At 47.3% G+C, this 57671-nt stretch carries 44 protein-coding genes (2 of these 44 cut by a window edge); 12 read left to right on the top strand and 32 right to left on the bottom strand.

Translation table 11 applies throughout. The features are described 5' to 3' along the window. Together MMB75_RS00725 and MMB75_RS00720 are read right to left on the bottom strand one after the other, a co-directional pair. On the bottom strand, positions 1-341 hold the 5' portion of the coding sequence (locus MMB75_RS00725; RefSeq protein ID WP_016821909.1) for a hypothetical protein. Its footprint begins 157 nt before the window's first position; only the first 341 of its 498 coding nucleotides appear in the window; it begins with the start codon at positions 339-341; the stop codon falls past the left edge of the window. Between the two features lie 157 nt (positions 342-498). Continuing rightward, entirely contained in the window at positions 499-7275 is a 6777-nt protein-coding gene (locus MMB75_RS00720; protein ID WP_045244268.1) for a WIAG-tail domain, read from the bottom strand. Positions 7276-7464: 189 nt separating this feature from the next. On the opposite strand from MMB75_RS00720, the gene fabV reads away from it, so the two are divergent. Next, a complete protein-coding gene (fabV, locus tag MMB75_RS00715) occupies positions 7465-8652 on the top strand; it encodes an enoyl-ACP reductase FabV (RefSeq protein WP_016818703.1) in 1188 nt (395 codons plus the stop codon). Positions 8653-8949: 297 nt separating this feature from the next. After that, positions 8950-9102, top strand: a complete 153-nt coding sequence (locus tag MMB75_RS00710) for a DUF1540 domain-containing protein (protein ID WP_017426780.1) — start codon at positions 8950-8952, stop codon at positions 9100-9102. A gap of 73 nt (positions 9103-9175) precedes the next feature. Here MMB75_RS00710 and MMB75_RS00705 read toward each other — a convergent pair whose 3' ends face one another. Beyond that, positions 9176-9478 carry a hypothetical protein gene (locus tag MMB75_RS00705; RefSeq protein ID WP_016818701.1) on the bottom strand — a complete coding sequence of 101 codons (303 nt, stop codon included), beginning with the start codon at positions 9476-9478 and terminating at the stop codon, positions 9176-9178. 93 nt (positions 9479-9571) lie between these two features. Beyond that, positions 9572-9943, bottom strand: coding sequence for a DUF4190 domain-containing protein (locus tag MMB75_RS00700; RefSeq protein WP_016818700.1), 372 nt, complete (start codon positions 9941-9943; stop codon positions 9572-9574). A 221-nt stretch (positions 9944-10164) separates the two neighbouring features. On the opposite strand from MMB75_RS00700, the gene MMB75_RS00695 reads away from it, so the two are divergent. Further along, on the top strand, positions 10165-10752 hold the full coding sequence (locus tag MMB75_RS00695; RefSeq protein WP_016818699.1) for a hypothetical protein: 588 nt from the start codon (positions 10165-10167) through the stop codon (positions 10750-10752). 8 nt (positions 10753-10760) lie between these two features. On the opposite strand, the gene lpdD is transcribed toward MMB75_RS00695, so the two are convergent. The 5 genes from lpdD to MMB75_RS00670 all read right to left on the bottom strand — a co-directional run bounded on the left by lpdD (position 10761) and on the right by MMB75_RS00670 (position 21622). Continuing rightward, positions 10761-11111, bottom strand: coding sequence for a prenylated flavin chaperone LpdD (gene lpdD / locus MMB75_RS00690; RefSeq protein ID WP_016818698.1), 351 nt, complete (start codon positions 11109-11111; stop codon positions 10761-10763). A gap of 185 nt (positions 11112-11296) precedes the next feature. Beyond that, the gene (locus MMB75_RS00685; protein ID WP_031462020.1) at positions 11297-16810 is read right to left on the bottom strand and encodes a S8 family serine peptidase; all 5514 of its coding nucleotides are present in this window, start codon (positions 16808-16810) and stop codon (positions 11297-11299) included. A gap of 533 nt (positions 16811-17343) precedes the next feature. Beyond that, the gene (locus MMB75_RS00680) at positions 17344-18969 is read right to left on the bottom strand and encodes a S8 family serine peptidase (protein ID WP_025365563.1); all 1626 of its coding nucleotides are present in this window, start codon (positions 18967-18969) and stop codon (positions 17344-17346) included. Positions 18970-19484: 515 nt separating this feature from the next. Continuing rightward, positions 19485-21263 (bottom strand): SulP family inorganic anion transporter, encoded by a 1779-nt coding sequence (locus MMB75_RS00675; protein WP_019688262.1) that lies wholly within the window; start codon positions 21261-21263, stop codon positions 19485-19487. A 29-nt stretch (positions 21264-21292) separates the two neighbouring features. Beyond that, positions 21293-21622 carry an ArsR/SmtB family transcription factor gene (locus MMB75_RS00670; RefSeq protein WP_016818694.1) on the bottom strand — a complete coding sequence of 110 codons (330 nt, stop codon included), beginning with the start codon at positions 21620-21622 and terminating at the stop codon, positions 21293-21295. A 554-nt stretch (positions 21623-22176) separates the two neighbouring features. On the opposite strand from MMB75_RS00670, the gene MMB75_RS00665 reads away from it, so the two are divergent. The 3 genes from MMB75_RS00665 (at position 22177) to MMB75_RS00655 (ending at position 26335) form a co-directional block, all read left to right on the top strand. Continuing rightward, positions 22177-23634 (top strand): RtcB family protein, encoded by a 1458-nt coding sequence (locus tag MMB75_RS00665; protein ID WP_016818693.1) that lies wholly within the window; start codon positions 22177-22179, stop codon positions 23632-23634. After that, the gene (locus MMB75_RS00660; protein WP_017426772.1) at positions 23634-24917 is read left to right on the top strand and encodes an AAA family ATPase; all 1284 of its coding nucleotides are present in this window, start codon (positions 23634-23636) and stop codon (positions 24915-24917) included. The genes MMB75_RS00665 and MMB75_RS00660 overlap by 1 nt, the downstream gene beginning before the upstream one ends. Before the next feature lie 257 nt (positions 24918-25174). Continuing rightward, entirely contained in the window at positions 25175-26335 is a 1161-nt protein-coding gene (locus tag MMB75_RS00655; protein WP_045244267.1) for an MFS transporter, read from the top strand. An 83-nt stretch (positions 26336-26418) separates the two neighbouring features. Here MMB75_RS00655 and MMB75_RS00650 read toward each other — a convergent pair whose 3' ends face one another. Genes MMB75_RS00650 through MMB75_RS00640 form a run of 3 tightly spaced genes read right to left on the bottom strand, consistent with a single transcriptional unit; the run spans position 26419 to position 28723 of the window. Beyond that, the gene (locus tag MMB75_RS00650) at positions 26419-27171 is read right to left on the bottom strand and encodes an amino acid ABC transporter ATP-binding protein (RefSeq protein ID WP_044787609.1); all 753 of its coding nucleotides are present in this window, start codon (positions 27169-27171) and stop codon (positions 26419-26421) included. A 14-nt stretch (positions 27172-27185) separates the two neighbouring features. After that, entirely contained in the window at positions 27186-27854 is a 669-nt protein-coding gene (locus MMB75_RS00645) for an amino acid ABC transporter permease (protein ID WP_044787610.1), read from the bottom strand. A 17-nt stretch (positions 27855-27871) separates the two neighbouring features. Next, positions 27872-28723, bottom strand: coding sequence for an amino acid ABC transporter substrate-binding protein (locus tag MMB75_RS00640; protein ID WP_017426769.1), 852 nt, complete (start codon positions 28721-28723; stop codon positions 27872-27874). Between the two features lie 280 nt (positions 28724-29003). On the opposite strand from MMB75_RS00640, the gene MMB75_RS00635 reads away from it, so the two are divergent. Continuing rightward, a complete protein-coding gene (locus MMB75_RS00635) occupies positions 29004-30296 on the top strand; it encodes an MFS transporter (RefSeq protein WP_017426768.1) in 1293 nt (430 codons plus the stop codon). A gap of 128 nt (positions 30297-30424) precedes the next feature. Here the strand turns inward: MMB75_RS00635 and MMB75_RS00630 are convergent, their stop codons facing one another. Next, complete coding sequence (locus MMB75_RS00630) at positions 30425-30682, bottom strand: GlsB/YeaQ/YmgE family stress response membrane protein (RefSeq protein WP_013372531.1); 258 nt, start codon at positions 30680-30682, stop codon at positions 30425-30427. 297 nt (positions 30683-30979) lie between these two features. On the opposite strand from MMB75_RS00630, the gene MMB75_RS00625 reads away from it, so the two are divergent. Then, a complete protein-coding gene (locus tag MMB75_RS00625; RefSeq protein ID WP_277507278.1) occupies positions 30980-31243 on the top strand; it encodes a YkgJ family cysteine cluster protein in 264 nt (87 codons plus the stop codon). Positions 31244-31278: 35 nt separating this feature from the next. Continuing rightward, positions 31279-32235, top strand: coding sequence for an acetylxylan esterase (locus tag MMB75_RS00620; RefSeq protein WP_031462028.1), 957 nt, complete (start codon positions 31279-31281; stop codon positions 32233-32235). 140 nt (positions 32236-32375) lie between these two features. On the opposite strand, the gene MMB75_RS00615 is transcribed toward MMB75_RS00620, so the two are convergent. Then, positions 32376-32699, bottom strand: coding sequence for a DUF3817 domain-containing protein (locus MMB75_RS00615; RefSeq protein WP_016818685.1), 324 nt, complete (start codon positions 32697-32699; stop codon positions 32376-32378). Between the two features lie 153 nt (positions 32700-32852). Between MMB75_RS00615 and MMB75_RS00610 the strand changes: the two genes are divergently transcribed. Continuing rightward, entirely contained in the window at positions 32853-33857 is a 1005-nt protein-coding gene (locus MMB75_RS00610; protein ID WP_016818684.1) for an LLM class flavin-dependent oxidoreductase, read from the top strand. 279 nt (positions 33858-34136) lie between these two features. Here MMB75_RS00610 and MMB75_RS00605 read toward each other — a convergent pair whose 3' ends face one another. From MMB75_RS00605 to MMB75_RS00590, 4 genes are all read right to left on the bottom strand, one after another. Then, on the bottom strand, positions 34137-35756 hold the full coding sequence (locus tag MMB75_RS00605; RefSeq protein ID WP_026065408.1) for a cellulase family glycosylhydrolase: 1620 nt from the start codon (positions 35754-35756) through the stop codon (positions 34137-34139). 441 nt (positions 35757-36197) lie between these two features. Beyond that, positions 36198-36449 carry a hypothetical protein gene (locus MMB75_RS00600; protein ID WP_013372537.1) on the bottom strand — a complete coding sequence of 84 codons (252 nt, stop codon included), beginning with the start codon at positions 36447-36449 and terminating at the stop codon, positions 36198-36200. Positions 36450-36613: 164 nt separating this feature from the next. Continuing rightward, on the bottom strand, positions 36614-38374 hold the full coding sequence (gene dhaK / locus MMB75_RS00595) for a dihydroxyacetone kinase subunit DhaK (protein WP_017426766.1): 1761 nt from the start codon (positions 38372-38374) through the stop codon (positions 36614-36616). A 1-nt stretch (position 38375) separates the two neighbouring features. Further along, the gene (locus MMB75_RS00590; RefSeq protein ID WP_016818681.1) at positions 38376-39509 is read right to left on the bottom strand and encodes a glycerol dehydrogenase; all 1134 of its coding nucleotides are present in this window, start codon (positions 39507-39509) and stop codon (positions 38376-38378) included. A 189-nt stretch (positions 39510-39698) separates the two neighbouring features. Between MMB75_RS00590 and MMB75_RS00585 the strand changes: the two genes are divergently transcribed. Further along, positions 39699-40730 (top strand): PocR ligand-binding domain-containing protein, encoded by a 1032-nt coding sequence (locus MMB75_RS00585; protein WP_029514300.1) that lies wholly within the window; start codon positions 39699-39701, stop codon positions 40728-40730. 145 nt (positions 40731-40875) lie between these two features. Here the strand turns inward: MMB75_RS00585 and MMB75_RS00580 are convergent, their stop codons facing one another. The 14 genes from MMB75_RS00580 to MMB75_RS00515 all read right to left on the bottom strand — a co-directional run bounded on the left by MMB75_RS00580 (position 40876) and on the right by MMB75_RS00515 (position 55934). After that, positions 40876-41808: a DUF2167 domain-containing protein gene (locus tag MMB75_RS00580; protein ID WP_019688275.1), complete on the bottom strand. Its 933-nt coding sequence runs from the start codon at positions 41806-41808 to the stop codon at positions 40876-40878. Between the two features lie 578 nt (positions 41809-42386). Then, on the bottom strand, positions 42387-43163 hold the full coding sequence (locus MMB75_RS00575) for a hypothetical protein (RefSeq protein WP_016818678.1): 777 nt from the start codon (positions 43161-43163) through the stop codon (positions 42387-42389). Positions 43164-43180: 17 nt separating this feature from the next. Then, a complete protein-coding gene (locus tag MMB75_RS00570) occupies positions 43181-43336 on the bottom strand; it encodes a hypothetical protein (RefSeq protein ID WP_162835280.1) in 156 nt (51 codons plus the stop codon). 55 nt (positions 43337-43391) lie between these two features. Further along, positions 43392-43904, bottom strand: coding sequence for an RDD family protein (locus MMB75_RS00565; RefSeq protein WP_016818677.1), 513 nt, complete (start codon positions 43902-43904; stop codon positions 43392-43394). A 62-nt stretch (positions 43905-43966) separates the two neighbouring features. Continuing rightward, a complete protein-coding gene (locus MMB75_RS00560) occupies positions 43967-46618 on the bottom strand; it encodes an Hsp70 family protein (protein WP_045244266.1) in 2652 nt (883 codons plus the stop codon). A gap of 31 nt (positions 46619-46649) precedes the next feature. Further along, a complete protein-coding gene (locus MMB75_RS00555) occupies positions 46650-47339 on the bottom strand; it encodes a hypothetical protein (RefSeq protein WP_016818675.1) in 690 nt (229 codons plus the stop codon). Further along, a complete protein-coding gene (locus MMB75_RS00550; protein WP_045244265.1) occupies positions 47336-48655 on the bottom strand; it encodes a hypothetical protein in 1320 nt (439 codons plus the stop codon). Before MMB75_RS00550 ends, MMB75_RS00555 begins: the two co-directional genes overlap by 4 nt. Before the next feature lie 46 nt (positions 48656-48701). Then, complete coding sequence (locus MMB75_RS00545; RefSeq protein WP_045244264.1) at positions 48702-50579, bottom strand: serine/threonine protein phosphatase; 1878 nt, start codon at positions 50577-50579, stop codon at positions 48702-48704. 22 nt (positions 50580-50601) lie between these two features. Further along, the gene (locus MMB75_RS00540; protein ID WP_017426756.1) at positions 50602-51432 is read right to left on the bottom strand and encodes a PP2C family protein-serine/threonine phosphatase; all 831 of its coding nucleotides are present in this window, start codon (positions 51430-51432) and stop codon (positions 50602-50604) included. Positions 51433-51467: 35 nt separating this feature from the next. Further along, positions 51468-51995 (bottom strand): FHA domain-containing protein, encoded by a 528-nt coding sequence (locus MMB75_RS00535; protein ID WP_025365579.1) that lies wholly within the window; start codon positions 51993-51995, stop codon positions 51468-51470. 64 nt (positions 51996-52059) lie between these two features. Next, positions 52060-52608, bottom strand: coding sequence for an FHA domain-containing protein (locus MMB75_RS00530; protein ID WP_045244263.1), 549 nt, complete (start codon positions 52606-52608; stop codon positions 52060-52062). 32 nt (positions 52609-52640) lie between these two features. Further along, positions 52641-53090, bottom strand: coding sequence for a J domain-containing protein (locus MMB75_RS00525; RefSeq protein WP_045244262.1), 450 nt, complete (start codon positions 53088-53090; stop codon positions 52641-52643). Between the two features lie 130 nt (positions 53091-53220). Further along, positions 53221-53646: a hypothetical protein gene (locus MMB75_RS00520; RefSeq protein ID WP_007431573.1), complete on the bottom strand. Its 426-nt coding sequence runs from the start codon at positions 53644-53646 to the stop codon at positions 53221-53223. Positions 53647-53765: 119 nt separating this feature from the next. Further along, the gene (locus MMB75_RS00515) at positions 53766-55934 is read right to left on the bottom strand and encodes a hypothetical protein (RefSeq protein ID WP_025365581.1); all 2169 of its coding nucleotides are present in this window, start codon (positions 55932-55934) and stop codon (positions 53766-53768) included. A 637-nt stretch (positions 55935-56571) separates the two neighbouring features. Between MMB75_RS00515 and MMB75_RS00510 the strand changes: the two genes are divergently transcribed. Further along, a protein-coding gene (locus MMB75_RS00510) for a vWA domain-containing protein (protein ID WP_235209037.1) crosses the window boundary here: on the top strand, positions 56572-57671 show its 5' portion. The gene runs 991 nt beyond the window's last position; the window shows 1100 of its 2091 coding nt (coding positions 1-1100); the start codon lies at positions 56572-56574; its stop codon lies off the right edge, out of view.

The following is a 57671-nucleotide window of genomic DNA, read 5'->3' as shown; positions in this document are numbered from 1 at the left end:
TTCACATGATGTTTAACTGTGCGGTGTTTTGCTTTCACTGCTTTTGCTTTGTGGCTTGCCACTTTTTTCGCAACGGCTTTTTTGGCAGGAGCTTTTTTTGCTTTGGTTGTTGCTTTATGAGCTGTTGCAGCTTTTTTAACAGGTGCTTTCACCACAGGTGTTTTCGTTGCAGGCGCTTTTGACGGTGCTTTGCTAGCAGAAGTCGTAACCGCAGGAGTTTTGATGGCTGGTGCAGTGGTGGCTGGAGTTGTGGTTGCTGTAGCGGCGAATGCGCTGCTTGCTCCTCCCAGTACGCTTACTACGGTCAATACGGCTGCTGCATTTTTAGTCCATTTTTTCATGATTGAATCACCTCTCCTTTAAAGTATCTTTAGCTTATCAGGAGAATTCGGGATAATTGTGGAGCAAATATGTGAAAAGTATATGAAAAAGCGTGCAGCTCTGTATCTGGAAAATACATGAGTCTGCACGCTATAAGTGTTGCAACCATCATCTCCACTAACCGATGGCAATCCAGGAAATAATACCGTAGTTATGCGCGGTTTCACTCCACTTGGTTACAACGATCACCGCTCCATTAGTCGTTTGGGATTTCAGTGTTGCATGAAAGAGAGGATGGTTCGTCATCGCTACCAACGTGTAGTCCGGGTTCACAAATGGCTCCCCAAATACAATGGTTACTTCCGTCTCTCCTTCGCTTCCTTTTAAAAGAAACGGCGCTCTGCCAAACTGCTGTAATGCAGGCTGGTTCGCACAAGTACGAACCGGGGTGATGCTCAAATGCTCCGGTGTCACTGCATTCAGTTCCAGCTCACGTGAGCCAACGGAACCTTCTGCCAGATGATGACCTTCGATGCTCTGCTCTGCCACATGATGACTTTGTACCGCAGCAGCCTGTAGATGCTCTGGACCTACAGCTTCTGGGCTTAGCACCTCACTGTTGACGACCTGATCCTGCAGATGGCCGCGGGATATACTGTTTGCCTGAAGTTTGTCGCCACTGATCCCTTCCTCCGGTAAAATCCCCGAGAGATGAATATCTGTGGATAATTGATCCAGTGTCACCGAGCCGGGCTTTATGTGGTGCGAATCAATGACTTCCTTTGCAATATGCTGACCTTCAATTGCCTCCTCAGCCACATGGCGGGACTCCACCGTTCCATCTGCGAGTTTGCCGGACGTCACTGCTCCATCCTGTATAGCTTGCTCTGACACCGCCTGCCAGCCGATATGCTGTGACTGAATAGCTCCTGCTTGCAAATGCTCAGATTGAACAGAATCCGGTGAAATGTGACGGGACTGCACAGCCCCCTCTGCCAGTGCTGACTCTTGAATCGCCCCATCGGACAAATGCTGGGAGTGCACGGCATGCTCTGTCAAATGTACGGAGCTTACGCTAGCTTCCGCCAGATTCGAAGCACGCACCGCGCGAAGCGCAAGCTTCTCAGCGTTCACGCTACCTGCCTGGAGCGCGTGAACAGATACACTCCCTGGCGCAATATGCTGGATCGTCACTGCCGAAGGCTGCAAGTGGGCTGAGGTGATAGATTCCGGCGCCAGATGGCTCGACTGGATAGTCTCTTCTGCCAAATGATGGGCTTGCACGGCTTCGTCCGTAATGTGCCATGGCTGTACGGAATGTGGAGATATTTTGGCAGCTGTCACAACCTCATCTGCCAGTTTGTCGGATGTAACGGACTCATCCTGTAATGCATCGGTCGATATCGACTGGGATGCCAGATGCTCGCCCTGAATGGTTCCAGTGTGCAGATGGTGCGACTGGATCGATTCCGGGGCAATATGCACGGACTTCACTGCACCTTTTGCCAGCGCTGTATCCTGTACTGCGCCAGTTGCCAAATGCAGGGTGTGTACCGAATGTGCGGACAAATGCGAAGGACCCACGCTGCCTTCCGCAAGATTCGCCCCTTGTACCGAGTGGACCGCCAACTTCTCCGAGGTGACGCTTTCCGCTTGTAGCGCACGACTAGACACACTATCCGAGGCCAGATGGCTCGCAAGCACAGTCGAAGACTGCAAGTGGGCTGAGGTGACGGACTCTGGCGCCAGATGGCTCGACTGAACGATCTCTTCTGCCAAATGATTGGCTTGCACGGCTTCATCCGTAATGTGCCATGGCTGGACGGAATGTGGAGATATTTTGGCAGCTGTCACGACCTCATCTGCCAATTTATCAGACGTAACGGACTCATCCTGTAAGGCATCGGTTGATATCGACTGAGATGCCAGATGCTCTCCCCGAATGGTTCCAGTAAGCAGATGGTGCGACTGGACCGATTCCGGGGCGATGTGTACCGACTTCACTGCCCCCTCGGCTAGCGCTGTATCCTGTACTGCACCGTCTGCCAGATGCTGGGTGTGTACCGAATGTGCAGACAGATGTGACGGGCCGACGCTGCCTTCCGCAAGATTCGTTCCTTGCACCGAGTGGGATGCCAGCTTCTCTGAGGTGACGCTTTCCGCTTGTAGCGCACGACTAGACACACTATCCGGAGCCAGATGGCTCGCAAGCACCGCCGAAGACTGCAAGTGGGCTGAGGTAACAGATTCCGGTGACAGATGGCTCGACTGGATGGTCTCTTGTGCCAAATGATTGGCTTGCACGGCTTCGTCCGCAATGTGCCACGGCTGTACCGAGTGAGCCGACAGCTTGGCGGCAGTCACACCCTCATCCGCCAATTTATCAGACGTAACGGACTCATCCTGTAAGGCATCGGTCGATATCGACTGGGATGCCAGATGCTCGCTCTGAATGGTTCCAGTTTGCAGATGATGCGGCTGGATCGATTCCGGGACAATGTGTACCGACTTCACTGCCCCCTCGGCTAGCGCTGTATCCTGGACTGCGCCGACTGCCAAATGCTGAGTGTGTACCGACTGTGCGGACAAATGCGAAGGACCGACGCTATCTTCCGCAAGATTCGTCCCTTGCACCGAGCGCGATGCCAGCTTTTCCGAAGTGACGCTTTCCGCTTGTAGCGCAAGACCGGATACACTTTCTGGTGCCAAATGGCTCGCAAGTATCACCGAAGGTTGTAAGTGAGCTGAGGTGACAGATTCCGGCGCCAGATGGCTCGACTGAACGGCCTCTTCTGCCAAATGATTAGCTTGCACCGCTTCATCTGTAATGTGCCACGGCTGTACGGAGTGAGCCGACAGCTTGGCGGCAGTCACACCCTCATCCGCCAATTTATCAGACGTAACGGACTCATCCTGTAAAACATCAGTCGATATCGACTGGGATGCCAGATGCTCGCCCTGAATGCTTCCAGTGTGCAAATGGTGCGACTGGATCGATTCTGGAGCGATATGCACAGATTTCACTGCTCCCTCTGCCAACGCTCTATCCTGTACCGCTCCGGCTACCAGATGCCGGCTGTGTACGGACTGTGCCGACAAATGTGACGGGCCGATGCTGCCTTCCGCAAGATTCGTCCCTTGTACCGAGCGCGCTGCCAGCTTTTCCGAGGTGACGCTTTCCGCCTGTAGTGCACGACCGGATACACTATCTGGCGCCAAATGGCTCGTAAGCACTGAGGAAGCCTGCAAATGGCGAGAGGTAACGGATTCCGAGGCCAGATGGCTTGACTGGATGGCTTCTGTCGCCAAATGATTTCCTTGCACCGCTTCATCTGTAATATGCCACGGCTGTACCGAGTTGACCGACAACTTGGCGGCAGTCACACCCTCATCCGCCAATTTATCAGACGTAACGGACTCATCCTGCAAAGCATCGGTCGATATGGCCTGGGATGCGATATGCTCGCCCTGAATGCTTCCAGTGTGCAGGTGATGCGGCTGGATGGACCCCGCGGTAATGTGTACCGACTTCACTGCTCCCTTTGCCAGCGTTGTATCCTGTACTGCACCTGTTGCCAGGTGCCGGGCGTGTACCGACTGTGCAGACAAATGTGACGGGCCGACGCTGTCTTCCGCAAGATTCGTTCCTTGCACTGAGTGGGCTGCCAACTTATCCGAGGTGACGCTTTCCGCTTGTAGCGCACGGCCGGACACACTATCCGGGGCCAGATGGCTCGTGAGCACTGACGAAGACTGCAAGTGGGCTGAGGTTACACTTTCCGGCGCTAGATGGTTCGACTGGATGGACTCTTCTGCCAAATGATTTCCTTGCACCGCTTCGTCTGTAATGTGCCACGACTGTACCGAGTGGGCCGACAGTTTGGCGGCAGTCACACCCTCATCCGCCAATTTATCAGACGTAACGGACGCATCCTGCAAAGCATCGGTCGATATGGCCTGGGATGCGATATGCTCGCCCTGAATGGCTTCAGTGTGCAGATGGTGCGGCTGGATCGATTCCGGGGCAATGTGCACGGACTTCACTGCTCCCTCTGCCAGCACTCTATCCTGTACCGCTCCAGCTGCCAAATGCCGCGTGTGTACGGACTGCACAGATAGATGTGAAGGGCCGATACTGCCTTCTGCAAGGTTCATTCCTTGTACCGAGCGGGCTGCAAGCTTTTCTGAGGTCACACTTTCCGCTTGAAGCGCACGACCGGACACACTATCCGGGGCCAAATGTCTCGTAAGCACCGAGGAGGCCTGTAGGTGCACCGAGGTGACCGCTCCAGATGCCAGGTGGGTCGAGTCCACAACTGCCACAGCCAAGTGGTTGCTTTGTACAGCTTCATCCATAATATGCCCGGACTGCACTGCATGGGCTGACAGCTTAGTGGAGGTTACACTTTCCTCTGACAGTTTAGCAGAGGTAACCGCTTCATCCTGTATGGCCGGAGTCGCTATAGCTTGCAATGCAATATGTTCTCCCTGAATGATCCCGCTTTGCAAGTGCTCGGATTGGATGGATTCTGCTGCAAGATGCTCAGACTTCACAGCATTCTGGGCTAATATCGTGTCCTCTACTGCTCCTGCGGCCAAATGTCTGGTGTGTACGGCCTGTGCAGCCAAATGTCCGGGTCCCACGCTGTTTTCCGCCAGGTTGGAAGCCTGCACAGCCCGAGCCGCTAACTTCTCGGAAGTGACGCTTTCCGACTGAAGGGCATGGCCGGACACACTATCCGGGGCGAGATGTTTGGTTTGGATCGAAGCAGACTGCAAATGGTTGGAGGTGACGGATTCCGGAGCAAGATGATTCGCCTCCACTGCCTCAACAGCCAGATGGTTGCTTAGCACCGCTTTATCTGTAATATGCCATGGCTGCACAGAACGAGCAGACAGCTTGGAGGAAGTGACACTGCCCTCAGCTAACTTAGGCGCAGTAATTGCCAAATCATTAATTTTATCCGTAGCCACACTTTCCGGCGATAGTTTCAACGAAGTAACGGCATGATCCTGCAAATGGTGGGAGTATACCGCACCGCTGGCCAAATGCGCGGTTTGAACAGCGCCTTCGCCTAGTATGTCTGCGGTAACGGACTGTTCTTGCAACGCCGCGGTTCCGACACTATCTTCCCCAAGATGCTTGCTCTGTACAGAGCTCTGGGCCAAATGAGTTGAATCCACCGCTTGAGCCTGTAACGCCTTTCCGCCCACACTATTGTCGGCAAGGTGGTTTTCACGGATGACTCCCGTTGCAATGTGTACGTGGGTAATGGCTTGAGACGCAATTTTATTTCCGGTTACCGCCCCTGTGCTAATTTTAGTTTCTATAACCGCCTCGTCAGCGATTTTGTCAGACTTAATAGCGCTCGAAGCAATGTGATTTTCCTTGATAGCCTGATTCGCCACATGGTGATCCAGAACTGCACCCTTCCCTATTTTCTCGCTTGTCACAGCCCCGGAATGCAAATGTTGCTCCGTAACCGCCTCTGATGCGATATGATCCTTCCGAATAATTTCGGATTGAAGATGCACGGAAGAGACTGCCTCTGGAGAAATCTGGGGTCCTTGTATGGCTGCTGTTGCAATATGTCTGGTAAGTACCGCCTCATCGGCAATTTTGTGCGGGAGAATACTCTGATCCGATATTTTGGATGAAGTGACGGATTGATCGACAATTTGCAATGAGCCTACAGACTGATCTGCCAGTTTATTGGACTGAATACTCCGATCCGCGATATGCCGTGCTGTCACTTGGCCCGTTCCAAGCTGCTCTTCCCCGATGGAGCCGGGACTGAGATGCTTTCTTTCAATCGCTCCTGCCTGAATGTGCGTACTGGTGACTGCCTCAGACTCCAGATGACGTCCGCTGACAACGCCTTCCTCCAATTGTTCTCGGCCTACAATACCGTTGGATAGCTGCTTGCGATTAATCGAACCCGGAGCTAGATGCCGGGCAAGAACGGCATGCTCGGTCAGGTGTGCGCTCTCAATGCTGCCTGCCTGGATTTTAGCTCCATCCACAGCCCCATCCCGCAGTTTGGAGGTGGTCACAGACTGATCACCCAGCTTGGAGCTATCAACAGCTTCATTCGCCAAATTGTTCGATTGAATCGTACCACTGCGAATTTTATCTGAGGTAACCGACTGATCTTGAAGCATATCTGAAGACACGATCCATTGCTTGAAGTGACGACTCTCAATCGAGCCATTGGCAATATGATCGCCGCTAATAATTTTATCCGCCAGCTTTTCTGGAGTGATGCTGCCATCCCGAAGTTTTTCACCACTAATAGAGCGATCCTGCAATTTACTGCCTGCCACTGATGCGTCCGACAGATGCTCGACCGTAATGGAGTCGGGAGCAATCTTCGAAGCAGTCACAGCACCGTCAGCTATTTTAATGGTATGAACAGCATAATCTGCTAAAGATTCCGTTTGAATACTCTCTTGTTTCAGCTTGCTGGAATCTATGGAAGCGGGAGCGATCTTCTCACCCGTCACAGCGAGATCACTCAAATCGTCTGTATAGATGAAAGCATTGTTTACATGTGGAGCCTTCTTATTGTTCAAAATTTCTTCCACATCAATTGGATCTGGTTCTGGCTCTGGTTCAGGTTCAGGTTCCGGCTCCGGTTCTGGATCTAGTTCTAGCTCTGGTTCTAGCTCTGGCAGTGGAGGTTCTTCCATCAAAGCTGGAGTCTCCTCTACATCTGCAACCTCAATCTCTTTCTCTTGCAGAGCCTCGACTTCAGGCTCGACAACTGTCTGTAGCTCCGACTCCTCTGTAGTTGGGGGAGGCGGAGAAGCAACTTGATGAAGTCTTGCTTCTGTCTCCCTCTCCGCAGGCAGTGGCTTTGAGCGTTGTATCATACTTAACTCATTCATATCCGGGTCAATTACACGATAGAGCGGCTTTTTGTTTCTGTTGGTTTTGCGGCTCTTGTTCTTCAAGCAGCTCTCTCCCTTCTCATGTTTATCGTTACAGCATCATATGCAGACTCTTAGGCACTTGCCACCCTGTACAGGGATTCACTTTTGGGTAAAAAGGATACTTACTGAAATCCACGTTTGAAAAAAAATTGTTAAAAGTTAAAATAGTAAGGGTGAAGATTGCTACAAGAAGAGAGGAATTACAATAACATGATTATCAAACCAAGAACACGTGGCTTTATCTGCACCACTGCTCATCCGGTGGGCTGTGCCCAACATGTTCAGGAGCAAATTGACTATGTACAAGCCCGTCCTGCTATCCACGGACCTCGTAATGTGCTTGTGATCGGGGCATCTGCCGGATATGGGTTGGCTTCTCGAATTACGGCCGCTTTCGGTGCGCGTGCCAATACAATTGGTGTATATCGTCCTAGCAATGCTACGGCTACACGCACAGCATCAGCAGGCTGGTACAATTCTGCTGCATTTGAAAAAGCCGCTCAGGAAGCTGGGCTTAAATCTTTAAGCGTGACAGGAGACGCCTTCTCGGATGAAGTCAAAGCCAAAACGGTGGAAGCCATTCGTGAAGAACTGGGACAAGTCGATCTGGTGGTTTACAGTGTTGCTTCAGGTCGCCGTACCCATCCCCGCACAGGCGAAACGTCTAATTCCGTGCTCAAACCTATTGGTGAGCCCTATACGAATAAGACCGTTAACTTTCACACCGGTGAAGTCAGCAGCGTGACGCTCGAACCGGCTACAGAAGAAGAAGTACAGGGCACTGTAGAGGTTATGGGTGGTGAGGATTGGAAATTGTGGATTGACGCTTTGCGTGCAGGCGGTGTACTCGCTGATAACGCCACTACCTTCTCTTTTTCGTATATCGGTTCAGATATTACCCAAGCCATCTACAGAGAAGGCAGTATCGGAAGCGCAAAAGATCATCTGGAGGCGACAGCACGCCAACTGAACGACCAGCTGAAAACCACAGGTGGACGCGCCTTCGTCGCAGTCACCAAAGGACTCGTTACCCAATCCAGCTCGGCCATCCCTGTCGTTCCTCTGTATATTTCCGCTTTGTATAAGGTGATGAAGGAGAAAGGGCTGCATGAGGGGTGCATAGAACAGAGCTACCGCCTATTTGCCGAGCGTCTGTACGCCCCAGAAACTACTGTAGATGAAGAGGGTCGCATTCGCATTGATGATTGGGAATTGCGCGAAGATGTGCAGGCAGAAGTTGCGAACATATGGGAGGAACTGACGACCCAAAATATCTATGAATTATCCGATCTTGAAGGATATCGTCGCGAATTTTTCCAGCTGTTCGGCTTTGAATTCGAAGGTGTAGACTATGATGCTGATATTGATCCCATCGTAAATATTCCTAACGTGCGCTAAGCCTTTTAGTGCCGCCATTCGTTTAGAAAAACATAAAAAAGCTGTCTCCGGCAGAAGAACATTTCGTTCTGCATAGGGACAGCTTTTGTTTTTTAATTAAAAGGAACACTTGGGTCTGTTTTGATCTACAACATGGCGCAAACATTGCAATTTTAAAATTGTTTTGATATTGTACAAGTAGGCATAGCAAAATCCCTCTTCTTACCAAGAGGGTACACACAGCTGGACAAGTCCTACCTTGACTGACTGTGATTGTATTTGCTCAGCCCATCACATTCCTATAAGGAGGTGAACAATATGGCAAAAGACGTTCTGTGCGAAGTCAACTCATGCACGTACTGGGCTCAGGATAATAAATGTAGCGCAAGCTCCATTTATATTGTAAGCAACAAGCCTGCAAACACTCACACGTCCGAAGAAACAGACTGCAAAACCTTTGAAGCAAAGTAGACCTTAGTTTTCAAGCCAAACCATAGCTTTATCATGAAGGAGCCCCTGCCAGGGTTCCTTCTTTCTTATGATTCTAACAAGAATGATAATTATTATCAAGTTCTTTTTGAGCTATATTATAGAAAATACTACCCGCTCCTATACATTCACTTCCTTGAAGTTTTTCGACTTCGCTTAAGACAAAAAAAGAAGCGTCACCCTGAACGAGTCGCTTCTTGTGCTTGACCTTTTGTAATTGTTCCTGCTTGGTCGGCTTCATTCGCGTGTGCTGTGAAATCTCGCCATAATGATCATTCGTTTTGCGGCTCTGTGCCGCGCAATAGATCCCGGCGCGTTTCGCCTTGCTTAACGCTTTTTGTGTTTGAGTACGTGCCATACAGCTTCACTCTCCTTGATTGGACTCCCTCTATCATAACATCCAATAGGCAAATCGTGAATGGTTGGTCTGACTCAAGCATTCTTTAATTCATTAAATGTCTGAAAAAATATCCGAGTCGCCACTGGAAGCCGCCACAACAAAAACAATAACCAAGAAAATGATAATCAGTGCATAAATTAGTGTGCCGATAATACTACATACCAGTCCAGCAATAGCCATGCCTCTGCCTTGCTCACCATGACGATTAATTTCCTTCAGGGAAAGACTGGACAAAATAATACCTACAATTCCGATGATCAACCCAAGATAGGGAATGACAACAGATAAAATCCCGAGCACCATCGACGCAACAGCTTTACTATTTGTAGGTGGGACCACTGGGGGCTGGTTAAATGGGGCGTTATAATCGTTCGGCTCCTGAAAGGGATCGGAAGATCGAGGCTCCTTGTACAAGTCACTCATCTGTTTAATTCAACTCCAATAATTATAATAACAATATATAAGTTCTAGGGTACCACAATCTTACAAATCAGGACAGTACTTATTTCAATTTTTCAAATTAGAACGTTAAAAAGTAGCAGCATAGCATCTTAGCACTTTTTGAGATAACCGGGCATACAGTATTGTACCTATTACAGATAAATTGCGCTCCATGAGAGCATCCTGCCAAGGAGGACGGAGCTATGTTATATCGTGGAACATCCCGCAGAAAGGGCTCGCCTCACCAACGTTTACATGCAGAGACACTTCGGAAAATATCCGCCGCCATGCTGCCATTTTACAAAGCTATTGCGACCCGACGTGCTTTTGCCGTCCAATGGTCACGAGCTGTCGTTCAGGGTAATTTGGATCGGATGAAATCCCTTCTCTGCTCAGTAGCGCCATTTGCCGCCAAGCAAGGCTTAGGCACGAATGGGATCGGCTACTTTGTTTCCTTTTTAGCTCAGCCACCAATGCTTTATTATACGAACGGTACGACGATTCCACCCGGGATGGTGCAGTTTACATTTGAACCGAAGGTTCATCGCGCCATTGCCAAAGCCGTTTTTCCGCTGTATCGCGAATTGGCACGCAATGAATGCTTTGCTTCTGCCTTAGCCAAAGCGATCAACAGGCAAGACCAGCGTGCAGTTCAGGTAATGATCCGTAGTTTAATTCCATCCTCTGCGCTAAAATCTGTAGACATTGAGGATAATGGATTTGCATTGCTCTTTAAGTATCCCTTTAGTAAATATCCCTATCGCAATCTACTCTTTCAGGAGTTCACTTAAAAAGGTCCCTACAAGCGTACTTGATTAAGTTCTTCAATGAGCTCTTTTCCCATTTGTATAGCCATGTCTGTCAACATTCGGATTTCGTCCTTGGTTGCATGATCCAAATGCGTCCCGCAGCAAATGGCGAAGTTACCCGCAAACTCTTTACGCAAGCGAACTGCAATTTCTTCAGTAATATAAAATTCCTTGTGATTTTGCAATTGCACGGTTTGAATCGGCTCAAGCCTAGCCCCTGCTGTAATCGTCCCCAAGTGAGGCTGATCACCGCCTGATATGAGCACAACGATATCTTCTCCCATAAAATAGGCATCGAGTACAAGACGGATACGTCCGCTTTCTTTTTCCAAATGAATCATATGATCCTCTCCTGCTAAAAAATATTATTGTGAAACGATTCACTTTATAGAGTACTATTCATTGTATCGCTTCCTGAACTGTTGGACAAATTCAAAAAGGCCCACAGCAGCCTCTATTAACAGTGGCTTGCTGTGGGCCTGCATTGCATTCTAAAAAATCTTCTATCCCCTGCTCTTACTTGCTGTTAACGGATCGTGATGGTGTGCACTGCCTTACCGTTTGCGCCGTCATTATCCGTCACTGTTAGCTCCACGGTATACGTTCCGGCTGTGGTGAATTTATGCTTCACTTTCGAACCAACCGCCGTATCGCCATCGCCAAAATTCCAACTGTAGCTGACGATCTCACCATCTGCATCACGGGAGGCTTTGGCGTTAAATTGTACATTTTTGTTCTTCTTGGCTGAGTCATTCGCCTGGATAATAGCTACCGGCTTTTCATTCGATGTAGGTGGATTCGGACCAGGGCCCTCTCCTCCACTATGGGTTACATACAATCTTCCCGGCGCCTCCGTTTCCACTTCATTCCCCGCTGCATCCCTTACCCGGATCACGATGACTCCGCCTTCCAGGTTCAGAGAAGATGAAGTGAGATAAATACCTTCATAGTGACCTGATGAAGTTTCATTTAATGGAATTTCATTACGGGCCAAAGTGGACAGGTTAAAGGGCAACTCCACATGGAAGGATGCCTCCAAACCAGATGCACTGTCAAAAGATACCCGTACCGGCTGCCCTGGAGTGATACGTACATCCTCAGCAGGACTAATATTTTCAAGTTTCGGCAGCGCTGTATCGACATACACCGAGCGTGTAACACTCGTTTCGTTTTCGGCAAGATCTTTGGCCGTTACCGTAATTTGGTTTTCACCTTCGTTGATAAGCAAACGTTTGTTAAAGCTGCCGTCGCTTCCGAATTCAGCAGGCTCGCCGTTAATCGTCAATTCACTGAGGAACTCGTCATACACCGTACCGGTTACACTGACCACACCTGCGTTCGTACGTGCTCCCTCACCAGGCGAAGTCAGGATCAGACCCGGTTTAGTCTGATCGAGCGTTACAACCACCGGCTCGGAACGATCCGTTACTTTGCCGTATACCGCTGCTTGAACACTTAGCGGATTAGCACCTGGCTGAAGATCGACCGCCAAACTGAACTGACGATCCTTCACTTTCGTTGTGCCAGCCAACTCTTTGCCGTTAAAGAGCTGAATATCAGCCCCTTCTGCCGGAGAAGTTCCTGTTACGGTAATCGTATCCTCCTGCGTATACGTTGCCTTCGTAGGAGTTGTAATCGTTGGAGCGTTGACCGGATATCTGACGATCGCCCGGATCATGTAGTTCCCTTCCTCTTCAGGGGATTGGCTCCATGTGCCGCTTACACCTTGCCAGCTACGAAGCGCATTGGGGCTGTTTTCATCTGTAGCAAGGCCCGGCGACTGTGTGCCTACCGCAGACTGTGTATATACAATATAGAAATCGCCTTGAACCGTCACCGGCTCTGGAAGCTGTACCGTCGTCCATTGTGTCTCATCCCGTACAGCTGTTCCGTCGAATGGACCAGCCAATAGACGTCCAGGTGCTCCTGCTGCACCGGAGGCGTCATAGACAGAATATTGGAATGCTGTTCCTCCCGGATTCGGGAAAGCAGAGTTCCAGAACAACAGTGATGCTCCTGTCACCTGTGCCACTTCCGACTCAGGTGTCATTCTCACTGCCCATGAATTGCCTGCCGCGTTAAAGGCTCTGGCATTTTCTCCTGTACCGTCATCATAGGCGATGCCTCCTTGAAAACCGATGAAAGGCTTCAACGTGACATTCGCTTCTACACTGCCGTTTGGAGGAGCCGTAACGGAAATACTGTCACTATAGTAATTTTCGGCTGCGATGGACAATGTGTATGTTCCTTCCAGCACGTCCAACGTAAATTCTCCAGCCTCATTCGTCTCTGCAGGAGCAATACGTGCATCCTCCAGCACCAATACTTTCGCTTTTTGGATCGGTTCACCAGATTGCTTGTCGGTGATGACCCCGTGAATCGTACCGTGTGGGACAGCCTGGAGACTAAAGTTTGCTCTGATGACTTTGTTATTTTCAATCGTAACTGCCTTCGTCTGAGGCACGTAACCGTAGGCTTCGGCCTTCAGCGTATAGTCACCCGCTACATGAGTGAAGCTGTATTTGCCCGTGGTTGGGTCTGTTTTCACCGAACGTCCGGTTTCCAGTACCGTAACCGTAGCACTAGCTGGAAGACTGTCGAGACCGACACGTCCACGATCCACTGATGCTTCTGCCGGCTTCACTTTTTCCTGAAATTCACTCTTTTCAGTGCTTGTAATTTTGTACAGTGGGAATTGTTCTTCTGCTTTTTCCAGCTTGATATTGGACTCAGGTACGATATCCTTGGTCACTGTCGAAGCTGGAACACCTAGCACACGGAAATCGTCAATATACCAGCCATTCTTGTTCACACTGTTATCCGATTTCAAGCGGAAGCGAACTTGAATCTCATTGCCGGTATAGCTGTCCAGATTGTAATAAACAGGTGCCCATTTTTTACCACTTGTATTATGCGAGAACTTACCCAGCTCACTCCACGTGTCGCCATTGTTTTTGGACACTTCTACATATCCGTAATCATAGCCGCCTTCAATTTCAAACCAGTGGTTGAAGGTCAGTGTTGCGTTGCGTATACCATTCAAATTAATTTTTGGAGAAACCAGTGAAAAATCAGCACCGTTCTCATAGTTGCTATCGAGATCGGTGGCCCACACATTCGGTTTGGACACTGCGCTTTCCGGTCCTACTTCCTTAGGAATGCCGCGTTCCCACTCATCCTTGGTCCCGGAATGAGTCCAACCATTGTCTGAACTGCCATCAAAATGATCGCTATACAGCGTATCCGGCACGTCCACTCTTAGTGAAGTCTCGTTCGACTTGACACCTTCGTTACCGCTATAATCCTCGGCCGCCACTGCATAATGATAGGTCGCACCACCGACAGTGATCGTATCCGTGTAGGTCAGCCCAGAGGTTGTACCGATGGAAGTATAATTTTTACCGGACTGGGTTGAACGATACACCTTGTACTGCTTCACATCTTCATCAGAGGAAGCACCCCAGGCGAGTGTAACGTTGCCCACAGTATCTGCTTCAGCAGTCAAATGACCAGGGGCAGCAGGTGCAACGCTGTCTGGTTCCTGAATGGAAAGATCGTCAATATACCAGCCATCTTTCACGATTGTATTGTCACTAGTAAAGTTGAACAGGAGGTATACCTTTTGACCCGCAAACGCTCGCAAATCAAGATATTGTGTTTTCCAGCCATTGCTGGTGCCAGTAAACGATAATACCTGCTCAAACGCATTCTGATTGTTTGTGGTCGCTACATACACTTTGCCGAAATCAGAATTGTTTTCAAGATCGTACCAATGCTTGAAGCTGACCAGTGCCCCTTTGGAACTCTCAGTCAGATCAATTGGAGGGGCCACAAAATAACTGTTGGAGTTGGTCTGGTATTGGCCTTCGAGATTGGTCGCGATGACCTTTGTACCCGAATGTGCGCCTTTAGGGCCGCTTGTCGGGGTTCCCCATTTCCAAACACTACCCTGACCCCCGATATTAATACCGGCAATGTCTTTTTCAAAGTCTTGTGTGTAGCCTGGTTTAACACCTTTGGAGACATTCACCTTATATACTTCCGTTTCAAAACCATTATTACCGAAATCATTTACACGGATATAGTATTCCAAACCTTTGCTATCCACCAAAAAGGTTGGAATGGACGCTTGATATGTACCATCTTTGCTGTCTCCAGAGGTCCGCTCCAACGGAATATACACATAGTTTGACGAACCCGCTGTTTTGGCAAAGGCCTCAACGGCTGTTACGCCGACATCGTCCGTTACATGTGCAGTCAAAGGGATATCAATACCCTCAAATGCAGCTGCAGGCGGTGTATGCTCAAGAACAGGCGCTTCCAGATCGTCGCCACCCGTTACGACTTTACCGGATACAGAGCCCAGACCCTGCATGACAGACCCGACTGCATCAAGCGCATTAATGACGCCATGTCCATATCCATTGTTTGGCGAAGTAGGATATGTACTATCTGTCCGAGGGGTAGCTGTGTTTTCCAGAATTTCCTCCAGCTGATCCACGGTAAGAGAATGATTCGCTTGCAGCAATAGAGCAGCAAGACCCGCAACATGAGGACCCGCCATGGAAGTACCGTTATATCCACCTTTATAACCGCCACCAGCTACGGATGATCGGATATTTACTCCCGGTGCGGAGACTTCGGGCTTGATCTCACCGTAAGGTGAGGGTCCCAGCAATGAAAAGCTTCCCAGTTTATCATTGATATCGGTTGCCCCCGTGGCAAAGGATTCTGGGTAGTTGGCCGGATTGGCTACCGATCCAGGTCCGCCCGGATTGGAGAGGGAGGTATTCCCTGCGGAGAATTCGGGGAAGATTTGAGCATCCCGCCAGGCCTGAACTACAGGCCGGAACCATTCATCAAGACCCGGTCCGCCTCCCCACGAGTTGTTCACTACGTCTGGAGCAAGCTCGGGATGAAGATTACCTTGGGCATCTTTTGGCGCAAGCAGCCATTGACCGCCGTCCAGTATAATCGCATCCGTCGTTTCCGGATTAAAAATCCGCACCGCAATCCACTTCGCACCAGGGGCAACGCCCACTCGGTTTGTTCCATTTTCCTCGGAGCCAACCATCGTGCCCATCGTATGCGTACCATGGGAATCGTCTTCCTGATCGACCGGAAGCGCCGCATGACTATGCGGATCATACCAGCTCAATTCTGGATTCACGACATTGCCTGCCGCATCCAGACCACGCCATTTGCGATGCAGGGCCGGATGCGTGTAGTCAACGCCTGTATCGAGGTTGGCGACCACGATTCCGGTTCCGTCGATTCCTTTTTCCCACACTTGTGGTGCGTTAATATGGGATATGTTCCATTCCACTGTGGACGGGTCCACAGCGTTCTTGCCTGTATTACCGGGCAATGCCGATGTTTTGCCATCGCCCTTTTCCGGTTCTACAGCTTTCTGGGCTGTGTCAGACTTTGCCGTTCCTGCTGTTGCTGCCGTTGCGGTTCCAGCCGCTTGGGTGCCTGTGTCCTCTGGCTGCTTATCAACCGTTACCTTTTGCAGATAACGTGTTTCATTCGGTACAATTTTATCGACCTCAGGCAGCTTCGAGATATGATCCAGCACCTCCTTGGTGCTCGTGACAGCCAAAGCATTGACTATAAAATAGCTTTTATATTCCTTTACTCCGCCGCTCTCCGATTCCTTATCCAAATAACTTTCAAGCCCGTATTGGGTTCTGGAAGCCGTTTCACGTAGAGAGCTGATCACATGGCTACGCACAGCCATTTTGGCAGCGGAAGGTGTTATTTTCTCAAGTGAAGCCTTTTGAAGAGCATTTTTGGAAACCTTGTTCGTATCTACCTGTTCTTTTAATTTGACCAAATAGGTAACATAGTTGTTCTCCTCAAACTGTTTGGTCAGCTTCGCGGATACCTTCGCGGTCGTGACCTTGTGCGAGGCTGATTTCAGCTCCAGCTTAGAGCCATCCGGGGTGTTTTTCGCCAAAGCGGGTTGAACAAATGAAAAGGCCATAAGCAAAGAGAGTCCAATAGATAACGGTTTCTTGAAACGTCTAGGTTTAATCAATTACTTCTCCACTCCTTTTACTAGGTTTAATGATTCTGGAATAACCTGTACAAGAGTCAGACCTCATGCCTTGCACATCAAACACGCGGGTTGCGCAATACGATGTGTTAGCCACCACCTCCTTCATAGATTATAGAGAGGCTCAAAAAGATATTTGGCTGTTCATAGATGGCAGTACTTCATAGGTGAGTTTACAATCCCAATAGAGAAGCGATGAAATTCAGTAGATACCTAGGAGAAAAAGCAGAAGCATTTCGAAGGAAAAAACATGTTATATCATTACATTTTATATTAAAAATTGATATATAATCATATATTATGGATAGTATAAAGTTATCAAAACAGATATACAAGTCATTTTTTTGCAATTTTCTTGAAATTCTATGACTTTTATATTCATTTAAGTAGGAAAACCCCTTTTTAGCAGCTACGCCATAGTGCAACACACGGTTAGCAGGTGCATGCATCCTTGTACGAGCCGCCCAAAGGGATTTTCGGGGATCTTTCTTAAACCTGTATGATTATGATTATTTTTAGTTAAGTACGGAGTTCACTGCAGCAAGCGCATCGATCAGACCATTTCCATAGCCGTTGTTGGGTGAAGTCGGATACTGACTGTCTGTCAGCGGTGTTGCGGTTTTCGAAATAACATCCTCCAATTGATCCACAGTTAATGATGGTTTAGCCTGAAGCAGCAATGCCGCTAATCCAGCCGTATGCGGACCTGCCATAGAGGTACCGTTCCAGCCTCCCTCATAAACTCCTCCCGGTACAGAGGAACGAATGTTTACACCAGGAGCCGAAATTTCTGGCTTCACTTCGCCATAAGGAGAAGGACCACGCAACGAGAAGCTTGCCAGCTTGTTATTGATATCCGTGGCTCCTGTGGCATAGGCTTCTGGCAAGTTAGCCGGATTGGCCACAGACCCAGGTCCGCCGGGATTCGATAGTGTTGTATTGCCTGCGGAGAACTCAGGGAAAATTTGTGCTGCTCTCCACGCCTTGGTCACTGGGCGATACCATTCGTCCAGGCCAGGTCCACCGCCCCAAGAATTATTCACCACATCCGGTGCAAGCTCAGGGTGCTTTTTGCCGTTTTTATCTACAGGTGCAAGAATCCACTGCCCACCATCCAGCAAGATGGAATCTGTGGTATCTGGATTGAATACTCGTACGGCAATCCACTTGGCCCCTGGAGCAACACCGATTTGATTCGTACCGTTGCTGTCTGAGCCAACGCTTGTCCCCATCGTATGTGTACCATGTCCATGGGAATCTGTTGGCAGCGATGCTCCATTAACCGCATCATACCAGCTCAGCTCTGGATTGACGACTTGACCGGAAGCATTCAGCCCGCGCCATTTTCTTTTCAATGCCGGGTGAGTATATTCAACACCTGTATCCAGATTGGCAACGACAATGCCTTTGCCATCAATACCTTTGGCCCACACCTGTGGTGCTTTAATCTTAGAAATATTCCACTCCACACGACTTGGCGTTACTGCATCTTTATACACGGATTCTTGCACCGATTTTTGTGCATTTTCTTCCGTCACAGCCGGGTCAACAGCAGTTTGATCTGCCACTGCTTGGCCTGCTGTTGATTGCTCCCCTATCGGCTGGGTATCCTTATCGATTTCTACCTTTTGCAACTCGCGCTTTTCATCTGGTAAAATTTTGTCGATCTCAGGTAGGGTGGCGAGATTTTCCATGACCTCTTTGGTACTGGTTACCGCAAATGCGTTTACGATAAAGTAACTCTTATATTTTTTGACGTTTCCGTTATTGACTTCCTTCTTTAAGTATTCTTCCACGGATTGTTGAGTTTTTTCTGCGGTATCCATGAGAGAGTTTACAACCGTTGTACGTACAGATAGCTTAGCAGCAGCGGGGGAAATCTGCTCGGCAGAAGCCTTCTGAAAAGCGTGCTTGGCAACAGACTCCGTGTCTACTTGATCTTTTAATTTAACCAGATAGGTGACATACTCGCTGGCGCTGAATTGCTGGTTCAGCTTGGCTGAAACCTTGGCGGAAATCGACGATGCTCCTGCTGAGGAGGTTGTGCTGGAATCTGCATACACCGGAGAAATCAGAGAAAAAGCAAGAATAGCGGTAAAACCGACCGACAGTGTCTTTTTGATATTTTTCGACTTAATCAATACTTTTAATCTCCCTTTACTTGGTTTTTTTGATTCTCAAAGACAACCTTCCGACAGCAGCGTCAAAAGCTCACAAATAGCCTCTGGTACTCACCTCCTTTAAAAATATAGATACTGGGGTGAAATCCATAGGTCGTATTCTAAGGTGAATAACCTTTGGTGCAGACCGCAAGGAACGACATTCAATTCAGAACTGTGGACAAGTCTGGAAGAAAGTAAGTGAAAAAAATGAAGAAAAGGGTAGGGTAAGATACTAGAAGTGATCGAGGAGGTTGATAAGCATATTATTAAAATACAATTTAAAACAAAAGAATGAATCATTTGGTATCTTTTGAATCTAGTATAGTGTCATAAAAACAGATATTCAAGCATTTTTTTGAATTTTATTCCTTTTTTTCTTGAAGAAGTGAAAAACCTCTTCTATAATCCGCAACCAAATGCACCGAGAAAACTCGCATTTGTTTCGAAAATAAAAGAGGTTTTAGGAGGCAATCAGCAGCAAATGTAGAAGAATGCTATCTGCCGCTATTTACAGGTATGGGAACCGAAACGGCTTCTGGAAAGGAAGATTTAGTTTCCTGGGTTCTGCGACACAGGCTCGTACATTCTCTAAAAGCCATTTGCCTGCATCCCCTGCATCGCTCCTGATTCACCATTGCAAGAGCTGCCGTAAGGGCCTCTCCTGTATGTTCGAAAAAATGATTTTGTCCGATCATGTCGTAGCATCCGGTTTTCCGCAGTAACTCCAGCGGTTGGGGCTGGAGTCCGGACACAAGCACTGTCCCACCAGACTTCCGGTACTTGTGAATTAATGCGGTAAAGTTAGCTTCTCCCGTCATATCCATAAAAGGGACCTTTCCCATTCGCAACAACAAAATCCCTTGCAGGTGGCCAGTCTGTCCCCCTACACCTGAGTTCTCCAACGTCGAAGCTGCACCGAAAAATAGGGGGCCTTCCACATTGTAAATAGCCACCTGTGGGCAATCATGCTGCTCTGTGACCATATGTGCGCCTACTTTTTCATGCTTCACAGAAGGGTCAGGAAGCACCTTATCGACTGAAAGTGTACTGCTCATACGTTTGACGAACAATACAACTGCCAGAATCAGACCTACCTCCACAGCCGTTGTCAACGTCGTAAAGACCGTCAGCAAAAAGGTGACGACCAGCACAATAGAATCCGCTGTCCGTGTTTTGAGAATGTGCGCAAAATGCTTGCGCTCACTCATATTCCAGGCGACTACCATCAATACCGGTGCCATACTAGCCAACGGAATATTAGATGCATAAGGTGCAAAAAGCACCAGAATGAGGAGCACCACGATCCCATGCACAATGCCTGACATAGGAGAAACCGCGTTGTTGCGGATATTGGTGGCCGTACGGGCAATGGCACCTGTCGCAGGAATGCCGCCAAACAGTGGTGTCAGCAAATTAGCAATCCCTTGTCCAACCAATTCGCGATTGCTGTTATGCCGGGTTCCCGTCATCCCGTCAGCTACTACCGCTGAAAGCAGCGATTCAATAGCCCCGAGCATGGCTATAACAAGTGCTGGCGGCAACAGCTTCACGATCAATTCCCACGTCATCACAGGAATATGCAGCTCAGGCAATGATGCCGGAATTGCGCCATAAGCAGAGCCAATCGTAGCCACCTGCCCTGGGAAAAGCAAAGCTGCCACCAACGTTGACAAGAGCAGGCCGACCAGTGATCCAGGTATCTTGGGCCATTTTTTAGGCACTAGAATAAGCGCAGCAAGACAGATACAAGCTGTCAGGATACTATACACATTGAGTGAAGGAAGTCGATGGACGAGCTCTGCCATCGAAGGCAGAAAAGTTTCATGTCGCTCTACCCCACGCAAACCGAGAAAGTTAGCAATCTGACCACTGAAGATCGTCACGGCAATCCCGGCTGTAAAGCCAATGGTTACGGGCTTGGGAATGAACTTGATCAATGCCCCCAGCCTTAAAACACCCATTAAAATGAGTATGATGCCTGCCATAAACCCTGCTATAAGCAAATTCTCATAGCCGTATTGCATGACAATAGCCAGCAAAATTGGAATAAACGCACCTGTAGGTCCTCCGATCTGAAATTTGGACCCACCCAGCAGTGAAATCAAAATCCCCGCTACAATGGTTGTGTACAGACCATATTCCGGCTTTACCCCCGATGCAATGGCGAACGCCATACCGAGCGGGATGGCCACAATCGCTACAATGCTTCCAGAAATTAGATCCTTTCGTAAAGCCCCTGCGTTATAGCCTTCGAACCTTCCTATCCACTTCATTCCTGTAACCCTTCTTTTCTGTAGTAGCATTACTTCTCGTTACGTATTCCTTCCAGCAACGAGATAGCTTCGACTAAATGATTGTCAAAAATCTGCCGCGCCACCGCTAGCAGCTCCGTTAAGAGCGGATCACGTAGTGAATACACGACCGTTGTGCCTTCCTTAAAGCTGTTCACCAAATTTTTAGCCCGTAAGACAGCCAATTGCTGCGATACGGCAGAACCTTCGGAACCGAGCGCAGTCTGCAACTCGTTCACATTCCGTTCCCCTTCACTCAGCACCTCCAAAATGCGGATGCGCAGAGGGTGAGCCAATGCTTTGAAAAAGTCAGCCTTAAACTTCTGGAGATCTCCTTCCATGCCTGCGCCGTCCTCCTCACAGATTGTTTTCATAACGATCAACAATATCTGAATATTTGAATATTCAGTACAATAACAGTTTTGGGTCAATTGAACTATGATGTTACTCACACTTCACCATGCGTATAGTCACATTTTTCCACACTTTTATCTTTCAGGGTTGACAGCTTCCACAGGTTTCCATTAACATAACAATTAACTTTAAGAAAAGGGGGCCGACAGACATGACCAAGCTTTACACGATAATGACAATCAGTCAGCATGATACAATCACATATTCGAAATTTCGTCTCATCGGCCCCGTTCGGGCGACATGATGGGTATGTCACGCTGTCTGACGGCGTGATGAACCAGGCTTTTTTATTTTTATATGCTATTGAAAGAACAGGTTATTTATGTTTTTATGATGTACTGTATGATGTACTGATCATAAAATGTAATGACACTTTCGGTGCACGAAGCCGTAGACGACAAGTCTGCGGCTTTTTTGTTTTTTTCGAATCTTTTTATAGGATGTTATAAATTTACATGAAGAAGGGAACTACCCATTTATTATGAATATACGACCTACGACCAACTCATCTTTTCATGAAGGACCATACAGCCACCTGATGAAGCTTCCGGCAGGGGATCTGACCGTGTACGCTTCGCAGCAACTCTTCTCCTCACTGGATTACAAAGTGTTCGAGATGGCTAATAACAATTTACAAATTCCAGGTATCCGCTATATGGGATATACACCAGATGTACATGTAGGCGTCGGAACCTGCATCGGTACAACTGCGGTATGGGGAATGGAAGACGGCTATGTATCTCCCTCTATCGTTGGCAGCGATATTGGCTGCGGCATGCGCGTACACCTGACCAATCTGCACAAGGATGCTTTGAAGGAAATCAAGCTGCGCCGCAAGCTGGTTAAGACAATCGACAAATACTTGCCGATGGAAGCCCACCAACGCGGACATTATTCGGATATACGACTGGAGCATATTGTACGTAAGGGTTTGCATGGCTTACCTAATAAATATATTCCAGATAGCTACACTCCTAAGAAATCTACCTCACTGACTCATGTAGAGCACAGTAAGTTCTCCTTTGACGAGGAAGTGCTGAATCTCGTCGAAGACCGTACTTGGCACCGGGCTCATCGACAGCTCGGCACGTTGGGTGGAGGCAATCATTTTGTCGAAATTCAGGCGATTGAAATTGCGGAAGAAAATAGAGAAGTCGCTGAAGCTTGGGGGATGTTCGACGGTCAGGTGGCTGTGATGATTCATTCCGGATCACGTGCTTGGGGTGGAGCAGTCAGTCAGTCCAGTTCATCTGCCATCGCCAAAGCGATGAGCCGTCTCGGTCTCGGCACCTCCGACCCGAGACTCGTATTCGCACCGCTGGATCATCCCGAGGCAGCACATTATGTGGATATGATGTATTCAGCGCTGAATTATGCTGTGGTGAACCGACATCTGATTGCATACTCCGTGCGAGAAGCCTTCCGCGATGTCTTTGGTACAAAGTGCGAGTTGCGTACGCTGTACGATCTGATGCACAATTATGCTTGGGAGGAGTCCCATCCGGATCATGGCAGCGTGTTTGTACATCGTAAAGGTGCAACGCGCGCGCTTCCAGCAGGACACCCTGACAATCCGCGGCCTTATGAGGCGACTGGGCATCCGGCCCTGATCCCCGGCTCAATGGGGACTGCCTCTTATATTATGGTAGGTTTACCGGACGGTCAGGATAACTTTCACTCCATTTGTCATGGAGCGGGCCGTATTCGCTCGCGTTCTGCGACCAAGCGGCTTGTAAGTGTAGACGATTTTGCAGGTGCCCTGGGTGTAGGGACAGACGACGAAATTGTGGTCAACCAGGCATCTCTGGAAAGTATTATCGACGAATCTCCACAAGCCTACAAAAATGTAGATGATATTATTGAAAGTGTCACCGGGGCAGGACTCGCAGCCGTTGTAGCCAAATGTAGACCGCTGGCCGCCCTGAAAGGAGCAAAATAATGTTGAGTATAGACATCCCAGCTATTTATGAATTTGACGAACGAACAGATGGACGCATTACCGGTTATGCCGCTTATGCCCGTCTGATCGACGGTATTAGTGAAGCACTCTATAACCGCTATGGCGTAAAATACGAGCTGTATGCCAGTGATGATCCCAATATTGAATATTGGGATCTGCTGGAGGAGGATATTCGTTCAGGCAGCCCTGATCTGGAGCATGTGGCACGGGTCTTCGATCGTTTGGAGGAACGCACCATTCAATATGACGATGACGGGCCAACGCCTGAATATGGTGTGCATCTGTCGATGCGTAACAATGTATTCGCCTATCCCAAGTGGGGGATCGCACTGGCACGAGTCCCCTTTTTCCGTGAAAATGGCGTATACAATGAAGATTACGTATTTGCCATAGGAGATCAGGAGCTGCAAAGCTTCCTCGCAGGCGTACGCGGTCGTGAACGCAAGCAAAATATGAAGCGTGTCACCGTCTTTACCGATACAAGCCGTGGACTCTCTCGGCAAGCAGAACCGATAACCCGCGCCATTACGCGGGATGACGTGATTTTGAAGGCAGAAATCAAGCGGGATATCTTCCGATCACTTGATCAGTTTTTTGAAGCGGATCGTACCTTCTATCAGACTTATAACATTCCTTACAAGCGTGGGATTCTGCTATACGGCCATCCAGGCAACGGTAAAACAACTCTAGTGAAATCAATTGCCAGCAGTGTACCGGGTCCGGCTGCTTACTGGCAAATTACAGAATATACAACCAGCGAATCGGTCAAAGAGGTGTTCGAGGCAGCTACTCGCCTGGCTCCGATGGTGTTGGTCATTGAGGACATTGATTCTATGCCTCAGGAGGTTCGATCCTTTTTCCTGAATACGCTCGACGGCGCTACATCCAAGGAAGGCATCTTCCTGATCGGAACGACCAATTATCCCGAGAAAATCGATCCGGGTCTGATGAACCGGGCGGGCCGCTTCGATCGAGCTTATGAAATCAGTTTGCCTGATGAAGCGCTGCGACTGGCGTATCTTAAACTGCGTAACTTCCTTGTTTTTGCAGGTGAGACAGGTACACAGAAGGCGGCAGCGATGACGGACGGCTTCTCCCTGGCTCAGCTCGGAGAACTATATGTCAGTACGGCTCTGGAATGGCATGAGCAAGGAAAAGCCGATATTGAGCTGATTATTAAAGGCATGCGAGGCGAGCTTGATAAAAGCCGCAAGCAGGACTGGCTAAAAAATGTCTCCGAAGGAAGAGTTGGGTTTTTCTAATCCATCCTTTTATTGCCTTATTATGAAATTTATGTTACGATGATAAACAATAAAGTACCGAAAGGGTGACCTTAAGCCAATGATCTACTAATCCTATTTCCAAAGAAAAAACGTAATCTTACGAATTTTCTGGATAGGATTAGTGTAGGCTTTTGGGTATTAACGATAAGAACATTGCTTCTTTGACGGGAGCAGTGTATCTTCTTGTTCGTATGTCTGCCTCCTATCCAGAACTAATGGATAAGGAGGTTTTTTGTATGAAAAGAATACTCGTAATTCTCATGATTAATATATTCATTGTGATGGTCGGCGTTGGTTTGATTACCCCTATTCTTCCGGAATTGATCATTGAATTTGGTGCCAGTGGGCGAGCCATCGGTTTATTGGTAGCAGCCTATGGAATAACGCAATTCTTGCTCTCTCCCATAACTGGACAGCTGTCTGATCGATATGGGAGAAAAGTTTTTATCGTCGTAGGTGTTATTATTTTTGCTGTAGCTAAATTTATGTTTGCTATTGGGGATGAGCTGTGGATGCTGTACACCTCAAGACTTCTGGAAGGAGTTGCAGCAGCCCTGATTATTCCACCCATGATGGCATATGTAGCTGATATTACAACAACCGAAGAACGTGCCAAAGGAAATAGCCTGCTAGCGGCAGCGATGTCATTTGGATTTGTCATTGGTCCAGGACTTGGCGGCCTTCTTGCAGGATATGGAACGAGAGTGCCGCTGTATACAGCAACAGGTACAGCTATGATTGCAGTTATTTTTTCAATCGTTTATTTACCTGAAAGCTTATCGAAAGAACAAATGAAGGCAGCACGGGCAACAACTCATCGAAGGGAATCTATTTTCAAACAATATGCAAGATCATTAAAGTCAAAATATGCGATGTTCTTTGTCATTGTCCTGGTGATGACTTTTGGACTCGCTAACTTTGAATCCGTTCTTGGTTTATATGTAACGAATCGCTTCCAATTCTCACCACAACATATTTCAGTCCTTCTAACTGTAGGTGCTGTGATCGGCGTCGGTATGCAGGCTTTGGTTGTGGCTAAAATGATCAAGCAGTTTGGTGAAAAAAGGTTGATCAAAGGCTCGCTTCTATTCACCTCTGCCGCTTATATTTTACTTCTCTTTGCCAAAGATTTTTGGAGTATTTTTCTTGTGACTTCCCTTATTTTCTTTGCCACAGCTATGCTTCGTCCAGCTCTTAATACACAATTGTCGAAGATGGCAGGAAATGAGCAAGGATATGTAGCTGGTATGAACAATGCCTATATGAGTGTGGGGAATATTTTGGGTCCTACTCTCGCGGGATTTTTATTTGATGCGAATATGTTCGCTCCATTCCTAACAGGCTGTTGTATTCTTTTGATTACCTTTCTGATTACATTAAAAATTAAAGTGAAATAAAAGAGGACTACTGATGGATAAAAGGCAGCTACTGGCCTGGGCGTTATTTTTAACCCCCGGCTGTAGCTGCCTTTCTGTTCAGTTTATTCCGTTTCCCCACTCAGTCGATTCAAAAACTGGATGGCCCGTGGACTGGTCGGCTGCTCCAGCACCTGATGTGGCGTACCCTGTTCAATGATTACGCCCTGATCCATCAGGATTACATGATCCGCAACCTCTGCCGCAAATTTCATTTCATGGGTGACAATAACCATCGTCATTCCTTCGGCAGCCAATTGCTTTATAACCTTGAGCACCTCACCTACCAACTCGGGATCAAGAGCAGAGGTCGGCTCGTCGAACAAAAGCACCTCAGGTTCGACCGCCATTGCCCGGGCAATACCGACCCGTTGTTGCTGTCCTCCCGACAATTGATGCGGATAGGATTCTGCTTTATCAGCCAGTCCCACCTTCTTCAGCAGCTCCAATGCACGTTTGCGCGCTTCGTCCTTGCTTTTTTTCTGAACCGTGACTTGCCCCTCCATCACATTTTGTATCGCAGTCATATGCGGGAAGAGGTTGTAGGATTGAAATACCATCCCTGTCCGCTTACGCAGCGCCAAAATGTTTTCTTGTCGAGGCTTCGTTCCTTTCGCAAAATTCAGGGCAATATCACCTACCTGAATTTCTCCCTGATCGGGAACCTCTAGCAAATTCAAGCAGCGTAAAAGCGTTGTTTTACCAGAACCGGAAGGACCGATAATCACAAGCACTTTTCCCTTATCGAGCGTCACGCCAATCCCCTTAAGCACTTCCAGCGAGCCGAACGACTTGTGTATATTCCGAATTTGGATCACCGGTACAATCTCCTTTATCTAATGGAATAACGGCTGAGACGCTTTTCCAAATCATTTTGCAGCACAGTCAATATCGTGCTAAATAGCAGGTAAATAACTCCAGCCTCGGTATAAACTAATAGCGGTTCGTAGGTGGTAGCTACAATCTGATTAGCCGTTCTGAACATTTCCACATAGGTGATGGTGGCAGCCAGTGAGGTATCCTTTACCAAGCTGATGAATGAGTTGGCAAGCGGGGGTACGGATACACGGGAAGCTTGAGGAAGCACGATCCGCCGCAGCACTTGCCAGCGTGTCATCCCCAAGGAATATCCCGCCTCCCATTGACCCTCTTGAATGGAAATAATAGCGGCACGCATAATTTCAGAACTGTAGGCCCCCACGCTAAGCGTAAAGCCGATCACTGAAGCAATAAACGGGTCCAGTGTAATACCAACAGAAGGTAAACCGTAGAAAATAATATACAATTGCACCAGCAAAGGAGTTCCTCGAATCACCCATACATAGAAGCCGAAGATCAGCTTGAGTATTCTCCATTTGGACAACCGGGCGAGTGCAGTGATTAGCGCCAGCACAAGTCCCAGAGCAAATGAGATCAGTGTGAGCGGAATCGTAAAAGAAACCCCTGCTTTTAGCAGAGGCAATAATGAATCCATAATAATTTGTATTTGGCGATCATCCATTGTACAGACATCCTTTATTATTTGGACACATCGGCTCCAAAATATTTTTCAGAAATTTTCAGATACGTACCGTCAGCCTTCATATCAGCCAACGCTTTGTTGACTTCCTTGATCAAATCTTCGCTACCTTTATTAAATACTGCTGCGCTGTGTGAAGCATCCGAAGATTCGTCCACCTTTTTGATTGGAGCATCAGGCTTTTGCTTTTTCAGATCCAGATAGGATAATCCGTCGTTGACGGTCGCATCTACCCGTTTGGAAGTGAGGAGGTCAATAGCTTGGTTGAATCCTTCGGTTGCTACAATTTCCGCCCCGTTGCTTTTTGCGATTTGAGTCAGGTTGCTAGTCAGAGATTGCCCTGCCTTTTTACCTTTTAAATCAGCAAATTTTTGGATGTCCGTATTATCATCACTCACGATCAGAACCGCCTTGGAGACAATATATGGATCGGAGAAATCATATTTTTGCTTACGCTCATCTGTAATGGACACTTCATTGAATACTGCGTCAAACCGCTTGGAGTTCAAGCCTGCAAATATTCCGTCCCATTGTGTCTCGATAAATTCTGGTTGCACACCCAGCCGCTTACTTACTTCGGTTGCAATATCGACGTCAAAGCCTGTCAATTTGCCAGCAGCATCATGGTACGTAAACGGAGCATAGGTACCTTCCGTACCAATTCTCAGCTTGCCACTCGCTTTTACAGATTCAAGGGTAGCTGCAGCCGTTGTATCTGCTTTTCCATTATTAGAACCGTTCCCTCCGGTAGATGCATCATTCGTGCTAGCGCCTTTATCATTGTTGCCGCAAGCCGAAACCAGCAATGCCATCACGATGAGTACAATCGGTAAAAAACTAAATTTTTTCATGTTATCCACACTCTTTCCCTTTTTCTTGATAACCTAGCACAGGCTGGTCATTGAATAGTACATCATTCATTTTCGCACGTCAATGCTTTTATCCAATAATCCCTATCCAAAAGGTAAGTTATATTTTTTTATCATCTAATGCTATTCTAGGTTGACTCCATCATAGGCTGGCTATTCATCTTCACTGCCCTCGCAGCAACTTTTTTGTGTACCATTACATAAGAGATTTCGTATAATAGATTTTAATATACAGATTAGAAATATTTACCGGAGTGTGATCATGGATACCCAAAATACAACTTTATCCCCTGAAGGAAGGCACTCGGCCTGGGCTACCTTTACTTCACCTTTAAAACAATCCAAAGCGTTCACCCTCTTATGGCTTGGACATTGGATCGCGATGTTAGGAAGCTCCGTCACGACAGTCATTTTGCCACTGGTTATCTATTCTCTGACAGGCTCCACCACCATCATGGGATTGGCGATGACGGTTTATATGCTGCCAAATGTACTTATTCTTCCTTTCGCAGGAATGATCGTGGACAGAATCGACCGAATTCGCCTCCTTCTGTTCACGAATGTCGCCCGCTTTGGTCTGATGTTCGTTGCTTCGGTGCTGATGTTTACGGACGGGATGAAGTTGCCGTTCCTATTCGTTGGGCTTGCGTTGTACGGATTGATGGATGGTATCTTTAATCCGGCTTATTCAGCCTTACGTGCACAAGTGTTTACACCGGACATCCGCAATGCTGCCAATGCGCTAAGTCAAATCAGCATACAAGCTGTTCGTCTACTCGGTCCTCCGCTAGGAGGCTTTATTGTATCCTTTTCCTCTCCCGGTGTCGGCTTTGGACTGGATTCTATCGCTTACCTGGTATCATTTGCCTGTTTTTGGATGCTAAGTGCTCATTTGGCCTCCATCATCGGCAAACGTCAGACCAGTTCAGAACAGGTAGATCAGGGTGGACAACATTTTCTCAAGGATTTTATAGCAGGTTTTGCTATTCTTAAAAGCCATCCTTGGCTATGGATTACGATACTCGCCTTTTCTTTCATTAATATCTGTTATTCAGGTATTATCGCTGTGCTCATCCCATGGCTGTTCAAGGTGCATCATGGCTATAATCCAGTCGTATACGGCATCGCAATGGCAAGTAGTGGCATTGGTGCCATGTTGGGAGCCTTTGTGTATGGATCACGCAAGCATTGGAAACACCGCGGTCTGCTCGCTTACTTAGGAGCTTTTGTCAGCGGTCTTGCCTTACTGCTGTTGTCCATAGTCACCTGGATGCCAGGATTGATTATGAGCATGATGCTCGAAGGATTTGGTATTATGATTTTTGCGATCATCTGGGAGACAAGCCTGCAGGAATTAGTTCCCGCTGAATCCTTTGGACGTGTAGCCAGTCTGGATTTGATGTTTTCCTTCGCACTGCTTCCTGTCGGCTATCTGGCCGTAGGTGCCGTGGCGGACAAGCTTGGCGGTATCCTCACCATTGGTATGTTTGCAACCATCGGCATGTGTATCGTGCTGGGCGTGCTAATTGTTCCTCATATCAGACGATTTCAATAGAAACTATGTAACTTTATCTCAAAAAAAAAGCTGCTCCCACAGGTTCATTTGTGAACCTTGCGGAAGCAGCTTTTTTCCATTTTTAACTCGCGCCCCATCGGGACGGGTCTATTCAATAATTCGTAAAGTTAGCCTCTGCTCCGTCCAACGGAACGGAAGATCAAGCTCACAATCACGACTAGCACAATCGCACCAATTAATGCAGGAACGATGTAGAACGATCCGATTTCAGGACCCCAGTCTCCCAGAATCAAGCTACCCAACCATCCACCGATAAAACCAGCGATGATGTTACCAATCACACCACCCGGAACATCACGACCTGCGATAATTCCTGCCAACCAACCAATAATACCACCAACAATCAATGCCCATAACCAACTCATTTTGCGTCACCTCGTTTTAGTTTTTATCGTTGTGTTCTATTATTAACCACTCGAACTCCTTTTGAACACACAGAGACCAAATGGTTAATATTACCACTCAATGGTACGCTGATTTGGGGGCTTGATACCATCCTACGTGCCTCCCAGATTATTTATGCTCTTTGTGTGAAAAGTGTGTCTCCTATCCGTTTATCCTTGTATTCCTGCTTTTTTTGTGCCATCCTCACATTATGGCTTCACTGAAGTCACTTCATGCATAGGTTACAAAAATAACAGATTATTAAGGAGTGACCCCCTCTGAAGTGTCGAGTAGGATGTGCTGCATGTTGCATTGCCATTACGATTTCTTCCCCTATTCCCGGCATGCCAGACGGAAAACCCGCTGGTGTTCCTTGCCCTCAACTCACGCCTGATTACCGCTGCCAATTATTTGGAAAATCTGAGCGTCCTGCTGTATGCAGTGGCTTTCATGCGGATAAGGATACATGCGGAGACACTAATGAAAGAGCATTTGAACTGCTGAGCGAGCTGGAGAAATCCACTTTACCGAGTAATGCCTAAGAGAACTCATTCTATATGAAGGAGAATTTTTGATTATGAATGTTATTGAAAAAAGAATTGCCGAATTGAAGCAGTACGTTCCCGATCTTACCACCCCTAAAGATATGAATTTATTTTGGGACAAAACACTGAAAGAAGTTCACGCCAAACCTGTACGTGCATTCAAAACGCCCGTAGAAACACCGTATCCTCATATGATGGCCTATCGGGTCACTTTTGAGGGGATCGATGATACGCCTCTGCATGCCTGGTATGTACGTCCCCGATTTTCAGGAGATCAGAAGCTGCCATGCATCGTTCTGTTTCATGGCTACACAGGCGGAAAGGGCTATCCTGAAGATTATTCATCTTGGCTAATGCTTGGTTTTGCTGTATTGGCGGTAGATGTTCGTGGTCAGGGAGGAGAAACGGGGGACCGTCGGAATGACCCTCACGGAACCGTTAAAGGCTGGGTCACGAAAGGAATATTGGACAAGGATACCTGCTACTACAAAACGATTACAACCGATGCCCTTAGAGCCGTAGACTGGGCGGCGGAGCAAGCCGACGTCGATTCGGCTAAAATCGCAATCAGTGGCGCCAGCCAGGGCGGTGGACTTGCATTAATGGTGGCTGCGCTCAGCGATAAAGTTGCTACGACGGTAGCGGATATTCCCAATATGTGTCATATGGATTTTGGCATGATGAATTCTACCAGTTCACTGACAGAAGCTGCCGAATTCGCAAACCGCTTCCCCGAGCATTTGGAGCAGGTACTACATACATTGAGTTATTTTGACGTGATGAATCTAGCTCATCGCATTGGTATCCCTGTCATGGTATCTGTAGGGTTGAAGGATACAGTGTGTATGCCAGAGACGATTTTCGCTGCTTACAACCGCATTGAATCACCAAAGACGATTGAAATTTATCCATTCACGGGACATTGGGTTGAAGGTTTCCACAGACGCAAGACGGCTGAATTTTTAGTTCAAACCTTAGCATTACATTGAGTTAACGGTTTCCTCCGGTGCATAAAAAAAGAACACCACGCATCCATCTGCGCAATGTTCTTTCTACTGCATCGGAGCCAATCTCGCTTCCATAGACAAGCTCCTCGACAGTTCACAGCGAAGCACCTCTCCTGTAAAGTTTACGATGCAGTTCTCTGTTCTGCTGTCGAATCCCCTGTCCATTTTCGCACCCAAACAAAATCCATAATCATTAGACCAAACGGAATGAAGGATGCAAACATAATGAAAAGAGGCCGCCGTAAAGGCCAATGCAGTGCGGTTTTTCCATAGATTAAAGCGACGAGGAGCAACAGAAAGCTCACCCGGTATATGTTACCAATCACCATAACCGCCTGGGTCATGCCCGCAGCTTGCAGCGGCTGGTGGGTGAATAGTATCGCCAAATACGCTATAGCTTGAATCCAGAGCATGAGCCGGACACGCCCTAAAGGTGTTCTTAACACAAATGTAATCCCCTCTCCATGAGCAGAGATGTTCTCTCATCCCTTATGCATCCTTTATTATAACGAAAAGATGCCCAAACTCCAACCTATCCAGTTTTGAATTTTGACCAAATGGGTTGTGTTTGATACAGTTGTGTAAGAGGTGATTGTAAAATGCTTAAACTGGGTATACTGGACCAGTCTCATATTCCTGAAGGCGGTTCTGCTCAAGATGCATTGTCTAATACAACAGATTTAGCGCGTGAAGCTGATCAACTGGGGTACAGCCGTTATTGGGTATCCGAGCATCATGCGTCCAAAACACTAGCACACTCCAGTCCCGAGGTATTGATTGCCCATTTGGCTGCTCACACATCGCGGATTCGTGTGGGTTCAGGCGGCATTATGCTGCCGCACTATAGCGCCTATAAAGTAGCTGAAAACTTCCGGTTACTGGAGGCGCTCCACCCTGGACGCATTGACTTGGGAATAGGACGTGCTCCAGGCGGCTTGCCGCTGGCTACTCGCGCATTGCAGGAAGGGAAATACCAAGCTGTCGAACAATATCCACAGCAGATTCTAGATTTAATCGACTATTTCCATGATTCGGTGCCTGACAATCATCGGTTTGCTGGCCTTCATGCCTCCCCGATGATATCAACCGTTCCTGAATTATGGTTGCTTGGCTCCAGCGGGGAGAGCGCCAGATTGGCCGCGATGATGGGTGCCTCCTACGCCTTTGCCCAATTTTTCGGTACTCCGGGCGGCGTAGAAGCTACCGCGCGTTACCACGAGCAATTCATGCCTTCGATTTTAGGAGATAAGCCTCACTCCATGGCGGCAGTTACGGTAGCCTGCGCTGAAACTGAAGAGGAAGCTGAGCAGCTGGCATCCAGTGCTAGTTTGTATTTCCTTTTACTCATGCAGGGTAAAGAAATGAATTCTCTTCCATCGGTGAAAACAGCCATGTCCTATCCCTATACAGAATTTGATCGTGAACGGCTGCGCCAGTCTGCAGCATGGCGTGTTGTTGGTACTCCTGAGCAGTGCAAGGAACAGCTGCTAAGACTGGCTGAGCAGTATCGTACCGATGAATTACTGGTCGTTTCTTCCATTCATGACTTCAATAAACGTGTTCAGTCCTACCGTCTGCTGGCCAAAGCTTTTAATTTGGTATAAACACAGATGAACAGATGCTCATTTTCATTAACATTAAAACCCCCGCCTGCCTATAAAGGCAACAGCGGGGGTTTGTTGTAATATAGATACCACAAAAGTCGAATGTCATATGGTACTTTAGTAGTATATCCATCGGAACTGAAGTATAAGTTGTTTACTTCTAAAGTTCCATCATCCATATACCAAAGGCGCATAAGCTATACTTCATTTCTTCAAAAGAGTGCAACCAAAAGTCCCATCTCTTTACTCACTCCAGCCAAGTTTGTCATGGCTGAATTTCTAGGGTTCTATACCCCATACCAGCTTACCTTGCTGATATACGGTGCCATGGTCCCAGTCCGCGAATGCTGTTTGGGTAGCACCATAGGAGTAATCGTTGGTCTCATCAAAGTTGCTCCAATTTGCAGCATGAATACGGGATTGAATTTCCCCGGTTTCGCCGCCGGGCTGAATCGTTCCTGCTCCATCTGTGAAAGAAATTTCTACATATTTATCTGCCTTGACCTTCGGCTTTGGCAATGTTACAAAAGTCGCTTTTACCTTTTCGTTGCCAATCTTGGCCCAGTCTACAAAAAACTGCTGAGCTTGTTTGCTCTCATCTGTATAATAGTAGCGAATTTTCAGATCACTCAGCTTCACAGCTGTTTTACCCGTATTTTTGATATTAAATTGAGGTCGGATCGCATTATCCTTGGCATTCGTATCATCGGTGCGATATTGAAGCACGATCCCTTCATTATTACCGCCTGGTGTACTTCCACTGTGATCGTTACCATTGTTTCCACCGCTATTTCCACCATCGTTACTACCGCCATTGTTGCCGTTTCCGCCGGTATTTCCGCCGTTGCTTCCTCCTCCACCATAACTGCTGGAGCCTTCCAGAATTGCCTGTTTTACGAATTTGCCGGAAGCTGTTAATTGTGAATCAGGCCATCCACCCTTGCGATCGGCGCCAGGCAACAGCGCAGCCGAGGTCTCATTTTTGTCAGCAAGCGACCAATTGGCCCAACTGATTTTACGGCTAGCCAGAAAGTCAGTCCATACTTTGGATTCATTCAGGAAAGGGCCACCGTTACCCGAAGCGTCGCTTGTCCCCCACTCGGTAGCAAAAATGCCTACACCCTTGTTCAGTGCATAATCAACCCGATCGCGCAAATATTGTCCATGTGTTCCCGCATAGAAATGCACGGTATACATTGTATTTTTGTCTGGAAGTGGATGGTCTGCTGCATCATGTACATCCTGACTCCAGGTACCTGTTCCTACAATAATAATATTATCCGGGTCCTTAGCTCGAATAACCTGAGATACCTCGGATGCATAAGGTCGAATTTGATTGTTCCAGTTCACATTCCCATTCGGCTCATTAGCAAGTTCATAGATTACGTTAGGCAAATGACCATACTTAGTGGAAAATTCATTAAAGAAAGCTTTGGCTTCATTTTTATGAATGTTCGGATCGCCATCTGAGAGAATGTGCCAGTCAATAATGACGTACAGGCCCAATTTCTGTGCTGCCTCAATGGCTTCCTTCACTTTATTTTTCAATGAAGGATTGGCAATATAACCGTTTTCTTCAGTGTACAACGCAACTCGAAACACGGAAATGCCCCAATCGTCCCGCAACCATTTCATAGTGTCCTGATTCACCAGATCTCCAAACCATTGGACGCCATGAGAACTAATGCCCTTGAGCTGTACAGGCTGTCCATTTTTATCCACCAGTTTACCGCTCTTTACTGAAAGTTGTCCGTAACGTTCCACAGGGGTCGTCCCGGCCGCCTCTGCTGTTGACGCATTCCAGTTAAACCCATTCGTTAACGTTAATAGCAACACTGCTGTTAGCAGTACTGCTACTTTTTTTGCGATCCTTGGCAGGATCCATTGCCTGTTCATTATTTACACATTCCTTCCTTTTAATAAAGTAGATGAGACTTATCAGTACGTTGTTCTCCGCTTTTTCGCCCCTTCCTTCATACAATAAAAGGATCAGGTCCAACCTTCGATGTCACTTACCTGTATATGGATGTTACTACTATTATAGTTAGTTACATGTTACATTTCGACTTTATGCTAGAAAATGAATAAGAAGTCACGGTTTTGGGATATGTACCCCTTAGTTGGCTACTGTAGAGTACTGAAGGGACAAAAGTCTCATTTAGCTATTGGAAAATTTGGCCAATTTTGGCTGGTTAACAGGTTAAAAAGAGTCTCAATTGCAACTCTTTAACTTAAAAAAAGACTGCTTCCCGATGCCTAGGCTCGGTACAGCAGTCTTATCATGATCTTGTATATGATCGGATAATGTTAACAATATCGTCTTAACGTATGATGTCCTTATTACCCCTTAGCGGCAGCTTGAGGTTCTTGGGTTGCCTGATCTTCGTTCATATCGCCGCCATCCGTCGCTTGATCTGTCAGTACAGTCTCAGATGAGTTACCCATCACCTTGTCTATAAGTTGTAGCCAAGGTTCTTCACTGCCTCCACAGCTCTCAATATCACCGAGCAGGGACTCTAGCGTGGTTCCTTCTTCTGGCAAATCAATAACTAAACTGTCTTCGTCAACTTGGATGGTGCAGCAGGTTTTCATTGTAAATCCCTCGCTTAATTCTTATTTGAGCATGCAAGTATGCTTGCTCAGATGGGATGAACTCCCACGGATCCAGGGATAAGCCTTTTGAATCCGTCTGAAATTATAAACCTAATGCATCCCAATTGCAATGAACAAACCTTGAATTTTTAAGAATTAGCGAATTAGTTCAAACATTCAGCAAGCTCCGTAAAAATCACTCCAAGCGCATAAGCCCCCGCGTCTGGATAACCAAGGCTTCTCTCTCCGACCGCTCCGGCACGTCCCATACGCGCCACGATGTTTTCTGTCTTTTTGGCCCCTAGGACAGCGGCTTGAGCTCCTCGCACAAAGGCTTCCTTCACGTCAACATTTGATTTCGCGCTCTCTACCCAGCTATCCGCACATGGCACTAATGCATCAATAAGCGTTTTATCACCCACGACGGCTCCTCTGCCGAAAGAACGTTCACCTGTCGACTGTATGCCTTGCACCGCAGCCTGCATCATATCCGCGAATTCGGCAATGGTCAGTTCGCTTCGTTCACCCGCAGATCGTGCTGCCGCGCGAAATGCTGAGCCCCAGATCGGACCCGAAGCCCCACCGCAGTATTCCATGATGACGAGCGAGCATGAATGGAGAAAGCTTCCCATCGTCAAGGAATCTTGGTGTAGGATGTCGCTCCATTCCCGTTTCAGCTGACGGAACCCCTTGGCAACACTCATGCCAAAGTCGCCATCGCCTGCATGAGAATCAAGATCGCAGAAAGGCACCTCATTCTTGATGATAACCTCGCTCATTTTGTCAACCAGGTATATCAGGTTGTTCAACGTAATCTTGTTATCCTCAATAACTGCAAAAGCAGGGGCGGTTTCCACCTCGAAAGATACTTGCCGATTTTCGTCTGCTACAGTTGATAGATCTGTGAACACGACTTGATCAGCAGGTCCAGACACCTTGAACGCAGGCGTGTTGCTTTCATGGGAAAGTAAGGTTTGCAGTTCGTCGTCCAGCTTCATGATTGAAACTGAGATGCCCGCCATATCGATACTTGTCATATAATTGTTGACGAAAGATCGATTGATCTTGATTCCCTTCGCTGCTAGTTCGCGAGTGACCGCATAATTGAAAAGATACAGTTCTTGCAGAGGCGTACCGCCAAAACCATTGATTAGCAGTGCAATTTCTCCGCTGAATCCGTTTTCGATCTGCATGTCTCGAAGGAGGTCGGTTACCATTCTGCGTGCCAGCGTATCCGCATCTGTCAGCTTCTCGCGTCTGATTCCAGGCTCGCCGTGAATGCCAACGCCGTATTCGATTTCATCAGGCCCGAGCTCAAACGTTGGCGAGCCCTTCGCCGGCACGGTGCACGACGTCAATGCAAATCCGATACTGCGTACATTCGCAGCGGCTTTCTCCGCCACTGCTTTGACTTCTGCCAAACTACGCCCCTCTTCTGCCGCTGCACCCGCGATCTTATGCACAAGTACCGTGCCCGCTACACCGCGCCGTCCGACCGTATATAGACTGTCTTCTACAGCGATGTCGTCTTCGATCTTTACATAGTCCACTTCCAAACCATCTTCAGCAGCCAGATGAGCGCCGTTTCTAAAGTTCATGATATCGCCGCTGTAGTTTTTGATAATCAGCAGTGTGCCTTTTTTCCCAGCTGTTGCTCGGATGGCCTGATACACTTGAATTTGCGAAGGAGAGGCAAAAACATCACCGCAGACCGCCGCATCGAGCATCCCCTTGCCGACAAAGCCGGCGTGAGCGGGCTCGTGTCCGCTGCCACCACCGCTGATGAGCGTTACTTTCTCCGTGTTCAGTTCCTTTTTCTTGAGCACTTTATATTTTGGTAGAAATTCCAACTCGGGATGCGCGAGCGCGATACCACTGCACATCTCAAGAACCAAATTTTCCGTACGGTTGATGACCTTTTTCATGCTATTTTACCTCCGCTTTGTACTGGCTGCCGATCCGGTCGGCCGCAGCAATTGCCGCTGCAACCTGCTCTACCGTGATCGGAAACGGCATGGCATGAATCGATTCCTCCTCAATGCAGGCTTTAGCAGCTACTTCCATGAGTTCTTCCTGGCTGATATGATCGACACCGATATCGGCCAAGCAGACCGGCAAACCGATGGTTAAACAGAAATCCAGTACCTGATGTAATTCTTCCGTCGGTGCGTTTTCGAGCACCAGCTGTGCGATCGTACCGAACGCGACTTTTTCTCCATGGTAATAGTGATGCGTGCCTTCCAGAATGGTGAGTCCATCATGAATCGCATGGGCCGCAGCAAGTCCGCCGCTTTCGAAGCCAAGACCTGAGAGTAAAATATTAGTTTCAATGATATTTTCGAGTGCTTGTGTAACATGATTTTCATCGCATGCCGCTTTTGCTTTGGCACCGTCTTTTAAGAGCATTTCATAGCATAACGTTGCAAGTGCCAACGCCGCATTCGTACCTACGGCTGGCGCACACTGTCCCTCGCGTACTCCATTAGGCAGTCCAGCGTTGACCCTGGAGTAAGAGCGAGAGGTCGCACGGGCTTCAAAGTATGTCGATAGTGCATCACCCATACCTGATACGAGGAATCGGGTTGGTGCATTGGCAATTACAGTGGTGTCAACTAATACGACACTCGGGCTTTGTTTAAAATAGGCGTAATCGTCGAATGCGCCTTCTGGAGTATAAAGAACGGCCGAGTGACTTGTCGGCGCATCCGTCGCAGCAATCGTCGGACAGATGATAAGCGCTTCCCCTTGTGCCACACATTTCGCCGCGTCAATCGCTTTGCCGCCGCCGAGACCAACGATGCAATCACATCCATTCGCAGTGGCGATTTCTTGGAGTCTAGACACTTCTTGTCTGGAGCACTCACCCATAAAACCGCTTTCAATAAAGGTTACGTTATACTTTTCCGTAGTGGAATCAAGCTTATCTTTCACCCGCTCCACATCGGCTGGATGCGCGATCAGTAAAGCAGATTTGCCAAAGGTACTCACATAGTAACCCAAATTCAACAATTCGTTTTCACCTTGTACATATTTGCTTGGGCTGATAAAAGCTTTTCTCATCTATAATTCCTCCCTTTAATGGTGTTGGTTTCGTTCTGATTAAAACTATAAACGAACCATGTGAACTTTACATTGGAGGAATCAAGGAATATATTATAATTTGCAATCGTATTTTTTTGCACTGAAGCATGTGAATTGTACTTTTTTGTTGTTGCTTACAGGATAATTTACTATTAAGGGATGGGAATCTTGATACGTGAACATTTGAGCATCCAGAAAATCTTTGATTTGAAAAAGTGGGAGCAGTTGCAGGATTCATTAGCATCCGTTACCAAATTAGCCATTCTCACCGTCGATTATAGAGGGAATCCCGTAACTAGTCACAGCCAATGTCAATCGTTCTGCAAGAAGGTTCGCCAAGATGAGAATCTCCTTCCCTACTGCCAGAAATGTGACTCTCGTGGTGGACTTGAAGCGGTGCGTTCCAACAAACCTTATATTTATCTCTGTCATTATGACATCGTTGACATCGCGGTACCAATCATTATCGACGATAAGTACATTGGCGCCGTCATGGCAGGTCAGGTTCGCCTAGCCGATCCTTCGAACGCTTTACAGCTGGAACAAATCCTCACATCAAAAAATGAAAAACTGTACAGCTCCAAATGGGAGGAACTTAAGGACTACTATGCCGATCTGCCGACGATGACCTATCAGGAAATTCAGATGATCTCCAACATGTTATCCTTATTGTGTAATTATATTGTTGAAGAAGCAATGAACAAAAATCTTCTCGCGGAAATGTTCGAAAAGGCTTCGGCCATACAGTCCAGTCCGCAATTGTCTGATATCCTTCCTGGCTACTCGCTGAAGCATATCGAAAGCCTTAAGAAAGAAATGAATAATTTCTTAGCAGATGCCTATCTGAACTCCTCAGGGGATGAGGATATTCCGTGCGGAAATCCTGTACTCAAACCCGCCTTTGAATATATTTATGAGCACAAAGGTGAAACTTTCTCTCTAAAAGCCATGGCTGACTTGTGTCACATTAGTCCGAGTTATTTTAGTCGGCTGTTTGCGAAGGAAACGGGTGAGAACTTTTCCAGCTATCTTGCCCGCTTAAAGATGAAATGGGCGAAGCAGCTGCTCGAAGCTACAGATATCCCTGTATCCCAGATCAGTAGTGAGCTCGGCTTTAATGAGCCAGGGTATTTTATTAAAATATTCAAAAAATATGAAGGCACAACACCCGCGGTATACCGAAAGTATTACAAGGGATAAATATAAAAAACAGATGATTCATGGGTCTATCATTACCATGATCATCTGTTCATAATGTTCTTGCCCATGCTACCTCTTCAGTGTGTACTGATCAGGCTGCCTGACCTTTTTGTTAGTAATTATATTATGGCGTGTTTCTTTAGAGCTACTGTAATGTTTCTGACTGATCCTGAGCATTCGTTTCATTGTGCATAGATTCTGACTTTTTCTTGCGAAATAATTTGGCAAAAAACTTGCCTATCACACCAAACACACCTACACAAGCAGCACCAATGAGGACAAGCACCTTAACTCCCGCGCCCTTAATAAAAGCAAGGATTAATGCCAACAAACCTACCTTTTTAGCTACTGCCAAGCCGGCCCCTCCCAAAATCAGTCCGGTCAGGCCATATTCAGAAATTTTGTCCGTTGAAGCATTAAAATCTTCGTATCGCTCACCTGATTTGACTGTCAGCTTGGGTAATATTTTCTCATTCAAGAACTTCTTATCCGCGTCCAAATGTGCAGGATCGGACACTAATATGGCAGAGATATAACCCTGACGAGTGAGCACACGAACATTATAATTAATCAGCTTTTCCTTGTTCCCATCCTCCGCCAGCATAGACCAGGTTAAATTATGGGTCGTTTCATTATAAAAAGGCTCCACATCCCAGCCTGTAACATACAGGCGATCACTTTCCGCTTTTTCCTTGTTACTCTCTTCCGTACCCTCTTTATAACTATCTAGAATGGCATCTGCATCGATGTCTTCTTTTTCATCATCCTTGATATGTCCAAGTTCATAGTATTCAAAAACAACTTCCCAATTTTGATTTTCATCCTTCGGAAATATACTCCCAATTTCCTTGCCAGATGGCTTTTCGTGATTCATCTCGCTTACCTTCGCAGTGTTAGCCGCATCCAAAAAAAGAAGAGATGAGTCTAAATCAACCGCAGCTACATTTCCCAGGTCTACCTTTCGGCCACCCTCAATCCATTTTAACTGTTCACTGGATGAAGCCCATGCATTTCCTCCACTGAGTAGCACCAGACTAAGCGCCAACAGCGCTCCCAAAATCGTTTGGCCCCATCTCATTTTGTGGTTACATCTGTTATCTAGTCTCTTATTCAAAACTCATTACCCCTTTATAAATTCCAATATCTCCCGTGTCCCCAACCATATTAGCCACTGCTTTATATTTTGTCAATTCACCGTAGCAAAGGGCGTTTCCACGACTTAATACTCATTTTTATACATATGTATGCAAATTTTCTACTCTAATCGGACTGGTTTTACAAGGTATGGAGGAGCGATATAAAAAGACTCATCATGGACAAGCACAATTGCGCAATCGCTGCAACTTATCCGTTCAAGTCTCTCTCACTTATAATTTCTTAAAAGACGTATTCCTTGATATGACAACTTTGTTGACCTCAAGCTTAGTCTCAAGCACATCCATCTAGCCTATAAAATGTCGAATTTCAGCAGGTTAAGGAATGCATACTTCACCAAACAAGCGACTATAGTCTTAGTGACTTTATGCCTGTTTTTATACATATGTCATCTTTTTTATTTAAAAAAATGTATAGGCTTACACCGGATTGATTTAACAAATACTGGGGCATAGAAGTAAAGATAGAGGGGATGCATACTCCACTCCTCTATCTGATGTTCTAATCCACAATCATCCGTCCAGCTCCACCGCCCTGCCAGCGGCCTGTTGTGCGCTTCCCCCGTCCGGCTCCTTCCAAAATCAGCACCAGCTGCCTATGGAGCTGAGCATGTGAATATTCCTTATATTCCACACCACTTCGGTTTGCAATATAATGCTGGATAGATTCTCTGTCTACAGCCTCCAGGTTCAGGCACATCATAGCAAACATACAATCCATCGGATCGGTTGTACCGCTTTTGAGCAGCTCGGATGCAAAATAGCGCAGCGTTTCTGGGCGCAATGTACTTTGATACAACCCCGCAAACGGGACATGAATATCACTCCATGTATTGAACTCAGTAGCCATATCGGCAAAATCCTGATAATTGGAGCGAAGCACGGCTCCATCTTTGAGTTTGAATCGGCCCAACTCCAGTTCATCCAATCCGATCTCAGCCTCGGCCTCTAGCACAATATCTGCATGATGCACGGTGAAATCCGGGCGATCGGTTTGTTCCAAAAAGAGCAGCTTCAACACCGATAGCCGCCCCGTAGCCACATATGAAACTTCCTGCTCTTGCTCCAGCAGGTATAATCTATTTTTATGCTTTACAATGCCTCTGCCTACGGTCAGCGCATGTTCCCCGACGGTCACATTCATTCCGGTAATAATACCATCCGAATAATCCTGATACCGGATATCCAGAAAGCTACGGGGGTAATCCCGCAGATTTTCCAGCATCTCGGTTTTGAGAATGCGACCTTTTTCAAACTTTGGAACGATATGCGTTAACATGGGGTTTCCTCCTTTCTCTATTCTTCTTTATTTAAGGGAACAGATAGCCGATTCACACCAGGCGCAGGAGGCGGAACAATAACTCCATCATCGGTGGTGGGTGGAGCTTTACTTACTCCAAGTAATCCAATAAATAGGCGAAAATTCTTTTCTATACATCTGCGTATATCCATCGTGCTCCCCCCGATTGAAGACTGAGGTTTAATCTCAGAGTTTATTGATCTACCTTTACATCCCGGCTCCGCGCCCAGCCTGCTCGCGCAGTATATAATTCAGCTCGCGCTTGTCCACAACATAGGTACGTGCAATCAGATCGTGAAGAGCCTGTTTTCTAGCTGTAAAGCCTGCCATGATAAAACCGATCCACAAAATGATACTCGATACAATTTTACTCCAGTAGCGGGCACTCGCACGTCCAAAGCTCAGCTTTTGGTTAAATTCATCTACTACAACGATACCAAGAGCCAGCTTGCCCACCGTAGCTCTGCATTTGGACGATTCCATGATCGCAAAATACAACCATGAAGCCCCCAAATTCATCAAAGTTTGTCCTAATAATTGCATAGTAAAAATAGCAGTCGGCCCGTCCGTCAGCATAGAGGTTTCTGCCGGAGATGGCACCCAATCTCCAATGGCCTGAATGATGATCCAGACCAGTCCGATGATCATAAATACAAATCCTAAAATAAGGCTGTCAATGATATAGGCCAAAGTTCGTTTCCAAAAACCTGCATACAGCATGTTATTCCCTCCATGTGTTGTGTGCTTTTCTGATTTCTGCATTTTGCAAAATCCTTAATTTATTATTTCGTGCCGTCAAAGAAATCCAGCTCGGAGAGATCATTTTCGAAGGCATAAAAGCGCTTCGGACCCAGATACAGCAATTCATCACGGCGAGTAATCGGTACGACGTAAAAGCCCCAACGACTATCCCCGACAAAAACAAAATATTTCGTCTCCTCATTGCGAATGGAGTCCGTATCATCCTGTGGAATATCCTGCCCGTACAGCACAGCAATTTCCTCATACGGCATGGGTTCAAAGGCATCTGGCCGACTGCGGTACACATGACGCTGACGCAGCTTGCCCCCGTTGGCCGTCAGGAAGAATTCCACTTCAACCGCTTGAGACGGCCGGGAAATAGAACCGCGTACCCGATTGCTTTCCAAACTCGCAATCAGCTCCTTCTCACGCCCCGTATGCGTCCATGCGCTGACCGTATACGGAATCGCTGGAATATGATTGGTAATGACAGGCTCAATGGTTCCCATTTTTTTAGCGTTCAGGTAACGAATAGCCCCGCGCAGACAGGCCATTTTCAACTCAGGTACTCGGCTCAGGTCTTCTGCCTTTTGTCGAAACTCAATACTGCGCCCTGGTACAAATTCCTTGAGTGCTTCGCGGAACACGTCAATCCGGCAGGACTGCCCGGTCAATTTGATAATCGAATAATCCTGCAAGCGCCCCTCCAAATAAAAATCATCCAGAAACTTACGCACGATATTGTAGATATCTGCCTTAAGCAGCTGCTGTACTTCACGAATATTAAACACCACATCAGGCAAACCATATTCATCACGGAACCGTCCGTTCTCAATGACCGAAACCAGCCAACGATCCATTACAGCAATGTTCAGGTCGCTTTCAGCAGATAATACCTGCTCGGATTCAAAGCGGCTGCGCAAGATTCCTGTACGTAGAAAAAATTCCTTTTTCATATTTTCTGCTGCACTCCACAACAGATGAAAATTACTCAGTACCCGTTGATATTCATCCCGTGTAGCATGCTCATACCGTTTGAACGCGGTAGGCAAGATCGCCTCTGCCTCACGATAGCGTTCCTCCAGCCCTGCATATACAGCATCTACACCAAACTCATCCACATGACGGTACAAATCTCCCGAAGGAATGCCGATCAGAGCATCAATATCAGTGTCAGGCAAACGCGTCTCAGCAGCATAATAACCTGCAAATACAATTTTCATAAACTGCATAATCCGATACGTCAGATTATTTCCACCAAAATTGGTATCCCCATTTTCATACGTTGTGTGAATATCCAGCTTGTAAGCAATACGTCCATCTTCAATCCGGAAGCGGCAGGAAGACAAATCTGTCGTGCCCCCACCACAATCAATGACAAGTGCCTGATACTCCTCACCGTCTGCAAAAGTTCCTCGTTCCATCTGGTCTGCCAACGTGTTGTACAGCACTGCCAGCCCTTCGTCCAGCGCATCCTCCGCTTCAATCCGATAATCAGGCAAAATATCGCTAAACATCTCAATAAACTGGGGCTGCAGCTTGACAGGAGCAGAAAAGTGTAAATTGCGAAACCGACACTTAAATTGCTGCTCGGCTGTAGCAATCACATAACGGATAAACGCCGCTAAAATATCGCTGCGGGAAGCGGTTGCTGTATTCCCCTCAGAATCCATTAATTCTTCGATTCGCTTATAGTCATTGACCCAACGTTTAATCCCCCGCAATACCGTGGCACGGCTGCCTGCCACATCGCTTCCACGTAGTGCCTCCTCCCCAAATGCATAAACGATATGCTCGGGATTGGAGCAGTCCGCGACGCGAATGGCGGTCGGCAGCACTTCGATCCAGTCGCCTTCCGTACCTTCTGGACCAGGGAATGACACATAATTGATAGCGTCCAGCCTTACTGTGCTGCTCATCCCTGTATCAGGGGCCGTAACGTAGGAACTATCCAAATAAGCACCTGCCGTGGTGTTCGAGGTGCCAAAATCAATCGCCAGTACCGCATCGGTTGTTTCCGTGCCCCGAATGATCAGCTCTGCCACCGGGATTCGATGACCCTGAAGTTTCAGCGGTAGCATCGGCTTATCTCCATAGTAGAGGTTATAAAAATATTCTGACTCCTGTCTTCGCAGAAACAGCAAGCTATAGCTATGATTAGATGTCTCTCGCAGTTCAGCATCGCGGTGACGAGAAAGATAATATACGCCTGTTCGTCCCTCATCCTTCACCAAATTTAAAACACCACATAATTCCCCTGTCGCATTCACCAGCAGCACATTAGATGAGCTCAGCCAAGGCAAATCGGATTCGATCCGATAGTTGTCCATGCGACCTGTGCGCACCCCCTGATACAGCGTGATTTTGGCGGGAACCCGAATACCGCCACTCTCCTGCGGACGGTCATTCCAGTTGCGCTGTAGTGCCGATTGCATACGTTCAAAACCGTCAGGATTGGGTCTGGTAATGAGTAGATGCTCCTCCGCGCTTCGAAATCGCAAGATTACGCGAATCAATTCTTCACGTGCCAGACGATTCGCAAAGCCCTCGACCAGTCGCTCTTTATCACATATCCCGCGCAACTGAAAGGTCGTCATTTGCTCCAATTCCGCCTGAGTGTATTTAGTCGTGAAACGAGCGCTTTTTCGATCGGTGAGCGGGTCTAGCAACCTGTATGTATAGGGTCCGTTCATCGTTCACATGTCCTTTCTTAGCCATTTAGCCTTAATAGAGGGCGATAGCATCTATTTTCATCGTAGGGTCTTCCTCCAAAATGCCGAAATGACTGGTCCAATACAATTCCGTCGTAAACCGTGCTGGAAGAAACAAATCGAGAATCAGATCGACTTTGATTCGTGACAGCATCGTCTCCTCCTGGCCAATATATATGAGTAGTTCGTCTTTTTCCTCACAGTTGGTGTAAATGATCGAGCGATGGAAGACGCGACGCATCGTTTGTTTTAACAGATGTACGGCTTCCCCCGTCTCATACAGGCGCAGCAGGCCTTCAGCAATCGCGTCCTGTTCCTCACGGTTTAATTGTCCAAAGGCTTCCTTTACCTTCGGGCCAAAAATACCATCCGCAATATCACGCTGAACAAACCTTATATGATACTCTCGCCGATTCATCCCTTGATACAAATCGATCTCCGCCAGAAAATGCATCATAATATCAAATAGCGATTCTCTCAGCTCCAGATCCTCTGCTGCATCCGGTGGAAACAGATCCCGAAAAATAGAATAAAAGCGGTAGTACGGATTAATCTCCACTACCTGCTCCAAATGGGACGTATTCAGCTCAGCCAAGCTAAGCTCCATATACGGAGAATAGCTGACAGCGGGTACGAAGCGGAATTTATCTACATCCAGCCCCTGTTTCCTTGCGCGCATGAGCAAATCCCAAACGTAATTCACACCCATTCTCCTTCACACTTGTACTCTGGAAAATACATCTGCACTTCCGACACCAGAAAGCTCATTAAATCGGACAAAATGTAAGCAGGTGCGGTTGGCAACACATCCTCAGAACCACGTCTGAACCCCAATCGCATGATCTGCTTGCCATCCTCTGTCCGTACATTATCGCTGACAAACGGATTTAACGGATACGTCTGAGTTTTGGTTACAAGGTTGCTTATATCATTTCGCCCAGCACCTCCCCAGATGTCCACACGCTCTAGCTCTAGCCCCTGTGCCGCTTCAAACGAATTAACGATGCGCGTGATCTCTGCTTTAGCCCGGACAATCACGGCCTGTTTTCCTGCATAGCGACCCAAAAAGCTGTCCTGCCGCCGATTAGACAATACCGGAAAAGTCTGACGACTAAGCTTGGTTGTAAATGGTTTCGTAACCTTCAACACATTCCATTCGCCAGATTTATCACGTGGTGTGACAATCGTCAGTTCCTCTTCTGTCCGCTTGATATAGCGGATATCACTTTCAGTCCCGTCAATCAGGTAACCATGCTCTGATCCTGTTTTACGCAAAGGCAGCACATGCTCATAGTTCACACGATCCATAGCTGGTATAGGAAAACCGCTGTTCTTTAGAGCCAGTCTTTCAATGTTCCACAGCGGAAAAACATCGGCTTTCTTATAAACGTCGAATTCCTCCAACGAAATCGAGATTTCATGGATTTCTTCATGAGCGGCCGGCTCGCCGTCCCCACCAATCAATACACAGTCCACAAATTTATAAGCGTATGGATGGTTAATCGTTTTCCACGGCATACCATTTTGCATAAATGTATGATACAACTGCTCAATCTCCAACATATAAGATCGGTTATGCTCCAGACGAAAACGAATCGGGTAGTTTGCAGTTTCCGTGACCAGCATTCCTAAGAAAATTCGTTTGCTGCGTACCAGTGCCGAGATTTGTTCGGTCTCCATTTCGAGAAAAAGCGTAAATAGCGGCATCTCCCCGCCTTCGCGTACCACCTCTGCCACACGACTGATGTCTACCTGTTTTTCTACTGCATCGGAGGGCAACACAGGATATAAAAATTCATGAATCGGGTCGTAGTCCTCACGCGATGTCAATGACACATACACATCAAACTTTTCTTCTGTATTCTCAATTTCCTCAAATACCCGCCGTTCTAGCTGGCGGGTCATTTCTTCCTGATATTCGACGAGGTTCATAAATACCCCCGCCATCATATTTTTCAGTAAACGTCTCTGCTCTAAATCGTCCATCTTGCTCAAACGATCTTGTACCAGCTCTTTCACGACGTCTCACTCCCTTCCGGCTCCAGCATTCAATGAACATAAAAACTTATTTCCCGTTCGCAGCAGCCTGATCTTGACTCTCTGAATTCGACGCCCCGGCTGCTTTAGAAGCAGAATCAGCAGTTCCTTGCTCTTTGCTGGTGTCCGCCTTGGTCGAAGCGGCATTGCCATCCCCCGTACCACCGCTTTTTGCAGTCGGAGAGGCTTCCCTCTTCGCGGGCGTAGTACCCGCTGAAGCCGTCGGCGCAGCCTTCGCTTGCGATGCTGTGGCAGAGGTTGCCGCAGCGGAAGATGAAGCTTCACTCGCTGCGTCTCCAGCATCTGTGTCGTTCAACACTCCGTCAGACAATCCCAATCCAGCAGGAAGCTGTCCATTTTTCTGCTGCTCCGCGCTCTGCTTTTCCTCCGCCTTGGCTATGCTCCGCTCCAGCGCCAGAACACTTTCGAGCTTATCAATCTCCTGATAAATCTCCTGTGCCCCGCTATAAGCATCAATGGCCCCTTCATAATCGAGATCTTTCATCAGCCGATCCCCTTTGGCCTGAAGCTTGCCAGCTTGAATCTCCTTGAGCTGCTGCTGAATAGCTGTCAATTTATCATTGGTCTCTGCAATCTTCTTCTCCAGCTCTTTTTGCGCGGACGTATAGCCGGATTCCATCGCAGCCTTATTTGCTTTTTTGTACAGCTTGAGTGCATTTGTGTAATCGCCACCCTGGAATTTTAAATCTCCGTCCTTCATCCAGCTCGCCGTCTCGGCATAGCTGTCCAGTTGGTCGATTTTATGCTCAATGTCCTTCACATTAAAGGGTGGATATAGCCCGGCGCTTTTCCGTGCTTTATCGTAGCTGGCTTCAGCTTTGGTAAAATCGGCCTTTTCCACATAGCCGTCTCCGTCGACCATCAATTGAGATACTTTCTGCTCTGCCGTGTACAACCGCTTGTGAATTTTATCATTAATCTTAACTGCCGCGTTTTTCGCTTCACTGTAGGATTTGAGCGCTTTTGCATAATCACCAGCTCTTGCATAATCATCCGCAGCCTGAGCCGATTCGATCATCGTTTCCAGCGCAGCCGCTTTGTTCGCAGCCATACGCGCCAGTGTAATCCATGCTCCTCCGCCCACGATTACAAAGGCGAGCAACGCAATCAAAATCCGTTTGATCAGCTTACGACGGTTTTTAGGCTTTTCCTGGAAAACTTTGTTTACATAAATGGCGGCAGCCGTGTAATTATTCACCGTCCGGCGCTGTTTGCTCAGCAGGACCTCTTCCAACGTATCCGTCAGCATACCCGGGCCCTTCGCTTCCTCCAGCGCACCCAGCATTTCCGCCAGTTCAACGTCCTCCCACATCCCAGATGTAGCGAGCAGCATGACATCTCCATCTGCAAGCTGTGTCTTTTTGGCGTAATGGGCATGAACCCCATTCGGATTCCCCAAGTATTCCAGCAGATTCCCCCGTTCCTCGTGTGTACTGGTCGCTTCGTCTGGAATACGACCATCATCTGCCAGTGACTGAGCCAGGCTATGATCCTTACTGCGAAAATTAAGCCTTCCATTGCGAAAATGATATAGCCGCACATTACCGCACGAAACGTACACCATTTTGTTGTAGTTGGTCACTACCATCAGTAGACTGGCCTTAAGCCGGACACGACGGCTTTCAAATTGCAGCCATTCCTGCGCTTCACGCAGATCTCTCATCAAACGCCGCTTGGACATGGAAGGCTTCTCCATAAAGTTTTCCAGCACCGTTTTGACTACCATTTCTGCGCTGCGCAGCTCCTGATCCGAATCCAGACCGTCTGCGAGGACATAACAGGCCATGTCGTCCGTCTCCATGAATGCAAAATAGTCCCGGTTATCTATATAAGAGCCCGCTTCCGACACAAAGGCGGTACTAAAATCGCTGTTGTCCTTGCGCATCGCTACCCCCGTCTTTCTTGTTTCATCCTATCGCCAAAATAAGCACTGTCGCATTATCCTGACTTTTAAACCCTTTATCGTTAATGGTGTCGATCATGGCATCCGCCATTTCCTGCGGTGTTCCGCCCTTGCGCATGATCTCTTCCTGCTCAATCTCCGTCAGCGCCTCCTGAATGCCATCACTGCACAGTAGCACATAATCACCCGAATACAGGCGAATCGGTGCATTCCCCAGTTCCATGTTCTCAAAGCCTTCATAACCTAAGTAGTTGACCAGTTGATTGCGTACAGGACTCGTTTTAGCTTCCTCTGAGGTCATTTGTCCAGCAAGCACTCGTTCTTCCAGCAGTGTTTCCGCTGTATGCTTGGAATTGACTGTCTGAAAGTGACCATTGCGGTAAATTGTAATCAAGCTGTCGCCCACCGCTCCGTAATACAGCTGATAGCCGCACACAATGACCGCCGCGAGCGTCGTTCCCCCGCCCTGCCCATTCAAATTTTGCAAAATACCGCGATTGCTTTGGGTTGCCGCCTCTGCAAAATATCCGTTCAAATTCGTTGCATCTTCTAACTTGGCAAATGCCTTCGTAAAAGTCGTCACAGCCAAGGTACTGGACATACGTCCATTAGCCAGCCCACTGATCCCGTCTGCAACAACAGCCAGCGTACCCACAGGGGTGGTCATACTGGAGAAATAATCATCCTGCTCGCTCCGGCTCCCGATCGTTTGACCATTTCCAATCTCAATTCCACTCACGGTACGGCTGCCGGAACTTCGCGTCAGTCGTATACGGATGATGAGAAGAACAGCGAACAGCACCGCAGCTCCACATACAACAAAATAAGGCTGCATCTCGTTACCTCCCTGCACCATTGCCCACTTCCGTTCTAATTTTCGTTATCCCACTCGAAATGAGCGCCGCACAGCGGAATAAAGATAAATTTGCTGCGTCCGAGCTGGATCACATCATAAGCAGCCAGCTCCACTGGTGAATATACCGCCTCGTTATTGTGATACGCCAAGCCTGACGAATCGCCTGGCAGCAAGTAAAAGTTGCGTTTCTTCGGATCATACACAATGACCGCATGATTTCTGCGGGAAATCGTGTTGTCTCCGATAATACGGACATGCATTTCCTCTGCGCGCCCGATAAAGTTTTTTTCTGCCATAATGCGATAGTCCTGACCCACCTGTGCTCCTTCAATACATACCAGCCATCCGGTTACCGGGTGAATCCCCACCGTCTCGCCTAAATACGGCATGGTTTTGTCATCGTCTCCCGCAACGTTTGTTTTCGCTGCTGGTTCCGCGCTCTTGGGTGCGGCTATATTTACTACCGAATTACAATAAGGACACGTATTTCCGTGCTTTCGTGTACTGAACATGTGTCCGTTCGGGCATCTTGTCAAACTCATAGTCGGTTCCTTCCCCCATTGTCTTGATTGTCTTTACAGCAATCTAAGGATTGTGCAATTTCTTCTATTTAACGAGCAGCCTGGTATTGGCAATATATAATAAATCGCCTGAGTAAATTCGGTAAGGCTCGCCACTTTCCAGCTTTTTGGTGCCACTTTCGTTCGCAGACCGTAGCCCGGTACCGTTGCCGGAATCCACATCCTCCACAAACCAGTCGCTGTTTACCCGGTTAAGTACCGCATGCTCCACACTTACCAAGGAAGCATAATCTGTACCTGCTAAATCAATATCTGCCTCAGAGCGTGATGTCGTTTTGCCGATTAACAATGATGTTTCGCTTTCGATGTACCATTCTTTAACGGACTCACCCTCTTCATCAATCAACACCAGCTTGGTAATCCGTTTACGCTCTGCCTTTGGCTTGGGCACAGGTACCACGGACACCAGATTGCGCAGTATGTATACAAGCACGCTAATCCCAATACCTATCGCGACCACAGTCTTCAAACCGCTGTAGCCTGTACGATTAAACACATAAAAGGCGATCGCCAGCATCAGCCCGAACATGGCAACATCTATGATGAAAACCCATCTGCTCTGCGCCGTTTTCACTGCTTGCTTCCCCCGTTTCTATCCTGAAATCATCACTTTTTACGAATACCAAAAAATTGGTTGAACATGGCTGAGGTATCCGTCGGATCACCGGATTTTTTCGTTTTTTTCCCTGGTGAGCCCTCCTTCGTTTTCGGATGAAAGCCGAAAAATTGCTCAAAATCAGTGCCTATGTCAGCCGGATTGAATCCTTTAGCTGTCCTACGCGTACCGCCTGAAGGTGCTGCCCCTCTCGCTTTTTCTTGCTGTTCTCCGCTAGTTCCCGTAGCTTTTCGGATGAGCTCAGCATCGTATGCCTGCCGCAATGCTTCGTCACGCAAGGTATTGTAAGCCTCGTGAATCAGTTTGAACTTGCGCGTTGCTTCCTCGCTTCCCTGGTTGGTATCAGGATGATACTTTTTGGCCAGTTTACGGTAAGCTTGCTTAATCTCTGCCTCCGAAGCATCCCGGCTGACACCGAGCAGCTCATAGTAGTTGGTCATTGTCTGATGTTCCCCTCTCCGAAAAAAATAAATATTAAGAGACCCGTAGGCCTCTTAATATTTATCCACCCTTCACGTATGCGCCGGGTGAGTGTGTGTTTAAGCTACGCTTAACGTTAAGACGTTAAACTTAAACCGGATATCCGCCGTCGATGGTAGCCAGCTCGGTTTTGTCTTTCTTTTGTTTGATGTAGAGTGTAAACGCACCTACACCTTCTGTGTCGCCGAAGTGCTCGTTGTAGTCTACAACGAAAGCATTCGGGAAGTAGATTTTACGCACCACTTGATCGGCTGCGATAACTTCCAGTGTTACTTTACGGTAGCTGTCTGCTTTTTCAGCAGGAACCAGAGACCACAAAGCCAGTTTCAGCGTGTCATCCGCGCTGTCACCATCTACTGCTGTGATGATTTTACCGCTGATGCGCAGCGTGGAGCCTACGTCAGTGGAGCGTGCATTGGAATCGTCCGGTGTATCGGTGTCATAAATAACCGTTTGGATGTTATCCAAGCCCAGCTCGATTGTTTCTTGTCCTTCTACTTTCAATCTGAATCCCATGTGTGTTGCCTCCTTGATATTAGGTAAAATGATGGCGGAAGAAGCAGGGCTTCTCCGCGATTTATGTATAAAGGCGGTTCTGGATAGAAACGCCTCTACCATCTTTCGTAGTGCTCGGATCATGATTTGACCGAGCTGGTTCCCTTAGTGATCATGACTTCCAGGTTCTTCACATTACCATTGAAGACCAGATCGATATGGCACATATTGCTTTTCTCATCAATAATGAAGCTCATATCATCTCCGTCCTGAATGATCGAGTTCACAGATCCTCTGCTGCTCAGCCACTTGCTCTTCTGGCTGCTCGGATTGTTACTAAAGAAGCGGACGATATTTTCGTGCTTGAAGTCACCTGTTTGGTAGCGCAAAATACGTTCAATGTACGTGCTGACCAGCGTTTTGTAGATAGAGTCAAAGCCGTCCTCGGACATCGCCATGCTTCTTGCCTTGTAGACAGTAATCCGGCGGATATCCTTATCCTGAATCTGAGCATTCTCGGACGAGAATACAAAGCCAAAGTTTTTACGGTTGATGGCATCCTTGATCGTGTTGGTGAACCCAGTGATTTCCTTGGCCATCGTCGTCACCGTGCGCAGACTGTTGTCTCCAGCTTCAATGTCGAAGCGTACACCCGGGAAGTTTTTATTGACCGTTTTGAACGTCTCACGCAGGTATTCAGGACATTGATAGGAAGCGACCAAGCCAGCGGCCACATAGGCAGCGCCCACATATACGCCCTCGATCCACAGCTTGAGAATATCTTCTTTTTCCTTGGAGAGCTGCACACCGTCTTCGGTCTGTAGCATTTTGCTATCAATAATGACACCCGATTTATCCTTCGGAATAATGGTAAAGTTCGGTACACAAGGAATCGCAAATTCGCTATATTCTCTGCGTACAAGACTGGCGCATTTATCGACATATTTATCGATGCCTGCTGTCGCCATACTGTTGAAGGTCGTCTCTTCACCGGATTCAAAGTTAAAGAACATTTGAATTTTGTAATCCTTCACGACTTGCAGCAGCATCGAAAGCGATTCCATCGAATTTCCGCCCTGCTTTACGACCTTCTCGTTGCCCTTAAAGCGTTCACGAGAAACTTTTACCTTACCGGCTGCTTCAAGCTCGATAGATGGAACGATCCCGAACCAGATGGTGTCGCTGAATTCATTTTTGGCATTTACGGTGTTCAGGTACGTTTCCAGACGCGGGATATTGCTACTTTTCACCAGCATGTCCAGCTTGTTATTCGCCACCAGCATTGTCGGCAGCATCCCTTTGCTCTTCGTCGCATATTGATCGAAGAACATTTTGACACCGAGGATTTTTTCTACCAGCGGCTTAACCGCCTTTACAAAATCATCCTTGGCATTTTTATAGAACTCCAGATACGTGTTGTAGTTCTGAACTTCAACCGCTGTGTCAACCTTGGTCTGAACAGCTGGCAGTGGCACAAACGTGCGAACCACCAAGTCTTTTACATAGTCAGAAGGCGTATCTGTAATAGAGTTGTAATCTTCTTCGAATACTTGGGAAAGATCTCCAGTGCTGTTCTCATCCAATAGCATCAGCTCAGTACTTTCACTCTTCGGCGCTTCAATAATTTTCAGTTCGCCGCTTTCCCCAATGGAGAGCATACCCACCTGGATCAACTCACCGGCATTTTCCTCTTGGGCCCCACCGAGCAGAAGTCGGGTTTTGATGTCCTCAATGGCCAGTGGCAGCATAGCCATAACGTTGTTATAGTTCTGGCTCGCTTCCTCGAACATGGCATTGAGCTTGTCACCCATATCGAGTTTCTTCGGATCGCCATCATCCAGCTTGTCGTATTCACCGTACATATAGTGAATTTCTTTGCGGACTTGACGAATATCGTCCATAACCTTTTTCGGTGAAATCATATCCAGCAGATTTTCAAATTTGAAATCTACATTGGTGATTCCTTGACTGCGCTTAGTATCAATGAGCGTAAACAACATTTTCAGAAAATCATTGCTTTGATTGATACGAATTTCAGAAATGCTATCCTCATCAATTCCCTCAGGCTTTTTAAGGGTGTAGACGACCTTTTGATTGGCCGCGTTAAAAAATGAATACACGGTCGGTGAAAACTTATCCAAAAATTCGTCAAAGCTGCGCACCAGAAGGTGCTGATTAATTTCCTTGATCTTCTCATCGCTCAAGCTGTCGATACCCTTCACATCACCTACAATGGTGATCAGGTCCAGCTTTTCCGGGTTAATCTCTTCAAAAAGCATTGTCCGGTTGGTTTGATAAATGATTTCCATCGCTGTCGACAAATGAATAAAGTTTGAGTATAGGTCCATTGCTCCATATTCGGACATGGGATGTCCAATTTGAAACGGACGAATATTCATTTTTAGTTCATTTGCCTCCTCCCCCCTACTTAACATTTAAATTCGTCAAAGGATTGAGCTTATACCACATTTACGGTACAGGCATATAACCTCGAAAATCGGTCCGAAGCGCTATTCGGCTTTTAACGGCAAGGCATTCAAATGAGATAAAATTCAAAATCAAAAGTCATATAACACAGAAACTTCAAATTTATGATTTCGTATTCCTAACTTCAATCCCAATTTTTGCCGTTGATACGAGAGCTATCATACAAAGCACCCTTTAGTTTTGTCAATTTCTGTAGTCTCAGATTGAAATAGGGCATTTTGGCTCATTTTATGCGTGATTACGTAATTTTTATGATATGTTAGACCTGTTTCTTCAGGGAAATATTCACAAATGGAATCCAATTGCCGATAGAAGTTCATTGGATATTTCTGATAAGCGTAAAAGTATCAAATTCATGGCTAATGTGAGGGTTTTCAGCTGTTTTGATCCTTTATCCCTTATATCCCAAGGATTAGGAGAGTTGGCACGCCCACATTGGTCTCGCCGATGGAGGAGCTTATGTTCAGAATAAGGAAACTAGGAATTATCATTTTCATGACTTTTGTACTATTTTTCCAAATGGGCTTAAACGGGGTCATTTGCACTGTAAATCAGGCTAATGCAGCATCTTCGGGGACTGCTCCGATTGAGGGTTACGATGCTGTTTTTGTACTGGATACCAGCTATTCCATGAGAGACACGGATCCCGAGGGTATTGCCGCCGAAGTCATTAGTATGTTTATGGACTTAAGTGATGCAGACCGTACACGCGTGGGTTTCGTCGCCTACAACCATCATGTTGTCGCCTCAAAACCACTTACCTCGATTGGCGTGGCAGCGCAAAAATCGCAAATTCAGCAGGAAATCAGAATGTTGAACCGTTCTGGCTATACAGATTTGGGACTTGGGCTGCATAAAGGCTCAGAACTGCTAGCTGCCGGAGCATCCCAAGGGCGTCAGCCTTTTATGATTTTATTGTCAGATGGAGAGACTGATTTTGGTGCCTCTTCTGGTTCTCGGTCCAAGGGTGACTCGAATAACGATGTATCCTCTGTCATCAAATCTGCACAGAACAAGGGATACCCGGTGTATACGATTGGCCTGAACCATGATGGCACGGTAAACCGGCAAGAACTCGAACGGATCGCTTCTCAAACGGGAGGAGCTTCTTTTATTACGAGTAGTGCTGAGGATCTGCCGGAAATTCTGAATCGTATTTTTGCCAGTCAAATTCGCTCCAAGCTCGTTCCAGTTGCTGCAATTACGACCACTGGCGAGATGCAAGAATTAACGGTGACTCTACCGGACTCTAGTATGGAGGAAGCCAATCTGGTGCTTTTGTCGGAGCATCCCCTGCTGGAAACCCAGCTATACTCCAATTCAGAAAATGTCCGTAGGTACAAGTCGAGCCGATATGCAATTTTGAAAATTGAGCATCCACAAGCAGGTAAAGTGAAGTTGAAATTACGGGGCATACGCGGAGATTTGGTTAAAATCAATTTACTTGGCAGCTACCGACTGGAAGCTGAAGCTACTATAGGAGGAACGCAAACAACAGCAACTCATGGCGACAAGCCTATGCAATTGCTGAAGGGACAAGCGACACCATTTCAAGCTCA

Source organism: Paenibacillus sp. P2(2022) (assembly GCF_029522175.1).
Lineage (GTDB): Bacteria > Bacillota > Bacilli > Paenibacillales > Paenibacillaceae > Paenibacillus > Paenibacillus polymyxa.
The sequence above is the reverse complement of the archived record's forward strand: the minus strand, read 5'-3'. Positions and strand labels throughout refer to the sequence as shown.

Bases quoted from the DNA above. Each gene is read 5' to 3' on its own strand.
- MMB75_RS00645 (WP_044787610.1), bottom strand. From the start codon at position 27,854: ATGGATGATCGCCAAATACAAATTATTATGGATTCATTATTGCCTCTG.
- MMB75_RS00535 (WP_025365579.1), bottom strand. From the start codon at position 51,995: ATGAGTTTGACAAGATGCCCGAACGGACACATGTTCAGTACACGAAAG.
- MMB75_RS00640 (WP_017426769.1), bottom strand. From the start codon at position 28,723: ATGAAAAAATTTAGTTTTTTACCGATTGTACTCATCGTGATGGCATTG.
- MMB75_RS00540 (WP_017426756.1), bottom strand. From the start codon at position 51,432: ATGCAGCCTTATTTTGTTGTATGTGGAGCTGCGGTGCTGTTCGCTGTT.
- MMB75_RS00700 (WP_016818700.1), bottom strand. From the start codon at position 9,943: ATGAGTGACTTGTACAAGGAGCCTCGATCTTCCGATCCCTTTCAGGAG.
- MMB75_RS00570 (WP_162835280.1), bottom strand. From the start codon at position 43,336: ATGGATATACGCAGATGTATAGAAAAGAATTTTCGCCTATTTATTGGA.
- MMB75_RS00665 (WP_016818693.1), top strand. From the start codon at position 22,177: ATGAATATACGACCTACGACCAACTCATCTTTTCATGAAGGACCATAC.
- MMB75_RS00560 (WP_045244266.1), bottom strand. From the start codon at position 46,618: ATGAACGGACCCTATACATACAGGTTGCTAGACCCGCTCACCGATCGA.
- dhaK (WP_017426766.1), bottom strand. From the start codon at position 38,374: ATGAAAAAGGTCATCAACCGTACGGAAAATTTGGTTCTTGAGATGTGC.
- MMB75_RS00515 (WP_025365581.1), bottom strand. From the start codon at position 55,934: ATGGAAATCATTTATCAAACCAACCGGACAATGCTTTTTGAAGAGATT.
- MMB75_RS00590 (WP_016818681.1), bottom strand. From the start codon at position 39,509: ATGAGAAAAGCTTTTATCAGCCCAAGCAAATATGTACAAGGTGAAAAC.
- MMB75_RS00655 (WP_045244267.1), top strand. From the start codon at position 25,175: ATGAAAAGAATACTCGTAATTCTCATGATTAATATATTCATTGTGATG.
- fabV (WP_016818703.1), top strand. From the start codon at position 7,465: ATGATTATCAAACCAAGAACACGTGGCTTTATCTGCACCACTGCTCAT.
- MMB75_RS00580 (WP_019688275.1), bottom strand. From the start codon at position 41,808: ATGAGATGGGGCCAAACGATTTTGGGAGCGCTGTTGGCGCTTAGTCTG.
- lpdD (WP_016818698.1), bottom strand. From the start codon at position 11,111: ATGATTCATTTGGAAAAAGAAAGCGGACGTATCCGTCTTGTACTCGAT.
- MMB75_RS00660 (WP_017426772.1), top strand. From the start codon at position 23,634: ATGTTGAGTATAGACATCCCAGCTATTTATGAATTTGACGAACGAACA.
- MMB75_RS00675 (WP_019688262.1), bottom strand. From the start codon at position 21,263: ATGAAGTGGATAGGAAGGTTCGAAGGCTATAACGCAGGGGCTTTACGA.
- MMB75_RS00565 (WP_016818677.1), bottom strand. From the start codon at position 43,904: ATGCTGTATGCAGGTTTTTGGAAACGAACTTTGGCCTATATCATTGAC.
- MMB75_RS00635 (WP_017426768.1), top strand. From the start codon at position 29,004: ATGGATACCCAAAATACAACTTTATCCCCTGAAGGAAGGCACTCGGCC.
- MMB75_RS00695 (WP_016818699.1), top strand. From the start codon at position 10,165: ATGTTATATCGTGGAACATCCCGCAGAAAGGGCTCGCCTCACCAACGT.
- MMB75_RS00670 (WP_016818694.1), bottom strand. From the start codon at position 21,622: ATGGAAGGAGATCTCCAGAAGTTTAAGGCTGACTTTTTCAAAGCATTG.
- MMB75_RS00620 (WP_031462028.1), top strand. From the start codon at position 31,279: ATGAATGTTATTGAAAAAAGAATTGCCGAATTGAAGCAGTACGTTCCC.
- MMB75_RS00630 (WP_013372531.1), bottom strand. From the start codon at position 30,682: ATGAGTTGGTTATGGGCATTGATTGTTGGTGGTATTATTGGTTGGTTG.
- MMB75_RS00705 (WP_016818701.1), bottom strand. From the start codon at position 9,478: ATGGCACGTACTCAAACACAAAAAGCGTTAAGCAAGGCGAAACGCGCC.
- MMB75_RS00545 (WP_045244264.1), bottom strand. From the start codon at position 50,579: ATGCGCAAGGACAACAGCGATTTTAGTACCGCCTTTGTGTCGGAAGCG.
- MMB75_RS00520 (WP_007431573.1), bottom strand. From the start codon at position 53,646: ATGGGATTCAGATTGAAAGTAGAAGGACAAGAAACAATCGAGCTGGGC.
- MMB75_RS00710 (WP_017426780.1), top strand. From the start codon at position 8,950: ATGGCAAAAGACGTTCTGTGCGAAGTCAACTCATGCACGTACTGGGCT.
- MMB75_RS00575 (WP_016818678.1), bottom strand. From the start codon at position 43,163: ATGTTAACGCATATCGTTCCAAAGTTTGAAAAAGGTCGCATTCTCAAA.
- MMB75_RS00600 (WP_013372537.1), bottom strand. From the start codon at position 36,449: ATGAAAACCTGCTGCACCATCCAAGTTGACGAAGACAGTTTAGTTATT.
- MMB75_RS00610 (WP_016818684.1), top strand. From the start codon at position 32,853: ATGCTTAAACTGGGTATACTGGACCAGTCTCATATTCCTGAAGGCGGT.
- MMB75_RS00525 (WP_045244262.1), bottom strand. From the start codon at position 53,090: ATGACCAACTACTATGAGCTGCTCGGTGTCAGCCGGGATGCTTCGGAG.